At 64.3% G+C, this 44414-nt stretch carries 45 protein-coding genes, 1 tRNA gene and 2 pseudogenes; 21 read left to right on the forward strand and 27 right to left on the reverse strand.

Features of this window, described 5'->3' with window-relative positions; genetic code table 11:
* Positions 1-427: 427 nt before the first annotated feature.
* The 5 genes from ACH196_RS30585 (at position 428) to ACH196_RS30605 (ending at position 4107) form a co-directional block, all read left to right on the forward strand.
* The gene (locus tag ACH196_RS30585) at positions 428-1600 is read left to right on the forward strand and encodes an MFS transporter (protein WP_396650628.1); all 1173 of its coding nucleotides are present in this window, start codon (positions 428-430) and stop codon (positions 1598-1600) included.
* A 37-nt stretch (positions 1601-1637) separates the two neighbouring features.
* Positions 1638-1760 (forward strand): capsid protein, encoded by a 123-nt coding sequence (locus tag ACH196_RS30590; protein WP_396650629.1) that lies wholly within the window; start codon positions 1638-1640, stop codon positions 1758-1760.
* 48 nt (positions 1761-1808) lie between these two features.
* On the forward strand, positions 1809-3191 hold the full coding sequence (locus tag ACH196_RS30595; RefSeq protein ID WP_396650630.1) for an aspartate aminotransferase family protein: 1383 nt from the start codon (positions 1809-1811) through the stop codon (positions 3189-3191).
* Positions 3192-3268: 77 nt separating this feature from the next.
* Positions 3269-3679 carry a carboxymuconolactone decarboxylase family protein gene (locus ACH196_RS30600; protein ID WP_396650631.1) on the forward strand — a complete coding sequence of 137 codons (411 nt, stop codon included), beginning with the start codon at positions 3269-3271 and terminating at the stop codon, positions 3677-3679.
* 65 nt (positions 3680-3744) lie between these two features.
* Entirely contained in the window at positions 3745-4107 is a 363-nt protein-coding gene (locus tag ACH196_RS30605) for a hypothetical protein (protein WP_396650632.1), read from the forward strand.
* A 310-nt stretch (positions 4108-4417) separates the two neighbouring features.
* On the opposite strand, the gene mmsB is transcribed toward ACH196_RS30605, so the two are convergent.
* Complete coding sequence (gene mmsB, locus ACH196_RS30610) at positions 4418-5302, reverse strand: 3-hydroxyisobutyrate dehydrogenase (RefSeq protein ID WP_396650633.1); 885 nt, start codon at positions 5300-5302, stop codon at positions 4418-4420.
* A gap of 174 nt (positions 5303-5476) precedes the next feature.
* Entirely contained in the window at positions 5477-6643 is a 1167-nt protein-coding gene (locus ACH196_RS30615) for an isobutyryl-CoA dehydrogenase (RefSeq protein WP_396650634.1), read from the reverse strand.
* 115 nt (positions 6644-6758) lie between these two features.
* Between ACH196_RS30615 and ACH196_RS30620 the strand changes: the two genes are divergently transcribed.
* The 3 genes from ACH196_RS30620 (at position 6759) to ACH196_RS30630 (ending at position 9343) form a co-directional block, all read left to right on the forward strand.
* Positions 6759-7358, forward strand: a complete 600-nt coding sequence (locus ACH196_RS30620; RefSeq protein ID WP_396650635.1) for a dimethylsulfonioproprionate lyase family protein — start codon at positions 6759-6761, stop codon at positions 7356-7358.
* 2 nt (positions 7359-7360) lie between these two features.
* Entirely contained in the window at positions 7361-8830 is a 1470-nt protein-coding gene (locus ACH196_RS30625) for a cobyric acid synthase (protein WP_396650636.1), read from the forward strand.
* 123 nt (positions 8831-8953) lie between these two features.
* Positions 8954-9343: a nuclear transport factor 2 family protein gene (locus ACH196_RS30630; protein WP_396650637.1), complete on the forward strand. Its 390-nt coding sequence runs from the start codon at positions 8954-8956 to the stop codon at positions 9341-9343.
* A 12-nt stretch (positions 9344-9355) separates the two neighbouring features.
* Here the strand turns inward: ACH196_RS30630 and ACH196_RS30635 are convergent, their stop codons facing one another.
* The 5 genes from ACH196_RS30635 to ACH196_RS30655 form a co-directional block, all read right to left on the reverse strand.
* Positions 9356-9754 carry a cupin domain-containing protein gene (locus ACH196_RS30635; RefSeq protein ID WP_396650638.1) on the reverse strand — a complete coding sequence of 133 codons (399 nt, stop codon included), beginning with the start codon at positions 9752-9754 and terminating at the stop codon, positions 9356-9358.
* A 5-nt stretch (positions 9755-9759) separates the two neighbouring features.
* Positions 9760-10182, reverse strand: a complete 423-nt coding sequence (locus ACH196_RS30640) for a VOC family protein (RefSeq protein WP_396650639.1) — start codon at positions 10180-10182, stop codon at positions 9760-9762.
* A 78-nt stretch (positions 10183-10260) separates the two neighbouring features.
* The gene (locus ACH196_RS30645) at positions 10261-11079 is read right to left on the reverse strand and encodes a helix-turn-helix domain-containing protein (protein WP_396650640.1); all 819 of its coding nucleotides are present in this window, start codon (positions 11077-11079) and stop codon (positions 10261-10263) included.
* A gap of 92 nt (positions 11080-11171) precedes the next feature.
* Complete coding sequence (locus ACH196_RS30650; protein WP_396650641.1) at positions 11172-11714, reverse strand: DUF805 domain-containing protein; 543 nt, start codon at positions 11712-11714, stop codon at positions 11172-11174.
* A 159-nt stretch (positions 11715-11873) separates the two neighbouring features.
* The gene (locus tag ACH196_RS30655) at positions 11874-12692 is read right to left on the reverse strand and encodes a TSUP family transporter (RefSeq protein WP_396650642.1); all 819 of its coding nucleotides are present in this window, start codon (positions 12690-12692) and stop codon (positions 11874-11876) included.
* 120 nt (positions 12693-12812) lie between these two features.
* Here ACH196_RS30655 and ACH196_RS30660 point away from each other — a divergent pair, with 120 nt between their 5' ends.
* Entirely contained in the window at positions 12813-13244 is a 432-nt protein-coding gene (locus ACH196_RS30660; RefSeq protein ID WP_396650643.1) for a TerB family tellurite resistance protein, read from the forward strand.
* 26 nt (positions 13245-13270) lie between these two features.
* On the opposite strand, the gene ACH196_RS30665 is transcribed toward ACH196_RS30660, so the two are convergent.
* The 4 genes from ACH196_RS30665 to ACH196_RS30680 all read right to left on the reverse strand — a co-directional run bounded on the left by ACH196_RS30665 (position 13271) and on the right by ACH196_RS30680 (position 18473).
* Positions 13271-15007 carry an ABC transporter ATP-binding protein gene (locus tag ACH196_RS30665; protein WP_396650644.1) on the reverse strand — a complete coding sequence of 579 codons (1737 nt, stop codon included), beginning with the start codon at positions 15005-15007 and terminating at the stop codon, positions 13271-13273.
* Positions 15004-15876: an ABC transporter permease gene (locus ACH196_RS30670; RefSeq protein WP_396650645.1), complete on the reverse strand. Its 873-nt coding sequence runs from the start codon at positions 15874-15876 to the stop codon at positions 15004-15006. Before ACH196_RS30670 ends, ACH196_RS30665 begins: the two co-directional genes overlap by 4 nt.
* A complete protein-coding gene (locus tag ACH196_RS30675; RefSeq protein WP_396650646.1) occupies positions 15876-16820 on the reverse strand; it encodes an ABC transporter permease in 945 nt (314 codons plus the stop codon). The genes ACH196_RS30670 and ACH196_RS30675 overlap by 1 nt, the downstream gene beginning before the upstream one ends.
* 171 nt (positions 16821-16991) lie before the next feature.
* Entirely contained in the window at positions 16992-18473 is a 1482-nt protein-coding gene (locus tag ACH196_RS30680; protein ID WP_396650647.1) for an ABC transporter substrate-binding protein, read from the reverse strand.
* 211 nt (positions 18474-18684) lie between these two features.
* Between ACH196_RS30680 and ACH196_RS30685 the strand changes: the two are divergent.
* Positions 18685-19093, forward strand: a pseudogene (locus tag ACH196_RS30685) (OsmC family protein).
* Here ACH196_RS30685 and ACH196_RS30690 read toward each other — a convergent pair.
* Complete coding sequence (locus ACH196_RS30690; RefSeq protein ID WP_396650648.1) at positions 19090-20367, reverse strand: acetylornithine deacetylase/succinyl-diaminopimelate desuccinylase family protein; 1278 nt, start codon at positions 20365-20367, stop codon at positions 19090-19092. The pseudogene ACH196_RS30685 and the gene ACH196_RS30690 overlap by 4 nt on opposite strands.
* Before the next feature lie 198 nt (positions 20368-20565).
* Here ACH196_RS30690 and ACH196_RS30695 point away from each other — a divergent pair, with 198 nt between their 5' ends.
* The 4 genes from ACH196_RS30695 (at position 20566) to ACH196_RS30710 (ending at position 25806) form a co-directional block, all read left to right on the forward strand.
* Positions 20566-20997, forward strand: coding sequence for a L,D-transpeptidase (locus ACH196_RS30695; protein ID WP_396650649.1), 432 nt, complete (start codon positions 20566-20568; stop codon positions 20995-20997).
* A 190-nt stretch (positions 20998-21187) separates the two neighbouring features.
* Positions 21188-24037, forward strand: a complete 2850-nt coding sequence (locus ACH196_RS30700; RefSeq protein WP_396650650.1) for a molybdopterin oxidoreductase family protein — start codon at positions 21188-21190, stop codon at positions 24035-24037.
* Positions 24034-24801 (forward strand): 4Fe-4S dicluster domain-containing protein, encoded by a 768-nt coding sequence (locus ACH196_RS30705; protein ID WP_396650651.1) that lies wholly within the window; start codon positions 24034-24036, stop codon positions 24799-24801. The genes ACH196_RS30700 and ACH196_RS30705 overlap by 4 nt, the downstream gene beginning before the upstream one ends.
* A gap of 81 nt (positions 24802-24882) precedes the next feature.
* Positions 24883-25806 carry a dimethyl sulfoxide reductase anchor subunit family protein gene (locus ACH196_RS30710; RefSeq protein WP_396650652.1) on the forward strand — a complete coding sequence of 308 codons (924 nt, stop codon included), beginning with the start codon at positions 24883-24885 and terminating at the stop codon, positions 25804-25806.
* A 3-nt stretch (positions 25807-25809) separates the two neighbouring features.
* On the opposite strand, the gene ACH196_RS30715 is transcribed toward ACH196_RS30710, so the two are convergent.
* From ACH196_RS30715 to ACH196_RS30740, 6 genes are all read right to left on the reverse strand, one after another.
* A complete protein-coding gene (locus tag ACH196_RS30715) occupies positions 25810-25992 on the reverse strand; it encodes a hypothetical protein (RefSeq protein ID WP_396650653.1) in 183 nt (60 codons plus the stop codon).
* Positions 25993-26115: 123 nt separating this feature from the next.
* Positions 26116-27075 (reverse strand): lipid A biosynthesis lauroyl acyltransferase, encoded by a 960-nt coding sequence (locus ACH196_RS30720; protein WP_396650654.1) that lies wholly within the window; start codon positions 27073-27075, stop codon positions 26116-26118.
* Positions 27072-28100 (reverse strand): zinc-binding dehydrogenase, encoded by a 1029-nt coding sequence (locus tag ACH196_RS30725; RefSeq protein WP_396650655.1) that lies wholly within the window; start codon positions 28098-28100, stop codon positions 27072-27074. The genes ACH196_RS30720 and ACH196_RS30725 overlap by 4 nt, the downstream gene beginning before the upstream one ends.
* Positions 28101-28183: 83 nt before the next feature.
* Complete coding sequence (locus tag ACH196_RS30730) at positions 28184-29455, reverse strand: beta-ketoacyl-ACP synthase (protein ID WP_396650656.1); 1272 nt, start codon at positions 29453-29455, stop codon at positions 28184-28186.
* A gap of 17 nt (positions 29456-29472) precedes the next feature.
* Complete coding sequence (locus ACH196_RS30735; RefSeq protein WP_396650657.1) at positions 29473-30657, reverse strand: beta-ketoacyl-ACP synthase; 1185 nt, start codon at positions 30655-30657, stop codon at positions 29473-29475.
* A 33-nt stretch (positions 30658-30690) separates the two neighbouring features.
* The gene (locus tag ACH196_RS30740) at positions 30691-30975 is read right to left on the reverse strand and encodes an acyl carrier protein (RefSeq protein ID WP_396650658.1); all 285 of its coding nucleotides are present in this window, start codon (positions 30973-30975) and stop codon (positions 30691-30693) included.
* A gap of 172 nt (positions 30976-31147) precedes the next feature.
* On the opposite strand from ACH196_RS30740, the gene ACH196_RS30745 reads away from it, so the two are divergent.
* Positions 31148-31975, forward strand: coding sequence for a glycine-rich domain-containing protein (locus ACH196_RS30745; protein WP_396650659.1), 828 nt, complete (start codon positions 31148-31150; stop codon positions 31973-31975).
* A 189-nt stretch (positions 31976-32164) separates the two neighbouring features.
* Here ACH196_RS30745 and ACH196_RS30750 read toward each other — a convergent pair.
* Positions 32165-32240, reverse strand: a tRNA-Thr gene (locus tag ACH196_RS30750).
* Positions 32241-32423: 183 nt separating this feature from the next.
* On the opposite strand from ACH196_RS30750, the gene ACH196_RS30755 reads away from it, so the two are divergent.
* On the forward strand, positions 32424-32591 hold the full coding sequence (locus ACH196_RS30755; RefSeq protein ID WP_396650660.1) for a hypothetical protein: 168 nt from the start codon (positions 32424-32426) through the stop codon (positions 32589-32591).
* 88 nt (positions 32592-32679) lie between these two features.
* Here ACH196_RS30755 and ACH196_RS30760 read toward each other — a convergent pair.
* Positions 32680-33307: pseudogene (locus ACH196_RS30760) on the reverse strand (glutathione S-transferase family protein).
* Positions 33308-33557: 250 nt separating this feature from the next.
* Here ACH196_RS30760 and ACH196_RS30765 point away from each other — a divergent pair.
* Together ACH196_RS30765 and ACH196_RS30770 are read left to right on the forward strand one after the other, a co-directional pair.
* Positions 33558-35069, forward strand: coding sequence for a YdiU family protein (locus ACH196_RS30765; protein WP_396650661.1), 1512 nt, complete (start codon positions 33558-33560; stop codon positions 35067-35069).
* Between the two features lie 163 nt (positions 35070-35232).
* Positions 35233-36273 carry a GH25 family lysozyme gene (locus ACH196_RS30770; RefSeq protein WP_396650662.1) on the forward strand — a complete coding sequence of 347 codons (1041 nt, stop codon included), beginning with the start codon at positions 35233-35235 and terminating at the stop codon, positions 36271-36273.
* A 104-nt stretch (positions 36274-36377) separates the two neighbouring features.
* Here ACH196_RS30770 and ACH196_RS30775 read toward each other — a convergent pair whose 3' ends face one another.
* The 5 genes from ACH196_RS30775 to ACH196_RS30795 form a co-directional block, all read right to left on the reverse strand.
* Positions 36378-36821 carry a hypothetical protein gene (locus ACH196_RS30775; protein WP_396650663.1) on the reverse strand — a complete coding sequence of 148 codons (444 nt, stop codon included), beginning with the start codon at positions 36819-36821 and terminating at the stop codon, positions 36378-36380.
* A gap of 183 nt (positions 36822-37004) precedes the next feature.
* Positions 37005-37823 carry a transglutaminase family protein gene (locus ACH196_RS30780; protein ID WP_396650664.1) on the reverse strand — a complete coding sequence of 273 codons (819 nt, stop codon included), beginning with the start codon at positions 37821-37823 and terminating at the stop codon, positions 37005-37007.
* Between the two features lie 170 nt (positions 37824-37993).
* A complete protein-coding gene (locus ACH196_RS30785; protein WP_396650665.1) occupies positions 37994-38593 on the reverse strand; it encodes a YdeI family protein in 600 nt (199 codons plus the stop codon).
* A gap of 48 nt (positions 38594-38641) precedes the next feature.
* On the reverse strand, positions 38642-39148 hold the full coding sequence (locus tag ACH196_RS30790; protein ID WP_396650666.1) for a DUF992 domain-containing protein: 507 nt from the start codon (positions 39146-39148) through the stop codon (positions 38642-38644).
* A gap of 133 nt (positions 39149-39281) precedes the next feature.
* Positions 39282-39563, reverse strand: a complete 282-nt coding sequence (locus ACH196_RS30795; protein ID WP_396650667.1) for an acylphosphatase — start codon at positions 39561-39563, stop codon at positions 39282-39284.
* A 284-nt stretch (positions 39564-39847) separates the two neighbouring features.
* Between ACH196_RS30795 and yghU the strand changes: the two genes are divergently transcribed.
* Entirely contained in the window at positions 39848-40723 is an 876-nt protein-coding gene (yghU, locus tag ACH196_RS30800) for a glutathione-dependent disulfide-bond oxidoreductase (RefSeq protein WP_396650668.1), read from the forward strand.
* A gap of 25 nt (positions 40724-40748) precedes the next feature.
* Here the strand turns inward: yghU and ACH196_RS30805 are convergent, their stop codons facing one another.
* A complete protein-coding gene (locus ACH196_RS30805; protein WP_396650669.1) occupies positions 40749-41153 on the reverse strand; it encodes a dihydrofolate reductase in 405 nt (134 codons plus the stop codon).
* A gap of 212 nt (positions 41154-41365) precedes the next feature.
* Here ACH196_RS30805 and ACH196_RS30810 point away from each other — a divergent pair, with 212 nt between their 5' ends.
* Positions 41366-42577 (forward strand): MFS transporter, encoded by a 1212-nt coding sequence (locus ACH196_RS30810; RefSeq protein ID WP_396650670.1) that lies wholly within the window; start codon positions 41366-41368, stop codon positions 42575-42577.
* Between the two features lie 41 nt (positions 42578-42618).
* On the opposite strand, the gene ACH196_RS30815 is transcribed toward ACH196_RS30810, so the two are convergent.
* Positions 42619-43062 (reverse strand): cupin domain-containing protein, encoded by a 444-nt coding sequence (locus ACH196_RS30815; protein WP_396650671.1) that lies wholly within the window; start codon positions 43060-43062, stop codon positions 42619-42621.
* 310 nt (positions 43063-43372) lie between these two features.
* Between ACH196_RS30815 and ACH196_RS30820 the strand changes: the two genes are divergently transcribed.
* Complete coding sequence (locus ACH196_RS30820) at positions 43373-44044, forward strand: hypothetical protein (protein WP_396650672.1); 672 nt, start codon at positions 43373-43375, stop codon at positions 44042-44044.
* The last annotated feature ends 370 nt before the right edge of the window (positions 44045-44414 follow it).

Genomic DNA, 44414 nt, shown 5'->3' on the forward strand with positions numbered 1-44414 from the left:
TCCGCCCGGCGGAAGATTGCCGCGTTTCGATCCGGATGTTCCGAAACGCAAGAACATCCGCGAGGTCGACGAGATTCTGGCGCACGCCAATGCCATGGCGTTCTACGCGCTGGAGCCGCCGAGGCGCCGCGACACGTCCTGATGCGTCACCCCCAAACCTGAAAAGCCAAAGATCGATGGCCGGCGCGGATTTTTCCGCCCTTTGGCACCGATCCGTGCTGTCTGCGAGCAGCGTTGCGCGTCCGTCGCCGAAGCCGGCCAAAACAGCCTGGCCCTCTCGGTTCCGGGCAGTTTGATCCACCACCCCTCGTCGAACGGGTGAAGTCGGCGCCTGGCGGAGCGAAAATCGACCGCCTGCCGCAGTGCGTTTGTCTGGCAGGCATGGCAAGGAGACGCCTTCCAACTCACCGGAACGCCAGCCCGATTCATGACGGCAGAAAATCCGCCAACGACCGAAACATCCGACGTCGCTGCCATCGCCGGCATCATCGCGACGGTGGCGGTGTTCGCGATCAGCCAGGGGCTCTCCTATCCGCTGCTCAGCTTCATCCTGCAGCGGCAGGGCATATCGCCGGCGCTGATCGGCGTCTCGGCGGCGATGACGCCGCTCGGCTTCATCGTTTCCTCATTCGTCATCCCGGCCATGTCGCGGCAATTCGGCTCGGGCCGGCTGGCGCTTGCCTGCGCGGCGTCCGCCGCCCTGCTGCTTGTGGCCATCGCTGCGTGGCAGGACGTCTGGGCGTGGTTTCCCCTGCGCTTCCTGCTCGGCTTCGCCGCCAACCCGCTCTACGTCATCAGCGAGACGTGGATGATTGCCATGGCGCCTCCCGCGAAACGCGGCCGGCTGATGGGCATCTACGCCTCGATCGTGTCGGCGGGTTTTGCCATCGGTCCGCTGACGCTGGCGCTGGTCGGCACCGAGGGCTGGCCGCCGTTCCTCGTCGGCGTTGCCGCCTTCGCGCTATGCGGTGCGATCCTCATAGCCGTGCTGCCGCGCATGCCCGAGATGCAGGACGAGAAACAGCCCACCTCGGTCGCCGGCTTCGTCCTGGTCGCGCCGCTGCTGATCTTCGCGGTGTTCACCGCAGCGGCGTTCGAGCAGGGGCTACTGGCGCTGTTTTCGGTCTATGGCGAGGCTCACGGCAGTTCCGAACAGCGGATCGCCACGCTGCTGACCGTTTTCATCGCCGGCAATGTCGCCTTGCAGATCCCGCTCGGCGCGCTGGCCGAGCGGCTTGGCGCGACGCGCGTCATGCTGTTCTGCGCCGTCTTTGCCGGTGTCGGCTGCGCGCTGCTGCCGGTGCTGCTCCCCACATTGCTGATCTGGCCGGTGGCCTTCGTCTGGGGCGCCGTCGCTTTCGGCATCTACACAATGAGCCTGATCCAGCTCGGCGAGAAATTCTCCGGCTCCATGCTGATGACCGGCAACGCGGCTTTCGCGCTCGCCTGGGGCACCGGCGGCATCGCCGGACCGCCGCTCACCGGCACGGTCATGGACCTGATCGGCATGCAGGGCCTGCCGCTGGCGCTGGCCTTGCTGTGCGGCGCCCTGGCGGCGGGCATCCTCGCAGCGATTGCAAGACGGCGTGCGACGGCCTGACTTGAAGGCTATGCGCTATCTCGTCTAGTGTCGCCGCATGGTCAGGGCCAGATCCGCAGCGCCGAACATTGCCGTGACGCCGTCGTCGCGCACGGTGCATGCCGAGTTGCTGCGTCTCTGCGCCCGCATCGGCTATTCGCCGCCCGCCTCGCGTCGCTGAATTCGTCCCGGCTCCCGCCGGATTGAATGAAGACAAGAGGGCAAACCGATGACTTATCAGAACTATTCGCTGAAGCAGTTGCAGCAGATCGACGCCGCGCACCATCTGCATCCGTTCACCGACCACAAGGAACTGCGCGCCGCCGGCAGCCGCATGATCGTGCGGGCCGACGGGCCGTTCATCTACGATTCCGAAGGCAACGCGATATTGGACGGCATGGCCGGCCTGTGGTGCGTCAATGTCGGCTACGGCCGCGACGAACTGGCTGAGGCCGCCTACAAGCAGATGAAGGAGTTGCCCTACTACAACGCCTTCTTCCGCTGCTCGACGCCGACGCCGATCCTGCTCGCAAAAAAGATCGCCGAACTCGCGCCAAAAGGCGTCAACCAGGTGTTCTTCGGCTCGTCAGGATCGGAATCCAACGACACGGCGCTCCGGCTGGTGCGCCACTATTGGGCGCTGGAAGGCAAGCCCGAGAAGAACCGCATCATTTCGCGCAAGAACGCCTATCACGGCTCGACCATCGCCGGCACGTCGCTCGGCGGCATGGATCTGATGCACGGGCAACTCGGCGGCGCGGTGCCCAACATCGTGCATGTGATGATGCCCTATGCCTTCGAACTGGCGCTGCCCGGCGAGAGCGACCGTGATTTCGGCCTGCGGGCGGCCAAGGCTGTCGAGGACGCCATCCTGGAAGCCGGAGCGGACAAGGTCGCCGCCTTTATCGGCGAGCCGGTGATGGGGGCGGGTGGGGTAAAAATACCGCCGGCGAGCTACTGGCCGGAGGTGCAGCGCATCTGCCGCAAATACGATGTGCTCCTGATGCTCGACGAGGTGATCACCGGCTACGGGCGCACCGGCAACTGGTTCGCGGCGGAGACGTATGGGGTCGAGCCCGACACGATCACCACCGCCAAGGCGTTGACCTCCGGCTACCTGCCGCTGTCGGCTTTGCTGGTCGGCGACCGCATTGCCGGCGTGCTGGAGGAGAAGGGTGGCGAGTTCCATCACGGCTACACCTATTCCGGGCATCCCGTGGCCTGCGCGGTTGGGCTTGCCAATCTGGAGATCATCGAGCGGGAAGGGCTGGTCGAGCGGGTTCGCGACGACACCGGGCCGTATTTCGCAAAAATGCTGGCGGAGCGGGTGGCCGGTCATCCGCTGGTCGGCGAGGTCCGCAGCATCGGCCTGATGGGGGCGATCGAGATCGTCAAGGACAAGGCGACGCGCGAACGCTTCCTGCCCGCCGGAAGTGCCGCCGTCATCATCCGCGACCATGCGATCGCGTTAGGCATGATGATGCGGGCGACCGGCGACACGATGATCCTGTCGCCGCCGATCATGTGGACACGCGAGACGGTCGATATGGCAGGCGACCGGATCGCAAAAGCGCTGGATCTGGCGCTGGCGGATTTGAGCAAGGCGGCGTAACCGCGAAACAGGATTGAAATCTCAAGGGGGCGGACCGCCGGTTCCGCCCCAAAACATCTCTGGACGGAGAAAAGCGAATGTCGGGCAAGGCGCTGGTCGCACTGGTGGAATACGAGATGGCGGGCGCCGAGGTGCGGGCCGTCTATGATGACATCATGGAAACGCGGAAGTCCGATTGGGTCAATAATTTCTGGAAGGTGCTGGCGCATGACCCGGCGCTGCTGAAGCGCACCTGGGACTCGATCAAGCAGGTGATGGCGCCCGGCGCGCTCGACCCGCTGACCAAGGAATTGATCTACATCGCCGTTTCGGCCACCAATGGCTGCGAATACTGCACCTATTCTCACACGGCCGGCGCGCGCGCCAAGGGCATGACGGAAGAGCAGTTCATGGAAGTGCTTTCGGTGGTCGGCATGGCCAATGAAACCAATCGGCTGGCCAATGCGTTGCGTCCTCCGGTCGATGTGCAATTCCAGCCGCACGACTGAGCGGACGTTCGATTTTCCGCTGACTATTCATGTGTTTGACGAACTTTCTTGAGGGATAATCCATCATGGCCAGACGCCGCGCGGGAAATCTCCGCAGTGCCGCCGATCTTGCGTCCAGCCTGATGCTGGCGCCGATTGTGATGTGGATGCGCATGCCGCTGCTCGCTGGCGAGGCGCATGCCGGAGCCGACGGTGTGGAGACCATGCGGGCAGTGACCGAAAAAGGCATGGCGGTCGCGCAGGGCATGGCCGCGGCGCAAATGTCGGTGGCGGGCGCGGCGATGCGTTTCTGGCCGGAACTGTTGTCCGGTAGGACGCCGTCGATGCTGAACGGCGTTGCCGCCGAACAGGCGCTGCACGCTGCCTTGAAGCCGGCGGGTAGGACGATCAAGGCCAACTACCGCCGGCTGAGTGCGCGCAAGGCCTGATGCGAAGCATCGGACAGCCGATCTTCGAGTGCCGGCCAAGTCCGTAATCCGAACCTTTCGCGCCAAGCGCAAAAACCGCGCCTTTCGTTGAACGAAAGGGCGCGGTCTTGCCAAAATACGCATGGCCTTCGCGACGCATTACACTGCGAAGATGACGGCTCCGGTACGCAATACCTGATCCGGAGCGTGAGAGCGGCTGCGAGGACCGTTCTGAGTTGTTTGTAACCGGACAATCTTACTGCAGGGTTAGCGAGAGCTTAAGCAAACCTAAACATGCGGATTTTCGGCCTTAACAGGAGCGATTTCGAGATTACCCAACGTCACCGCGCAGCATGCGGATGATGCCGGAAAAATCATCGCCGGCATGGCCGAGCCCGGAGAACAGCGCATAGAGCTGCGCCGCCTGGGCGCCGAGCGGCGTGGCGACGCCGGAGGATTGCGCGGCCTCCTGCGCCAGCTTCAAATCCTTCAGCATGAGTGCCGCGGCGAAGCCGGGCTTGTAGTCGCGATTGGCCGGCGAGGCCGGCACTGGGCCGGGGACCGGGCAGTAGGTGGTCAGCGACCAGCACTGGCCGGACGAGGTGGAGGCGACGTCGAACAGCGCCTGGTGGGTCAGCCCGATCTTTTCGGCCAGCACGAAAGCCTCGGCGACGCCGATCATCGAGATGCCGAGGATCATGTTGTTGCAGATTTTTGCGGCCTGGCCGGTGCCTGCGTCACCGCAATGAACGATGCGGCCGGCCATTGGCTTCAGCACCGGCTCGGCTTTGGAAAAGGCTTCGTTGCTGCCGCCCGCCATGAAGGTCAGCGTGCCGGCAACAGCTCCGCCGGTGCCGCCGGAGACCGGCGCGTCGACCGAAAGCAGGCCGCGCCGCGCCGCGATGCTGTGCGCCTTGCGCGCCGATTCGATGTCGATGGTCGAACTGTCGATTAAGAGCGTGCCGTCCGCAACCTTGGGCACGATGTCCTCGTAGACCGAGACGACATGTTTTCCAGCCGGCAGCATGGTGATGACGATATCGGCATCCTTCACGGCCGCATGGGCGTTGGCCATGATGGTCACGCCGTGTTCTTTCGCTGTCGCGAGGTTGTCCGGCAGGAGATCGAATCCCTGCACCGCGTGCCCGGCCTTGACGAGGTTTGCTGCCATCGGGTTGCCCATATTTCCGAGGCCGATGAATGCGATGGTGGTCATTGGTGGGTGCTCCTGAATGGCGGCGGGGACTTGGTCAATCGGCAGTAGGCAGTGGGCAATAGGCAGTCGGGAAATAAGAAACAGGCGGGGAAGACCGAGGGAGCCGGCAGCCGGTGGCTGAAAGAGGATCGACTTTATTCTATTCCTGCTGCCGACTGCCTATTCCCGACTGCCCTATTTTCCTACCAACGACCGCGCCACGATCATCCGCATGATCTCGTTGGTGCCCTCAAGAATCTGGTGGACGCGCAGATCGCGCACCAGTTTCTCGACGCCGTAGTCGTGGAGATAGCCGTAGCCGCCATGCACCTGTAGCGCGTCGTTGGCGACCTGGAAGCCGATATCGGTGACGAAACGTTTCGCCATCGCCGACCATTTGCCGGCTTCCGGGCTTTTCGCGTCGAGTTTCGACGCGGCGGCGTAGAGGAAGACGCGGGCTGCCTGCAGTTCGGTTTCCATGTCGGCCAGCTTGAATTGCAGCGCCTGGAATTCGCGGATCGCCTTGCCGAAGGCCTTTCGCTCGCCGGCGTAGGCCACCGCCTTGTCGAGCGCCGACTGCGCGCCGCCGAGCGAGCAAGCGCCGATGTTCAGCCGGCCGCCGTCGAGGCCGGCCATAGCGATGGAGAAGCCAGCGCCTTCCTCCGAGAGCCGATTCGCCACCGGCACGCGGCAATCGGAAAAGATCACCTGACGGGTGGACTGCATATGCCAGCCCATCTTGCTCTCGACCGCGCCGAAGGAAAGGCCGGGCGTGCCCTTCTCGACGACGAGCGTCGAGATACCCTTCGGCCCGTCGGCGCCGGTGCGGACCATCACGACATAGATGTCGCTGTCGCCGGCGCCGGAGATGAACTGTTTTGTGCCGTTGAGTACATAGTGGTCGCCGTCGCGCGCGGCTCGGGTCTTCAGCGCAGCCGCGTCGGAGCCCGAACCGGGCTCGGTGAGGCAATAGCTGGCAAGCCACTCCATCGACGTCAGTTTTGGCAGAAAGCGCCGGCGCTGTTCCTCGCTGCCGAACCGGTCGATCATCCAGGCGCCCATATTGTGGATGGAGATGAAGGAGGCGAAACCCGGGCAGGCGTGAGACAGCGCCTCGAACACCAGCACGGCATCCAGCCGCTTCAGCCCCGACCCGCCGACATCGTCGCGCACATAGATGCCGCCGAAGCCGAGCGGACCGGTTTCGCGGATCACGTCGGCGGGGAAATGCTTGTTCCTGTCCCAGTCGAGCGCGTTGGGCGCGACGCGGTCGGCGGCGAAGGCTTGCGCCATCTCCTTGATCGCACGCTGGTCTTCGTTCAGGTCGAACTGGGTGGCGGCTGGATCGAAGCTGGCGTCCATGGGCGTCCTCCCGACGTTTTTGGCTATGCCTTGCCGGCAATCTAGACCAATGATGCCGCCGCGCAACCGATCAGGCCGCGCATCGGTTGTGCGAAATTTGTAGATCGAGGTTTGCGTGACGACGACTGCCGCAAGTCTGCTCCGGGCTTTCCGGGCCTATCTGGCCGAGATGTCAGAGGTGGTGCCGCCGAGGTTTTTGACCGGCATCGATAATCCGATGGCGGAGCGGACGCTGACGCCGAAACTGCTGCCATGCCTCGGTCATCTCGACAGGATTCTGGACACAGCGCCGGAGCCGGGCAGGGCACTGGTGGCCAGGCTCGCTCGCGACAGGGATCATCTCAACTGGGGCCAGACCTACACGGCGACCGATTTCGGCCAGACCTTCATCGACAATTACGGCTGGCTGGAAGTGCTCGGCACGCGCGGGCATTTCGCCCACGACGAAATCGCCGCCGGTTTTCTCATCCTCGGTCCGCACATCGTCTATCCCGACCATCATCACATCGCGGAAGAAATCTACATTCCGCTGATCGGCGGGACCGAATGGCGCAAAGGCGACAGCGGTTTCGTGGTGCGCGCGGCGGGCGAGGTCATTCACCATCCCTCCAACGTCAACCACGCCATGCGCACCGGCGACGAACCGCTGCTTGCCATCTATCTTTGGCGCGGCGGGCCGCTGGCGCAACGCTCCGTCATCGGCGGAGGCCGCTGAGCATGGCGCGGGCGATCATGCTGCAGGGAACCGGCTCGGATGTCGGCAAGACGGTTCTGGTCGCCGGCCTCTGCCGCGCGGCGCTAAGGCGAGGGCTGAAGGTAAAACCCTTCAAGCCGCAGAACATGTCGAACAACGCCGCGGTCGCCGACATTTCCGGCGATACCGGTGGTGGCGAGATCGGCCGCGCGCAATGGCTGCAGGCGATCGCCTGCGGCGTCGCGCCCTCCGTCCACATGAATCCGGTGCTTCTGAAACCGCAGAGCGACATCGGTTCGCAGATCATTGTGCAGGGAAAGATGTACGGGCAGGCGAAGGCCCGCGACTACCAGGCGCTGAAGCCGACACTGATGGACGCCGTCATGGATTCCTGGCGAAAGGTCGGGGAGGGCGCCGATCTTGTCATCGTCGAGGGGGCGGGCTCGCCGGCCGAGATCAACCTTCGGCCGCGCGACATCGCCAATATGGGTTTCGCCACCCGTGCGGACGTACCCGTCATCCTGGTCGGCGACATCGACCGCGGCGGGGTCATCGCGTCGGTCGCCGGCACGCATCTGATCCTGCCGGACGAGGACCGGAAAATGATCGCCGGCTACCTCATCAACAAGTTCCGCGGCGATGCCTCGCTGTTCGACGACGGGATCAAGGCAATCGAAAAATTCTCCGGCTGGCGGTGCTTTGGCGTCGTACCGTGGCTGAAGGCGGCCGCCATGCTGCCGTCCGAGGATTCGGTGGTGCTGGAACGGCTTGCAGCAGGCGAGCGGCGGGCGCTGAAGGTGGCGGTGCCGATCCTTTCGCGCATTGCCAATTTCGACGATCTCGACCCGTTGAAGGCCGAGCCGCAGGTGGAGGTGGTGTTCGTCCCGCCTGGTGAGCGGTTGCCGGCGGATGCCGGGCTGGTGGTCATCCCCGGCTCGAAATCGACGATCGCCGACCTGATCGAATTCCGCCGGAATGGCTGGGACGATGACCTCGCGGCTCACCGCCGGCGCGGCGGCCATGTCGTCGGCATCTGCGGCGGCTTTCAGATGCTCGGCCGCGTGGTCCGCGATCCCGACGGCATCGAAGGCAGCGTGCGCGAGACGCCGGGCCTCGGCCTGCTCGACATCGAGACGGTGATGGAGCCGGAAAAGACGGTGCGCAACGTGACCGCCCGGTCTCTTGCCTTCGACGCGCCGCTCTCAGGCTACGAAATCCATCTCGGACGCACCTTCGGACCCGACTGCCTCAGGCCTTCGACCGTAATCGATGGCGTCGAGGATGGCGCCACCTCGGCGGACGGAAAGGTGTTCGGCACCTACATGCACGGCTTGTTTTCCGCCGATCTTTTTCGCGACCGGTTCCTGGAAAGCCTGGGCGTGAAGGGCGGCGGCATCGACTACCGCGCAGAGGTTGAGCGCGCGCTGGACGAGATCGCGGCGCGGCTGGAAGAGCATCTGGATTGCGACGCAATCTTTGGGCTGGCGCGGTAACGCCGCCAGAAGTATCCGATATAAGCAATATAACATGACTTGCGAGGCTCAAGCATTGAGATCAAGATAAGCTTGTAACAACTTGGGAGGCTAGTGATGTCTGGCAGTAAGAACCTGGAGAATTTGAAGGCCGCCTACGCTGCATGGAACAAGAGCGAGACGACAGCCAATCTGGGTCCGCTGCAGGCCCTTATGGCTGATGATTTCCGCATTGCCAGTGTCGAGGAGACGACCCCGGGGCTATCCTTTGCCGTGGATTGCAACTCGAAGGCGGCTTCGGTTGCCTATCTCACAGGAATCTTCGACGAGTGGGAGATGGTTCACTATACGCCGGAGACGTTTGTCGAGCAGGGCGACAAAATCGCGATGTTCGGAAAATGCGCTTTCAAGCACAAGAAAACCGGCAAGACGGCAGAGTGCCGTATTTCCAACCTGTGGGAATTCAAGGACGGCAAGGCCGTCTCGATGATTGACCTCTTCGATTCCGCCAAGGCGGCTGCAGCCGCCACCTAGTCATCAAGCAATTCAGCCGTTCTCCTCGAACCACTGAACGATCGACCGCATGTTCTTCTCGAACCCTCCCGGCACGAACACGTTGAACAAACCCATCCGCGCATCCGAGCGGTTGGCGAAGTCGTGCGTCGTGCCGGCCGGGATGAAGAAGAACGAGCCGCGTGGCGCGTCGATCCAGCGGTCGCCGACCAGCAGCACGGCGGTGCCTTCGATGACGTAGAAGATCTCGTCATTGGCCTCGTGGCTGTGGGTGCCGGGACCGTCGCTGCGCGGCTCGACCCACCATTCGGAGATCGAATAGCGCTCGCCGGTCTCGGCGCCGTCGGCCTTGAAGACTGCGCGCATCGCCGGCATCGCATAGGCGCGGCCTTCATCCGGGCCGAGCGCGATCGGGGCGAGGGGGGCGGTCATCGCGCTCAAGCCCTGTCGGTCGGCTTCGGCCAATAGGTGCCGAAGGACCAGACATTACCCTCCGGGTCGGCGCATATGAAGTCGCGGCTGCCATAGTCGCGGTCGGTCGGTTCTTCCAGGATTTTCGCTCCAGCCGCCTTGGCCCTTTCGTAGGCGGCGTCGGTGTCCTCCACCGCAACATAGACGCTCTTGCCGGCATTCTCGCCGGGTCCGCCGACCATCGCGCCATATGGGTCGTCGCGCACGCTGCCCAGCATGATCATCGACGAGCCGAACGTCATCTGCGCATGGGCGACGGTGTCGCCATCCATGTATTTGGCGTGGACGGCGAAACCGAACGCTTTTTCCAGCCAGTCGATCATGTTTGCCGCGTCGCGATAGCGGAAGGTCGGGTAGATGCGGGGCGGTTCGATTGCCTTGTCGGCCATATCTTCCTCCTGTGGTTCACCTGTTTTGGTAAGCCACAATGGAGCGGATCAGTTGCCGGGTCTTGAAGGAATGTAACGTCAGGCGGCGGTCTCTGCGCGCCAGGCTGCCGGCGAGATGCCGGCCAGCGCCTGGAACTCGCGGGTAAGATGCGCCTGGTCGGCATAACCGCAGCCGGCGGCGATGTCCGCCCAGTCTTCGCCACCGGCACGCGCCGCTGCCAGTGCGCGGTTGAAACGGACGATGCGGGCGATCGATTTCGGCCCAAGGCCGATCTCGGCGTTGAAGCGGTCGGCGAGATGTTTGCGGGTCCAGCCGGCCCCGACGGCAAGCCGCGACACGGAAACCTGCCCGCCCGAAGCGTCGATCCGGGCGTAGGCTTCGCGGATCTCAGCTGACGGGGTTTTGCCGGCGCCGATGCGCGAGGCAACGAAATCGATGGCAAGCGCGAAGCGCGTGTCCCAATCCGGCGTGTTGCCGAGGCGCTCGCGCAGCGCGGCGCCTTCGTTGCCGAGCACATCGTCCAGTAGCACCATGCGGTCGGCGAGTTCATGCATCGGGAACTTGAAGAACCGCCGCGCGCCGAGCGGCGAAAAATCGATCTGCAGGCAATGCGACGCGCCGAAGGATTCGATGAGCACCGGACCGGCGTAAAGGCCGGCCGCGAAGCTGGCGATGCGGTCGGCTTCGGTGGGATCGCGGCCGAGGCCGATGGAAAACGGCTCGCCGAAGCTGATGATCAGCGGCACTGTCAGAGATGCGGTCTCGCGCATGCGGATATGTTTTCGCGCCGTCTCGCGGTAGCCGGTGATACGCGTGACGATGCCGCGCAGCAGGCCACCCGGACGGCTTTCGACCATCTCGAACGGACGCGCGTCGGGCAAGGCCGGCGAAGACATGTCCGCAGGCTAGCAAGCTGTGGCGGCAGCGTCAAAAATAGAGCGCCTGCTGCGAGGACGACGACCGCCCGCGTCTGTCCGCTGCACGGCTCCTACAGGCCGCGCCTGCCAAAGCCCGCCGGCTTCGGACGCGTCAGGCCCGACGACTGGCGGGCAACGGCCGGCGCCGCAGCTCGCGGAGGCTCGACGTTACGCTCCGCCTTCATGCTGCGGCTCGGGCGGTCGCCCCTCAATTCCGGATCGTCGAGGAACGATACGTCGAGTTCCCTTCGCTGGCCGTAGCTGTTCCCGCCGCCCGTCCCGCTCAGGAAACCGCATTCGACCAGTTGCCAGATGCCGCCGATGAACGGAATGAAGACGACCAGGAACCAGAAGCCGGACTTGTCGCGATCGTGATAGCGTTTCACCGTCGCGGCTATGTTGATCCAGCAGCAGAAAACGAAAAGCACGAAGAAGGACAGCAGGAACGTCAGGCCTTGCTCGCGGGCCAGTGCCGCGATCGCATCCTCGCCCAGCGAGGACAGGCTGCCGCCGAGAGCAGCGAAGAAGCTGATCAGCAGCACGCCGATGATCAACTGCACGGACCACCACTGAAGACGTCCGAAACGGCCTTTAAAACTGAAAAGATAACTCATCGCGCTCACCCCAAGCAGATCACGGGCGATCAAACGCGAAGATTGCAAAGAATTCACTGAACGGCCGCCGGCTCCATGCAAGACAAGCGGCCTTTCTGATCATACGGTAACCGCAGAGATAAAAGGATCGCTAAATCTGCGCCTTTCGGACTATCCGTCTCAAAACCCGAGCATCAGCCGCAGCGGATGGGCGGGATCAGCGAGCAGGCGGATGGCGAGCGCCACGCAGGTGACCACCAGCAGCGGTTTTATAAGCCGCGCGCCGATTTTCACCGCCAGCCCGGCGCCGAGACGCGCGCCAAGAATCTGCATGGCGGCCATCATCAGCCCGATCTTCCAGTCGATCGCGCCGGCGAGCGCGAAAACGGCGAAGCCGCCGACATTGGAGCCGAAATTCAGCAGCTTGGTGTGGGCGGTGGCCTTCAGCACGCCGTAGCCGGCGAGCGTCACGAAGGCGAGCATGTAGAAGGAGCCGGCGCCCGGACCGAAGACGCCGTCGTAGAAGCCGATCGCCGGCACCACCATCAGCCCAAACAGGAATGGGCGCAGGCGCTCGGCGCGGTCGACATCGTCCATGTTCGGCTTCAGCGCGAAGAACAGTGCGATGGCGATCAGTACGAAGGGGATCACGATGCGCAGCAGGTCGCCTGGCAGAACGCTGGCGAGCACGGCCCCCAACGCGCCGCCGCCGAACGCCATAAGCGCCATCGGCGCCTGCTTTCGCAGATCCACCTGACCCTTCGACGCATAGGTCAAGGTAGCGGCGCCCGTGCCGAACAGTCCCTGCAGCTTGTTGGTGCCGAGCGCTTCGACCGGCGAGAAGCCGGCGAGCAGCAGCGCGGGAACGGCGATCAGCCCGCCGCCGCCGGCAATCGAATCGATGAAGCCGGCCGAGAAGGCGGCGGCTGCCAGCAGCAGGACGATTTCGGTGGGAAGGTCGAACAAGGGCAAGGCTTTCGGCTCGGCGCGTTCGACCATAAGGCGGCAGTTTGCGCAAGGCGGATTTCGCGCTACGAAGGATGCGGAGAGGTAGCCGTCGGCGGTGCGATCCGTTTGTCGGATCGACGGCCGGCTGTGCAGACATGCAGGGGAATTCGAATGTCGCAGGGACTTCTGTCACGGTTCAGAAACATGTTCGAGGGCGACCCCGGCGTGCGCAAGGTGGCGGATGATCCGGCGCTGTCGGCCGAACTGCTGCTTCTGTTCCGCATGATCCTGGCCGACGGCGAGGTCAGCGAAAAAGAGCTGGAGACTTTTCGCCACATCTGCCGCGACGCCTTCGGCATCGGCGAGGACAGCATCGACGGCGTGGTCGAGTTCCTCAACGATTTCGGCTACGAGACCAGCGGCGCGCAGGCGCTGTCGTTGTTCCAGGACCTCGACGTCGACCGCCGCAAGCTCCTGGCGCGCCACATGGCCGAAATCGCCAAGGCGGATTCGCGGTTGGCCGAGAAGGAAGTGCGGCTGCTGCGCCGCACGCTGGAGGTTCTGGGCTTGAGCCCGGTGGATGTGGTGCGCTCACAGCAATAGTGAGCTTGGACGCCCGGCATCGCCATTCAGCCTTGCTCGCGCAGTTTTCGCGAAATCGCCCGGCGCAGGTCGGGCGCGGCTTCGACCAGGGCCTTCGCCGCATCGGACTGCGGATTATCCAGCACGTCGGTGGTGGCGCCGCGCTCGACGATCTTTCCCTCATGCATGACCAGCACCTCGTCGGTTATTGCGCGGGCGACCGTCAAATCGTGGGTGATGAACAGATAGGCGATGCCGAGTTTTCGGTTGAGCTCGGCGAAAAGGTCAAGGATCTGGGCGCGGATCGACACGTCGAGCGCCGAGACGGCCTCGTCGGCCACCACCAGTTTCGGCCGCGTGATGATGGCGCGGGCGATCGACAGGCGCTGGCGCTGGCCGCCGGAGAATTCGTGCGGATATTTCTGCATGTCGTGCGGCTTCAGCCCGACCTGGTGCAGAGCGTGCGCCACCAGTTCCCGCCGCTTCAGCGCGTCTGGCGCCGGTTCCAGCAGCGACAGCGGCTCGGCGACAAGGCGCTCGACCTTGTGGCGCGGGTCGAACGAGCCGTAGGGGTCCTGGAACACCACCTGCATGTTGCGCCGCGCTGGCCTGAGCTCGGCCTCGCTGCGGCTGGTGATCTCCTCGCCCATGAAGCGGATTGTTCCGGAGGTCGCCTTGTCCAGCGCCAGCACCAGCCGCGCCAGCGTCGATTTTCCGCAACCCGAGCGGCCGACCAGCGCGACCGAGCGGCCCGGCGCAAGGCTGAACGACACGTCGTCGACGGCGCGGAAGGTTTTTGCCCTGGCGAAGAGGGAAGGGCGGTCGGCGGAATAGTCGCGGGTGAGGGAGGAGACTTCGAGGAGGGGAGTCCCTTCTCCCCGTTCACGGGGAGAAGGTGGCCCGAAGGGCCGGATGAGGGGCGGCGCGAGCCTGTCAGTTTTGGGCGCTAGCCCCTCATCCCCCTGCCGGGACATTCTCCCCGTGAACGGGGAGAAGGGGCTATTCGTGCGTCCCTCCGGCACGTGCATCGAGGCCAGCGCCAACTGGCGCGTGTAGGGATGCTGCTGCGCCGACAGCGTACGCGCGGTCTCGCCGGTCTCCAGAATCTCGCCGCCGCGCATGATGGCGATGCGGTCGGACATCTCGGTCACCACGGCGAGGTCGTGCGAGATGAGCAGCAGGCCCATTTGGTTCTCGGCGACCAGCTCGCGCAGCAGTTCGAGAATTTGCGCCTGCAACACCACATCCAGCGCGGTGGTGGGCTCGTCGGCGATCAGCAGCTTCGGCTTCAGCGCGCAGGCGATGGCGATGACGACGCGCTGGCGCTGGCCGCCGGATAGCTGGTGCGGATAACGCGACAGCGGAAATTTTTCGCGTGGCAGGCCGACGCGGTCGAGCATTTTTGCTGCGCGCTGTTCCGCCTCGGCGCGGCCGACGCCCGCATGCCAGCGGATACCTTCCGCCACCTGCTCGCCGATGGTCTTGACCGGATTGAGCGCCGTCATCGGCTCCTGAAACACCATGCCGATATCGTTGCCGCGGAGCCGGCACATGGCTTCTTCGGCGGTGCCCAGTATGTCGGCGCCGTTGAGCTTTATGCTGCCCTGCGTCCGCGCGCCTTGCGGCAGCAACTGCATGATTGCGAGCGCCGTCATCGACTTGCCGGAGCCGGATTCGCCGACCAGCCCCAGAACCTCGCCGGGCTCGATCCCAAGGTCCACGTCCTTCAGGATTTCGGTGTCGCCGATCGACAGCGACAGGTTCTCGATGGCGAGCAGGCTCATTGCCGCCGCCTCAGTTTCGGGTCGAGCGCGTCGCTGACGCCGTCGCCGAGCAGGTTCAGCCCGAGCACGGTGATGATGATGGCGAGGCCCGGGAACAGCGCCAGCGACGGCATCACCATCATTCGGGTCTGCGCGTCGAACAGCATGCGGCCCCAGCTCGGCATCGGCGGCTGCGCGCCCAGCCCGACATAGGACAGGCCGGCCTCCGCCAGAATGCCGAGCGCGAACTGGATCGTGCCCTGCACCAGCAGCATGGTCGCGATGTTGGGCAATATGTGCTCGACCGTGATGCGCGTCTTGCCCTTGCCGGCGGCGCGCGCCGCGAGGATGAATTCGCGCGGCCAGATGGCGAGCGCGCCCGCGCGTGCCACGCGCGCGAACACCGGTATGTTGAAGATGCCGATGGCGATGATGGCGTTGACGGCGCCCGGCCCGAATACCGCCGTGATCATGACGGCCGACAGCAGCGCCGGGAAGGCGAAGACGAGGTCGTTGAAGCGCATCACGATCTCGTCCAGCCAGCCGCCGCGCGCCGCCGCCAGGCAGCCGAGCGGCACGCCGAAGCCCATGCCGATGCCGACCGCGACCAGCGCCACGGCGATCGAGTTGCGCGAACCGACCATGATCATCGACAGCACGTCGCGGCCGAACTGGTCGGTACCGAAGAGGTGTGTTGCCGACGGCGGCAGCATGCGGTCGGCGACCACCAGTCTGGTTACGTCGTAGGGCGTCCAGAAAAACGAGAGCAGCGCCATCAGTGCGATCAGCGCGGTGATGACGAAGCCGATGACAAAGGAGCGGCTGGCTAGCGCGCGGGCTATAAAGCCGGAAAAACCGTCCTGTGCTGGAATGCTGGATAGGCCGCCCATCACCGCGCCCTCAGTCGCGGATCGACCAGCGCATAGGACAGGTCGACCAGCAGATTGACAGCAATGACAGTGGCGACCAGCAGCATCACCACGCCCTCGACGACGATCAGGTCGCGCTGGGTGATCGCCTGGAACACCAGCCGGCCGAGGCCGGGGAGGTAAAAAACGTTCTCGATGATGATGGTGCCGGCGAGCAGGAAGGAGAATTGCAGGCCGACGATGGTGAGCACCGGGATCAGCGCATTGCGCAGCGCATGCCGCCACAACACCACGCCGAACGGCAAGCCTTTTGCCCGCGCGGTGCGGATATAATCTTCGCCGAGCACCTCGATCAGAGCGGAACGGGTGACGCGCGACAGGATCGCTGCCTGTGGCAGCGCCAGCGCGACGGCCGGCAGCAGCAGCGCCTTTAGCGCCGGCCAGATGCCGGCATTCCAGCCGGGAAAACCGCCCGCCGGCACCAGCCGCAGCCAGACGGCGAAGACGTAGATCAGAAGCAGCGCGAACCAGAAGTTCGGGATGGCCACGCCCACCTGGGCTACGCCCATCGATAGCGCATCGCCGGCGCGCCCGCGCCGCTCGGCCGCGAAGGCGCCGACCGGAATGGCGATTGCCACCGACAGGAACAGCGAGATCAGCGCCAGCGGCAGCGACACGGCGATACGCTCGGTGACGAGGTCGATGACGGGGACGGAATAGGTGTAGGAACGGCCGAGATCGAGCGTCGCCAGGCCGCCGATCCAGTTGAAATAGCGGACAGGTAGCGAATGGTTCAGCCCCATCTGCTCGCGCAGCGCCTCGACTGCATCGGGTGTCGCGTTGATGCCGAGCATCAGCCGCGCCGGATCGCCGGGCAGGATTTCAAGGACGGCGAATACGACCAGCGAGGCGACCAGAAGCGTGGCGAGGGCGATGAGGATGCGCTGGGTAAGGTAGGCGGTCATGCAGGCGCCTGCACTTCCCTCCCCCCTGAGGGGAGGGTGGCGAGCGCAGCGAGCCGGGAGGGGTCCATGCGGCCGTGCTCGAGGTTCATTCTGATGTCCCGCGCTGCCGGGCTGACCCCACCCCGGCGCTTCGCGCCGACCCTCCCCTCAAGGGGGAGGGGGACCTCGGCGCTAGTCGACCCATTTCACCTTCGTCAAATCATTCGCCTGGATCGGCGAATTCTCCCACAACCCCTCGACCTTGGCGTCCCAGATGCCGATCTTCGGCAGTTCGAACAGGAATCCGTTCACCGCGTCGTCGGCCAGAATCTTCTGCGCCTGCTGGTAGAGCGCGGTGCGCTTGGCGTCGTCGGAAGTGAGATTCAACTCCTCGATCACCTTGTCGAAGGCGGGATTGTCGTAATTGAAATAATAATCCTTGCGGGCGTAGATATCGATGTCGTTGGGCTCGGTGTGCGAGACGATCGACAGGTCGTAGTTCTTGTCGGTGAATACCTGGCTCAGCCAGTCGGCCCATTCGAGCGGGATGATCTCCAGATTGATGCCGATCTCGCGCAGTTCCGACGCGATGATCTGGCCGCCATCGCGGGCATAGGCCACCGGCGGCAGCTTTAGCGTGGCTGAAAAGCCGTTTTCCAGTCCAGCCTCCTTGAGCAGTTCCTTCGCCTTGGCAATGTCGTGCGGATAGGTGCCGGTCAGGTCGATATAGGCCTTGTTGGCCGGCGAGAAATGCGAGCCGATCGGCGTGCCGAGGCCGGACGAGGCGCCGTCGATGATCGCCTTGCGGTCGATGGCGTGGGCAATGGCCTGGCGCACCTTCAACTGGTCGAAGGGCGGCTTCTTGTTGTTGGTGGCGAGAATAGTCTCGCCTTCGGTCGACCCGATCACAACCTTGAAGCGCGGATCGGCCTGCACCTGCGGCAGGGCGTCGCCGACGTTCATGTTGGGGAAGGCCTGCACATCGCCGGAAAGCAGCGCCGGGATGGCTGCGGCGGCATCCGGCACGATGCGGAACTCGGCGCGGTCGAGCGCGACCGGCTCGCCCCAGTAGTCGGGGTTCTTGACGATGGTGATCGCCGAGCCCTTCGCCCAATTGTCGAACTTGAACGGCCCTGTGCCGACCGGCTTTTCCTTGTTGGTGGCCGCACTTTCCGGTGCGACGATCACCGCGTCGCCCCAGCCCATATTGTAGAGGAACGAGCCCTGCGGCGTTTTCAGCGTGACCTTGACCGTCGCCGGGTCGACGACCTCCACCGTGTCGATCGCCGCGAACAGGCCCTTTTGGGCGTTGGTCGAATCCGGCGCCCGGGCGCGGTCGAGCGTGAACTTCACGTCCTCGGCGTTGAATTCCGAGCCGTCATGGAATTTCACGTTCGCGTGCAGCTTGAACGTATAGACCTTGCCGTCCTCCGAGATCGTCCAGCTTTCGGCCAGTGCCGGCAGCACCTCGCCGGACGCGCCGATGCGGGTCAGGCCCTCGAAGACATTGGCGTAGAGCACCTCGTCGATCGCGGCCGCGGCGCCCGCCGTCGGGTCGAGATGCGGCGGCTCCAGCGGCATGCCGAGCACAAGGTCGGTGCGGGCGGCGAAAGCAGCACTTGCGCTCAACACGGTCAGCGTCGCCGCTGCGGCAAATGTCTTCCACGGTGTCATCGGCAAGCTCCCTCCGTCGGATGATGTGGCGGATAGAAGCCTGATTTCAGGCCGGAGTAAATCGGCATTCGATTTGCCGGAGCAGCGATGGGCGGAATGGGATTCCAATTTGCTGGCCCAAGCGGTTGTCCGCTTGCGGGCGACGACAAAATCGAGCGGCGGCAATTTCGATGCTCTATAAGCGATCCGCAAATTGGGGAAGGAGCCGCCCATGGATGCCGCAACGCTGAAGGCGCAGCAGGCGCCGCTGAAGAACGCCTATCGCGAGACGCCGGAAAAAGCAGTCATCACGCTGAAGGCAAAAGGCTCGATCGACGACCAGTCGATCGCCTGCAAGGTGGAGACCGGCCGGGCCATCGCGGTTGCCGGCCTGCATCCGGCCACCGGCGGCAGCGGGCTGGAGCTTTGTTCCGGCGACATGCTGCTGGAGGCGCTGGTCGCCTGCGCCGGTGTGACGCTGAAAGCAGTGGCGACGGCGCTGGAATTCAAGCTCTCCGGCGCGACCGTCTCGGTGGCAGGATCGCATCGATTCGCTGCTGAAACTCACCGAGCGCTATTGCGTGGTGTTCCAGACGATCAACCAGCGGCCGGAATTGTCGGTGACGGCCAGGCGCGGCTAGCCGGCCTTGCCCCGCAGCAGCAAATCCAGCCCGATCGCCATGACCTGCGCCGACTGCACCATGTCGTCGATGCCGACCCACTCGTCGGGCCGGTGGGCAAGGTCGAGGATGCCGGGGCCGTAGGCGACGCAGTCGTAGATATGGCCGATGCGGGCGATGTGCTTCTGGTCATAGGTACCGGGCGAGATCACATAATCCGGCTCGCGGTCGAAGACGGCGCGGATGCCTTGCGCCAGCGCTGAAGGCACCGGTTTGTCATGGTCCGTCATGATCGGGTGGACTTCCATGACGTCCTGGATCGCATAGTCAAATTTCGGCCGCTCGCGCTTCAAGCGGTCGAGGATCGAGACCACCTCATGCTTCACGTCATGAAGGTCCTCTTCCAGAAGGAAGCGGCGGTCGATGGTCAGCCGGCATGAATCCGGCACGTTGGGAGACGGCAGACCGGGCTTGAAGTCGTCGGTCTGGCCACCATGGATCGAGTTCAAATTCAGCGTCGAGCGCCGCGCGCCCTCCGGCACCACCGGCATTTTGGTGCGCTTGCCGTCGAGCAACGGGAACAGCTCTGCTTCGAAGGCGTCGAGCACAGCGCCCATGTGGCGCACGGCGCAATCGCCGAGAAACGGCATCGAGCCGTGGGCGATCTCGCCTTTGGTCTCGATCTCCGCCCACCAGACGCCGCGGTGGCCGAGGCAGATGCGGTCCTTGTTGAGCGGCTCGGGAATGATGACGTGGTCGACGCGCGGTTTTGAGAAGTAGCCTTTCGAGGCGAGGTAGGCGACGCCGCCGAAGCCGCCGGACTCCTCGTCCACCGTACCGGAAATCTCGATGGCGCCTGGGAAATCCGGATGCACCTCCAGATATGCTTCTGCTGCGATGATGGCCGCCGCCAGCCCGCCCTTCATGTCGCAGGCGCCGCGTCCATAGACGCGCCCGTCTTTCACCACCCCGGCAAAGGGGTCGAGGGTCCAGTCGTGTCCGGGCTCGACCACGTCGATATGGCCGTTGAAATGCACCGTCGGTCCGGGCGAACGGCCTTCGAGACGGGCGACGACGTTGGTGCGCGGATAACGATCCGAATCGCCCGGCGTGCCGACGCCGCGCAGATATTCGACGGCGAAACCCTGCCGGCGCAGGCGCTCGCCCAGATATTCGGCGCAGGGCGTATAGGCCTCGCCCGGCGGATTTACCGTCGGAAAACGGATCAGGTCTATGGTGAGGGACACGAGGTCGTCGCGGCGCGCGGCAACCGCCTTCAGCAGTCTGTCGGTCATGCGCCGATTTCAGCAGGCGAAAGGGCGGTTTGGCAAGCGGGTCGGGCTGCAACCATGGATGGTTTCACTTCGTAGCTGTTGCTCGCGAGGAATTGATCAAATGCATGAATTGACGTTGGCAAATTGCTCAAACTCTTCATGCTAATTGTGCTCGGGGAAGGAAAAGCGCGCTGCGCTGTGGGTATGAGGGTGGGTTGCATGAGAAAATCGGTATTGGTGGCCGCTGCGTTTTGCGGACTTCTTTTCGGCGGAATCAGCCAAAGTTTAGCGGCAAGTCTCGTCGCTCGCGTTGATGTCGCCAGCCAGACAATGACGGTCAGCAGATACGGCCAGGTCATCCATGTCTGGAAAGTCTCAACAGCACGCAAGGGATATGTTACGCCGCGCGGTAGTTGGCGTCCGACACGTCTTCACAAGATGTGGCGCTCGCGCAAATACGACAATGCGCCGATGCCGTTTTCGGTGTTCTATTATGGCGGCTACGCCGTGCATGGCACCGGCCATGTCAAATCGCTCGGTCGTCCGGCCTCGCACGGTTGTGTTCGACTGGCGACCGGCAATGCCGCTACTTTCTATTCGCTGGTGAAAGAGGTCGGCCCCGGAAATACGCGGATCGTCGTTACCAACTGATCCATCCGCGACAGGTGTGGCTCCTGTCGATCCGACGGATAGCGTGCCATCCGTTACGTGTCGCGTTATTTGTCTATACAAAATTTGCTATGAATTGACGCTTTAGAGCATTTTCTTCCCCACGCTGGCCCGATACAGATTGTCGGCAGGAGGTCCATTGTGACCAGCCAGCCAGGCCGCAGGGGGAAGAATGCCGGCTAAGCCACGGGTCGCGCTTTCGGAACCCGTCTCGGACGAGGTCCGCAAGACCACCTGCTACATGTGCGCCTGCCGCTGCGGCATCGACGTGCACATCAAGGACGGCAAGATCCGCTACATCGAAGGCAATCGCGACCATCCGGTTAATCGCGGCGTGCTGTGCGCCAAGGGATCGGCTGGCATCATGCAGCACTACGCTCCGGCGCGCTTGAAGGCGCCGCTTAAGCGTGTAGGCCCGCGCGGCTCGGGCGAATTCCAGGAAATCTCCTGGGACGAGGCGCTGGAAACGGCGACGCGCTGGCTGGGCGAAGTGCGGGAAAAGGATCCGAAAAAACTCGCCTTCTTCACCGGCCGCGACCAGTCGCAATCGCTCACCGGCTACTGGGCGCAGATGTACGGCACGCCGAACTATGCCGCGCATGGCGGCTTCTGCTCGGTCAACATGGCGGCGGCCGGCATCATGACCATCGGCGGCGCCTTCTGGGAATTCGGTGCGCCGGATTGGGACCGGACGAAGCTGTTCGTGTTGTTCGGCGTGGCGGAAGACCACGATTCCAACCCGATCAAGATCGGCCTGTCGAAGCTGAAGAAGAATGGCGCCCGTTTCGTCTCGGTCAATCCGGTGCGCACCGGCTATTCGGCGATCGCCGACAACTGGATCGGCATTCGCCCCGGCACGGATGGGCTGCTGATCCTCTCGGTCATCCACGAACTGCTGAAAGCGCGAAAAATCGATGTCGACTACATCGTGCGCTACACCAATGCGACATGGCTGGTGATCGACCAACCGGGCGCGGCCGACCACGGGCTGTTCGCGCGCGACGCCGATGGAAAACCGCTCATTTTCGAGAGTGTCACCGAACGGGTGATGCCGCTCGGTACACAAGGGGCTCGTGCCGCGCTGTCCGGACGTATCGAACTGCCTGACGGACGTTTCGCGAGCCCGGCCTTCCAGCTTCTCGCTGAAAAATACCTCGATCCGAAATATGCACCGGAAGCGGTCTCCGGCGAGACTGGTGTCGCCGCCGAAATTATCCGAGGGCTCGCCGCCGAGATCGCGCGTGTCGCCTTCGACGAGGCGATTTTTCTCGACCAGCCATGGACCGACATGCGTGGCAACCACCACGACGGTTTTGTGGGCCGGCCGGTCTCGTTCCACGCCATGCGCGGCATCTCCGCCCATTCCAACGGGTTCCAGACGGCGCGTGCGCTGCATCTCCTGCAAGTGCTGATTGGCGCGATCGATTGCCCCGGCGGCTTTCGTTTCGAGCCGCCTTATCCGAAGCCGGTCGAAGCACACCCGACGCCGCACGGCAGGGCTGAACATTTCGGCTCGAACAAGCCTCTGTCCGGTCCGCATCTGGGCTTTCCGCGCGGGCCGGAGGACATGCTGATCGACGCTGACGGCAGGCCGACCCGCATCGACAAGGCGTTTTCCTGGGACGCGCCCTTCTCGGCGCACGGGCTGATGCACATGGTCATCGCCAACGCCCATGCCGGCGATCCCTATCCCGTCGATCTCCTGTTCCTCTACATGGCCAACATGGCGTGGAACTCGTCGATGAACACGGCGGGCGTCATAAAGATGCTGGAGGACAAGGATTCTGCTACCGGCGAATACCGCATCCCGAAAATCATCTATTCCGACGCCTATGCGTCGGAGATGGTCGCCTATGCCGACCTCGTGCTGCCCGACACGACCTATCTGGAGCGCTACGACTGCATCTCGATGCTCGACCGGCCGATCTCCGAGCCCGACGCCGTGCAAGACGCCATCCGCTGGCCGGTGGTCGAGCCCGACCGCGATGTACGCGGCTTCCAGTCCGTGCTGCTCGATCTCGGCGCGCGGCTGAAGCTTCCCGCTTTCGCCGACAATCGCGGAAAACCGATCTACGCGGACTACGCGGACTACATCGTCCGCCACGAGCGGCGGCCTGGCATCGGCCCGCTCGCCGGTTTTCGCGGCCGGGAAGGGGACCGCGCCGGGCGCGGCGCCAGCAACCCGGACCAGTTGCAGCGCTACATCGAGAACGGGTCTTTTTTCTCCGCCCATATCCCGCTGGAAGCGCAATTCTTCAAGCACGCCAACAAGGCGTATCAGGACTTTGCCGTGCGCATGGGGTTCTTCGACCAGCCGCAACCGGTGACGTTCCAGCTCTATCAGGAATCGCTGCAAAAATTCCGGCTTTCGGCGGAAGGGGTGCGCGAGCCGCTGGCGCCGGAAACGCACCGGGCGCGTATCCTCGAAACTTTCGATCCGCTGCCGATCTGGTATCGCCCCTTCGAGGAGGCAGCAGTCGACCGCGAACAATTCCCGTACCATGCGATCACCCAGCGGCCGGCGGCCATGTACCATTCCTGGGGTTCGATGAACGCCTGGCTCCGGCAGATCCATACGCGCAACCCGCTCTATGTGCCGGGCGCCATCTGCGACGAGCATGGCCTGCGCGATGGCGACTGGGTCTGGCTCACCTCTAACCATGGGCGGATAAAGGTCGAGATCAAACGCATGGAGGCGGTGAATTCCTCGACGATCTGGACTTGGAACGCCATCGGCAAGCGTGGCGGCACCTGGGCGCTCGACCCGAAATCGCCGGAGGCCGAGCGCGGTTTTTTGATGAACCATTTGATCAACGAACTGCTGCCGCCGAAGGGCGACGGGCTGCGCTGGTCGAATTCCGATCCGATCACCGGCCAAGCGGCGTGGTACGATCTGCGCGTCCGCATCGAGAAGGCGGAGACCGGTGCCGAGAGCCAGCCGCACTTCGCCTCGGTCGCAAGGCTGCGGCGCGGCGAGGAAATTCCGGAGGAATTGCGCTACGGGCAGGAGTGGGCGAAGTGACCAGCCTGCCAACCGAACGCTCCGGCAAAAAAAAGCTCGGGCTGGTCATCGACCTCGACGTCTGCGTCGGCTGTCATGCCTGCGTGGTCTCCTGCAAGGAATGGAACACCGGCGGCTATGGCGCCGCACTTTCGGACCAGCAGCCTTACGGCCCGGGCGTGTCCGGCACGTTCCTCAACCGCATCCATTCCTTCGAGGTGGTGCCAGAAGGCGGCGAGATCGTCGGCGAGGCGGGCGAGGCGCGCATCGTGCATTTCCCGAAAAGCTGCCTGCATTGCGACGATGCGCCCTGCGTCACCGTCTGCCCGACCGGCGCCTCCTACAAACGCGGCGAGGACGGCATCGTGCTGGTCGACGAGGACAAGTGCATCGGCTGCGGCCTGTGTGCCTGGGCCTGTCCCTACGGCGCGCGCGAGATGGATCTTGCCGCCGGCGTCATGAAGAAATGCACGCTCTGCGTCGACCGCATCTACAACGAGACGCTCCAGGAGGTCGATCGCGTTCCGTCCTGCGTGCGCACATGCCCAGCCAACGCCCGCCATTTCGGCGATCTTGCCGATCCGTCCTCGGCGGTGTCGATCATGGTGGCCGAGCGCGGCGGCATCGACCTGATGCCGGAGCAGGCCACGCGGCCCGTCAACAAATATCTGCCGCCGCGGCCGCGAAAGCCGCTCGCGGCAAGCGCCGGCGCGCTGCTGGCCGAAAACACTTCGGGCGCCAGCGGTTTTTTCGCCTGGCTCGATGGCATGCTGGACCGGATTTGAATGGGCAGCCTTTTGTTTGCGGATCGGCGGCGCCGAGTTAACCGAAAGCTGCTTCAAGCCAAGCGGCGGGCGCACTGAAAAATGCATCCCGCCTTCTCCATCATCGTTTTCACCACCCTCTCGGGCCTCGGCTACGGCCTCGCCGCGATACTCGGCCTTGGTATCCTCGATTCTTCCGCCATCGCCACCAAACTCGCGCATGTCACGGCGCTCGTCATGATCGGCGCCGGCCTGATGTCGTCGACCCTGCATCTCGGCAATCCGCAGCGCGCCTGGCGGGCGCTGTCGCAATGGCGGTCGAGCTGGTTGTCGCGGGAAGGGGTCATGGCGTTATTGACCTTCTTGCCGCTGCTGTGGTCGGCGTGGGGCGCTGTGATCGAAGGCCGGCATGAGCCGGTGGGGGGCGTCCTCGGCGCGGCCGGCGCCGTTGTGACGGTCTATTGCACCGGCATGATCTACGCCTCGCTGAAATCCGTGCAGGCGTGGCACACGCCGCTGACGCCGCTGTGTTTCCTGCTGTTCGCACTGTCTGGAGGTCTCGTCCTCGCGAGCCTCGCAGCCGCCGCGGGAGGCGGTAGCGTGCTCGAACTCTCGCTGGCTGCCATCGCCGCGACGATCGTGGCTTGGACCGCCAAGACCGTCTGGCGGCGGCGCATGCTTTCATTGCGGCCGTTGTCTACCCCCGAGACCGCGACCGGGCTCGGTTCGATCGGAAAAGTCCGCCTGTTCGAGCGGCCGCATATCAACGAGAACTATCTGACCCGGGAAATGGGCTTCAAGATCGCTCGCAAGCATGCAGCCAAGCTGGCGCGGCTTTCGTTCCTGGCCGGTGCGGTCGTGCCGGTCGTACTGCTGCTCGTCGCGGCGGCGGCTTTCACCATCCCGGCCGTTTCCATTGTTGCGACGGCCGGCGCCTGCATTTCCTGTGTTATCGGGATTTTTGTCGAACGCTGGCTGTTCTTTGCCGAAGCGCGCCACGCCGTGATGAACTACTACGGCGGTTGAACGCTATCCGACCACGCTGAGCTTGCGGTGGCTCAGCTTTTCGACCTTTCGCACCAGCCGTCGTTTGGCCGCTATCTGGGCGTCGCGCTCCGAAAATTTCTGCGGCCCCCAAGGGGTCCAGATCACAGGGCTGGCCTTCTCGGCTTTCGGTCGCTTCATCGGTTCCACCTTGGGATCCATGTGCATCGGACTATCCTCCGATTATGGTTACCAAGCGCTTAACGAGCTCAAGCGCGTGCAAGGCTTAACGGATTATGTCGGAATGTGTTCCCTCGTGATCTTTCACGGTCTCGCGACCGGCTACAGATTTCAGACGGCCTTGCGCGCGCGGCGGCGGTTGGCATGCGTCAGCTTCCAGCGCTTGTGGAACCACATCCACTGGCCGGGGTCCTCGCGCACCCAGCGCTCGACCACGTCGTTGAGCAGTTGCGCCGTGGCGTCGGCGTCGATGCGCCCGTTCTGGAGTCGCGGCAGATCGAGTTTTGGTTCGATCACCAGGCGAAAACGGTTGCCGGGCAGGCGGATGCAGCGGGCCGGATAGACGTCGCATTCATATTGCCGCGCCAGCTTCGGCAGCAGAGGGCTGGTCTCGCAGGTCCGGCCGAAGAAGGTGGTCGGCAGGCCGTTGCGGAATTTCTGGTCGACCAGCACGCCGATGGTGCCGTTGTTGTCGAGGATTCGTGCCAGCGTGAAAGACACACCGGCGCGCGAGGCGATCAGGTCGCCCATGGTCGAACGGCGCGTCGAATTGATGTAGTCGGCGATGTAGGGGTTGTTCGGCGGCCGGAACAGCGAAGTCACCTTCATGCCGTAGGCGGCTCCGGCGATCGGCAGCAGTTCGAAATTGCCGAGATGACCGGTGAACAGGATGTGCGGGCGGTCCTCTTCCGCGATTTTCTTGAACAGCGGTATGCCGTCGACCTCGACGCGGCCCGACGTGCTGGAGTTCAGGTCAAAGTCGAACAACTGGTCGAGGAACACATATTCGGCGGCGAGCCGCGCCATGTTGCCCCACATGTCCAGCGCGATGGCCTTGATCTCGTCCTCGCTCTTCTCCGGATAGGCTTTTCGCAGATTGTCGAGCGCAACGCGATGGCGGCCGACAAGCGGCCCGAGCCGCCGCGCCGTCCGGTCGGCGAAGGCGATGGCCTTGTCGGCGGGCAGAAACCGCAGCACGCGCATGATCGCCAGCGCCACCTGCGCCGTCAGCCAGTAGCCGGCCTGCCTGAGCGCGCGCGACCAGTGATAGAGACGATCCCGCGACTTCATCCGACCCGCAGGATGATTTTTCCGAACACGTCGCGGGTTTCCATCCGCTTCAGCGCGTCGCCAATAGAAGCGAAAGCGACCTCGGTGTCGATGACCGGTTTGACGATGCCGGCGGCCATCTTGTGCATGGCGTCAGCCATGTTCTGCATGCGGCAGCCGAACGACCCGAAAATCTTGATCTGCTGCTGGAAGAGCTGCATCAGGTTCATCTGGGTGGAGACGCCCGAGGTCGAGCCGCAGGTGACAATGCGGCCGCCGCGCTTCAGGCAGAGCATGGAGCCGGCCCAGGTGTCGGCCCCGACATGCTCGAACACCACGTCGACGCCCTTCTTTTTCGTCAGCTTGCGCACGACCCCTTCGAACCGGTCCTCCCGGTAGTTGATGACGTAGTCGGCGCCGAGCGCCGCTGCCTTGTCCATCTTGTCGTTCGAACCCACCGTGGTGATCACCGTGCAGCCCATGCGTTTTGCAAGCTGGATCGCCGCCGTGCCAATTCCGGAGCCGCCGGCATGGACGAGGATCGTCTCACCCGGCTCAAGCTTCGCGTTATCGAACAGCATGTGCTCGACCGTGCCGAAGGTCACCGGCGCAACCGCCGCGCCGACCGCGTCGACGCCGGGCGGGGCAGGGACCAGCAGGCGCGCCGGCAGGTTTATTTTCTCTTGCGCAAAACCGTCGAGGTGAAATCCATGCACCCCGCCAACGTGCTCGCAAAGATTGTCGCGGCCGCTCTTGCAGGCCTTGCACAGGCCGCAGGTGCGCGCGCCATACATCGACACGAGCTGCCCGGGCACGAGGCCCGCTACCACGGGGCCGATCGCCTCGACCTCGCCGGAGGCCTCGGCGCCGATGGTGAGCGGCAGCTTGCGCTTGGCAAACGCCATGCCGCGCCAGCCCCACACGTCGATGTGGTTCAGCGCCACCGCCTTGATGCGCAGCGTCACCTCGCCGATCGCCGGCGGGGGCGGTTCCGAGATGTCGACCTCTTCAAGCCTGCGGTCTTCGATCAGTTGCAGCGCGCGCATTATTGGACTGTCCTATGGGCGGGCGTCGGTTCGCTCGAAAGCTTTGCAAACAGTAACCGCTCGGAAAAAGGTGAGCGCGCCGCTTAGACCGGTTCCCGCGTCATGACAAGGCACGTGTTCTGCCCGCCAAAGCCGAAGGAATTGGAGATCACCGTCGAAACATCTGCGGAACGCTTGACGTTGGGCACCACGTCGAGATCGATCGCTGGGTCGGGATTGTCGTAGTTGATGGTCGGCGGGATGACGCCTTCCAGCATGGTCATCAGCGAGAACGCCGCCTCGATGGCGCCGGCGGCCGACAGCGTGTGGCCGATCATCGACTTGTTGGATGAGATCGGGATCTTTTTCGTCCGCTCGCCGAACACCGTCGACAGCGACAGATGCTCCATCTTGTCGTTCTCGGGCGTCGAGGTGCCGTGGGCGTTGACGTAGTCGATGCCGTCTTCGCCAAGACCGGAATCGGCGAGCGCCGCGCGCACCGCCGCGATCGCTGGCGAGCCATCGGGCTTGGAGCGGGTGCGGTGGAAATCGTCGGCGCGCTCGCCGCAGCCGGCCAGGATGCCCAGAACCTTGGCGCCGCGGGCCAGCGCGCTTTCCAGCGATTCCAGCACGAGCGCGGCCGAACCCTCGGCCAGCACGAACCCGTCGCGGTCCTTGGAAAACGGCTTCGACGCCTTTTCCGGCACCTCGTTCTGGGTGGAAAGCGCCGACAGCAGTGAGAAGCGGATCAGCGCCTCGGCGGTGGCCGAGCCGTCGGCGCCGATCGACAGCGCGCGGTCGCTTTCGCCGCGCCGGATCGCCTCGACGCCAAGCTGGATCGATGTAGCGCCCGAGGCACAGGCGGTGGACAACGTGATCGGCAGGCCGCGCGCGCCGAATTTTTCCGACAGCCGGTCGGCGATCGAGCCGAACTGCGTGGTGTCGAAAATGTCCAGTGACCTCAGCGCCCGCGCCGCGTCGGCGATGCGCTCATTGGCCGTCGCGCCCTTGCCATCATGGTAGAGCGCCATGCGGTCTTTCCAGTCCAGTTCGACCGGCGGCGAGGCCAAAAACAGCGGGCCGCCGAAATCCTCCAGGCTCAGTCCGGATTGAGTAACCGCCTCTGTGGCGGCGGTATCCGCGAGCTCGAAGGTCAGCGGACTGGCGCCCTGGTCGCTCGACTTGAGGAAATCGACGGTGCCGGCGATCTGCGTCTTCAGATGGTCGGTAGGAAACCGGGTGATGGCGTGGATGCCGGAGCGGCCGGAGGTCAGCGCCTGCCAGTTGTCCTTTTTGCCGACGCCGAGCGAGGTGACGACGCCGATGCCAGTGACGGCCACCAGCGGCCTGCCGAGATGATCCGTGGTCTTGCTCATGGCGCTGCTCTTCCTGCTCAAGCGCGGGCGATCAGCGCCGCGCCTTCGAAGATATGGTAGCCGACCGTCGTCGCCAGCGCCCGTTCCGGCGCGCCGGCTGCCGGCTTCTCCGCCGCGGCGTCGAAGGCCGGATAGGTCGCGCCCTTGTGCATGGCGAGTGCAGCCAGCGCCACCGCAAACGGGAACTGCGCCTCCTTCATATGCCCGGTGCGCGTACCAAAACCGCGTAGCGCCACATTCGGCAGAGCGTCGAAGGCTGCCTTTTCGGCGGCAGTTGCGGCATGCGCCCCGGACGCGCCGGAGAGCGCCAGCAATTGCCCATCGGGCACAGTCAGGCGTCCCAGCAACTCCGAGATCCCGGCCTGCAGATCCTGCTTCGGTCGCCGGAGGCGCGCTGAGACCACGCTCTCGATCTTCGCGTAGGGTTTTTTGCCCCGGCCTTCCGCATGTTCGCGCGATTCCAGTACGAGGAACGCTCCGCCGGAACCGGAGACCACGCCGCCGCCTTCGGAACCGGCGCGCTGCCACACCGGCTGCCACGGCGCGCGGTGCAGATAGCCGCCGAGTTCGTAGCCCAGCAGCATGTCGGCGTTTTCGGCGTTGAAGTCGCCGCCGACCAGCATGTGGTTCGACTGGCCGGAGCGGATGCGCGCCACAGCCGTCTCGACCGCCGCGATGCCGGCGCCTTCCTCGCCCATGAAGGTGCGCGACGAACCCGTCACCTTGTGGACGATGGAGATGTTGCCGGCGAGCAGGTTGGAAAGCTGCGCCAGGAAAAGGGTAGGGCGCAGATCCGTGGTCAGTTTTTCGTTGAGCAGCACTTCGCGGTCGTTGCGCGTGGCGGAGGCTTCGAGGATCGAGGCATCCACTGCCTCGTCGCGCTCGCCGCCGGCGGCCGCTACCACCATGTCCATCGAGGCGCAAAGCGCTTCGTCGTTCTTCAGCCCGGCGTCGTCCAGCGCCAGCCCCGCCGCATAGACGCCCAGCCGCTGCCAGGTCTCCATCTGGCGCTGGTCGCCGCGCTTCGGGATCTGCAGGTTCCAGTCGATTGCCGGCAGCGGGTGCACCGAATAGGGCGTGAAACGCTCGCTATCCACGATGGGCCCGGCCGCCTCAGTCAGCGCAGCCCAATGCGCGTCGGGACCTTCGCCGAGGCAGGAAACCAGTCCGATGCCGGTGATGACGACGTCGCGCGCGCTCATGTCAGCCTGTCGGCCAGAGTCTGGCGGGGCCGCTCAGGCCGCTGCCTTGGCGGCGACAAGGCCGTCGATCTTGGCGCAAAGATTCTTCATGACGAAATAGTCGTCGGTCGACGCCTTGCCGTCGTTGACTTCCTGCGTCCACTTCTCGAGCGGCACTTTTATGCCGAATTCCTTGTCGATCGCGAAGACGATGTCCAAAAAATCCAGGCTGTCGATGCCGAGATCGTCGATCGTGTGGCTTTCCGGCGTGATCTTGTCGCGGTCGATCTCGCTGGTCTCGGCGATGATGTTCGCGACCTTGTCGAATGTCGTGGACACGGGGAATCCTTGGTAAAGAGTGCAGAGACGCGCGGCACGCGCAAGTTTGCCGCTGTCTAATCGGTTTTGGTGATTTGGGAAAGTGCGTTTTGCCACACAACCCATGCGGCCGGCTGGGAGCAGCGATCCAATGGCGCATGGCTGGAAACCGCAAACGGATTAGGATAAACATATGGTCCACGAGGGTGGGCCGCTGGTGGACGTTGAATTCAGCACCGAGATCGACCTCTCTCAAAGGGACAGACCGACCGCTGACCCGCCATCCCGGCTTTCCGATCCCGACCTTTTCGCCCGCATCGATGCCTACGCGATCGGACCCGCCGACACCGAATTGAGTTTTGCCAGCCGTCTCGCCCGCGAAAACGATTGGTCCGACGGCTATGCGGCCGAGGTCATCGGCGAGTACAAGCGTTTCATCTATCTCATCTGCATATCCGCAGGCTCCCTGACGCCGTCGCGCGACGTCGACGAGGTCTGGCACCTGCATCTGACCTATTCGCGCGACTATTGGGAGCGGTTCTGCCGCGACACGCTGAATCGCGACCTGCACCATACGCCGACCGAGGGCGGGCCGACCGAGGCTGGCAAGTTTTACGATCTCTACAACGATACTTTGCGTAGCTATGAGGCGGAGTTCGGCGTCAGGCCGCAGCTTCAGATCTGGCCTGACCCCAAATTCCGGTTTTCCGAAACCACTAGCCCGGTGAAAGTAGCCGCCGACCGCCATTTCTTCTTCAAGAAAGACTATGGCGCATCGCTGCTTATCGCCTGCGTGGCCATCTTCTTTGCAGGCGGCACAATCGGGAGCGCCTATCCCAACGAATTCTATCCAGCAATGTTCTTCATATTCCTCATTTTTCTCGTGGGCGCACTTTTGGTCGCAACCTTACCCATCAAGGGCAAGGCACACAGCGGCGTCTCGGCCGGCTGCGGTTCCAGTCCGTCAGGCTGTAATGGCGCGAGCGGATGCGGCGGCGGAGGTTGTGGCGGCGGCGACTGATTCCCTGGGAAAAACGGGCCGCCCCTTGCCAGGCGACCTGCCTTCGGCGCGCTCGCGGCATCTCGCCGCGCGGCCTGTTGGTGGTCATAGCCCCGACCCGACCACCGTCCTAGCTGTGTATGGCGGTGCGTATCGGGGCGTTTGAAAAAATGCCAAATTATTGATTTCATTCTCATTTTAAGAATGAGATGGTGCCCCCGGCAGGAATCGAACCCGCGACCTTCGGTTTACAAAACCGCTGCTCTACCAGCTGAGCTACAAGGGCATGCGTCTGCGGTAACCATATATGCGGCCGACAGTAAAGACAAAAGTCTGAAATCGGTTACCGGCGCGGACGGAATGGCGTCGGCGGTGCGGCGCGGGGTGCTGCTTTTCTGCGCGGATCGCCCTTAAACCAGCCGGATTTCCCTCCCATATTTCGATAGGTTGGAAACCGGGAGGCTGCCGGATGATCAGGTTCGTGTTGATTGCGATCGGACTGGCGGCGCTTTGCCTGGTCCTGCTCAAGCTCGCCAGGGAACTGAAGTCGGCCAATGTCGACTGGAAGGGCGTGGCTTTCGCCTGCGGGTTCGTTGCGCTTGCCTTCTATCTGCGTCACGCGACCGGCTTGGGCTGATCCCGTCTGGCCTGCTGGTTCCGCCCGTCCTTCGGACCCGCGCGCCAGCGGTTCTCGAACCTTCTCGTGAACGGCCGAGAAGGACGCTTTACGCCGGCGCGATGAACGGCTGCTGTATGTTCTGGAACACCGGCAGCGATTCCATGCGGTCCCAATGCGCCGTCAGGTTGGGATAGTCGGCGAGGGCGACCAGACCCGGATGCGCTTCGGAAAGGTGGCGGAGCATCGTTGCGACGATGATGTCGGCATGGCCGATCGTGTCGCCGAACCAGTATTCGCTCGATCGTGCGGCGCGGTCGGCGTCCAGCAGCGAAAGCGTGCCAAAAATCTGCGCGCTGCAGCGCTCCACCCAGAGGTCGGAGTTCCGCTCATGCAGCTTCAGCTCATAGAACAGGCTGACCGCCTTGTCTGAGATGCCGGCGGCCAACGCGGCGACCTTCAGCGCGCGCCGCCGCGCCGGCTCCTCGACCGGGAACATCCGGCGCTCCGGCTCTACGAGGCCGTCGAGATGGTCGATGATGATGTGGCTGTCGATCAGCGTCTCGCCGTCGTCGAGCACCAGCGTCGGCACCCGCAGAAGCGGGTTGTAGGGCCGGATTTTTTCGGCGTCGCCGAAGGGTCGACCATGGGCAGTGTTCGTAGGGCAGGCCGTAAAGCGTCATGGCGATGCCGACGCGGCGGACAAAAGGCGAATCGTACTGGCCGATGAGGATCATGGTGTTGCTCCGCTAAGCAATGCGACAGTGCGATGGCCGGCGGAGCGAAGACAAGGGTCGTGGAATGGGCCAGCGCAAGTCTCCTGCCAAAAGCTGTCCTCCGCCGCGCTGCCCCCGTCTCCTGGCATGGGCGCAGCGGAACATGGCGGCAAGGCAGCCGTTCGGCGATAGACAGGGATAAAGTTGCCAAACCAGAGGCGACTTCCGATATGGTGGGCAGGATAGGGACGCAGGAGCGTCGAGACGGATCATGGATCAACTGACCGCCGAAACATTGGCCGCAGGGAATGCCGGCGGCTTTAGCCAGGGCAGCTACGCGGAGCTTCCTGAGCGTTTCTTTCAGCGCGCCGATCTCGTGCCCGTCGCCGCGCCAAAACTCATCAAGCTGAACAGGCAACTGGCCGAGGAACTCGGGCTCGATGCCGATTTCCTGGCCAGCGACGAGGGCCTCGCCGTGCTCGCCGGCAATGCCTCGCCGAAGGGTGTGCAGCCGCTGGCGCTGGCTTATGCCGGGCATCAATTCGGCCAGTTCGTGCCGCAGCTTGGCGACGGGCGCGCGCTGCTCATCGCTGAGGTCGTCGACCGCAACGGCCGCCGACGCGACATTCAGTTGAAAGGCTCGGGGCGCACGCGTTTTTCGCGCGGCGGCGACGGGCGGGCCGCACTCGGTCCGGTGCTGCGCGAATATCTCGTGAGCGAGGCGATGGCGGCGCTCGGCATTCCGACCACACGTGCGCTGGCCGCAGTCACCACCGGCGAGATGGTTTTTCGCCAGCCGCCGCAGCCCGGCGCCATATTCGCCCGCGTCGCCGCCAGCCATATCCGCATCGGCACGTTCCAGTATTTCGCCGCGCGAAGCGACCGCGAGGCGCTGAAGACGTTGGCCGACTACGCGATTGCCCGCCACTATCCCGAGGCGGCGACGCAGAAAAAACCCTATCTGGCCTTCCTCGAAGCAATCGTCGCCGCGCAGGCGCGGCTGGTGGCGCGCTGGATGCTGGTCGGCTTCATCCACGGCGTGATGAACACCGACAACATGTCGATCTCCGGGGAAACGATCGACTACGGGCCGTGCGCCTTCATGGACGCCTATCATCCCGGCACGGTGTTTTCATCCATCGATGCCGGCGGCCGCTATGCCTACGCCAACCAGCCGCGCATCGCGGTCTGGAATCTTGCCCGGCTGGCCGAGACGCTGCTGCCGCTGCTGGCGGAGAACGACGACGAGGCGGTGGCGCTGGCCGAGGACGCCTTGCGAAAATTCCAGGCGGCCTATGACGGCGTCTTCCATGCCGGGCTGCGGCGCAAGCTCGGGCTCTTCACCGAACGGTCGGAGGATCTGGCGCTGGCTGGCGGCCTGCTGGAAACCATGGCGGGCAACCAGGCGGATTTCACGCTCGTCTTCAGGACGCTGGGCGAAGATCTGCGCGCGGCAGCCGGGGAGGGGGCGACACGGTCCCTGTTCGCAAATCCGGCCGAGTTCGATGACTGGGCGAAGCGCTGGCGGGACCGGCTCGCGCTAGAGCCTGAGCACGATGCCGGGCGGCAGGCGGCGATGAATGCCATCAATCCGAAATACATTCCGCGCAACCACCGCGTCGAACAAATGATCCGCGCGGCGGTCGATCAATCGGATCTTGGACCGTTCGAGGAATTGCTGTCCATGCTCGCGAAACCGTTCGACGAGCAGCCCGAAATGGCCGCCTATGCCGATCCCCCGAAGATGGAAGAGCGGGTGCTGGAGACTTTTTGCGGAACGTAGGTTGGCGCCTATTTTTTGGGGAGGCAAGGTCGCAGCAAGATGAATTTGGCGGCTTGGTAAAAAATCGATTCAAACTTTATTGGTAATTTCTCGTTAGGAATTGAACCCGGCTTTGTCGGGGGCGTCCGCCTTCGGTCTGTCTTGTTTCTGCGTACAGGTCCAAATGCGGTCGCCAAGCGTCGTCATCACTCTTCTTGCCGCCCTCTGCCTTGCCGGCTGCACCTCCAGCAGCGGCGTCGCCAGCCTCCAGATCCAGGAGCCGTCTTCCGAAACGACGGCCTCCGTCGCGCGGCCCGAAGCGGCCGTCGGCGAGGCCGAAACCGTTTCGGCGCTGCTGGAGGAGGCTGCGGTGGAGGAGACCGCGGTGGCCGTCGCCCGCCCGCCCGCGGCAGTCGACACCGACGTCGAGGCGATCGCGCTGGTTGGGCCGGAAAAGCCGGCCAAGATCCTGCTTGCGCCGAAACCCGCGGCGCGCCCGGCCGGTCTGGCGCGGGGCACCATCTACCGGCATCGGTTCCGCGACGCAAAACCGATCAATTTCGGAAAAACCTCGCCGGGGCAATATGCCGTGCACGGCGTCGACGTGTCGCGCTGGCAGGGCTCCATCGACTGGATGAAGTTGCGCAGCCAGGGCGCCAACTTCGCCTACATCAAGGCGACGGACGGTGGCGACCACCTCGACCCGATGTTCCGCACCAACTGGCGGGCCGCCGGCGAGGCTGGGCTGAAGCGCGGCGCCTACCATTTCTTCTACTGGTGCCGCACCGCCGGCGAGCAGGCCGACTGGTTCATCCGCAACGTGCCCAGGGTGGAGGGCGCGCTGCCGCCGGTCATCGATGTCGAATACAACGGCGAATCGCGCTGCAAACGGCGGCTGTCGAGGGCGCGCGTCCAGGAGAAGATGCAGGTGTTCATGGACAAGCTGGAAGCCTACTACGGCCAGCGCCCGATCATCTACACCGCCCCGGATTTCTATCGCGACAATCTGCGCGGCGCCTTCCCCGACTATCCGTTCTGGCTGCGCGCCGTGGCCCAGCACCCTTCAAAGGTCTATCCGGGCCGCAAATGGCTGTTCTGGCAGTATTCCGGGTCCGGCCTGTCGCATGGCGTCAAGGGCAAGATCGACCTCAACGTCTTCAACGGCAGCGAGCGCCAGTGGCGGAACTGGGCAGGCGGCCAGTCGGTAATGGCCGACGCCGACTAGCCGATTCGCTTCGCCGGGCGGAAGTACGGCTTCCGCCCGGCCGAAACGACAGCCGCGCCGGCCACAGTTGCGGCCGGCCTCGGATCGATCGCGATGCGGCGCCTTTAGGCTGCCCAGCCAACCAGCCTTCTGAAGGTCCGCGCCCATCTTGCCCGCCGTTCCGCGCCGCGCACGTGCTGGCGAAGCAGTTTGGCGAGGCCGGCTCCGGTCATCGTGCCGTTGTAATGGCAATCGCAAAGCATCCAATGGGTATCCCGATGGGTCAGATCGAAGAATTCCATCGCGTCGCCGAGACTGTCGCCCTTCAGGCCTTCGGCGCGCAGCATAGGGTCGTTGAACGCGACCGTCAGCGGTGTGTTGCTGCCGCGATAGGCGCGGAGTTCGTCGGGAGACAGATGTTCCAGCCGCCTCAGCGCGTTCAGCGGCCCGGCGTGGCGTTCCAGTGCTTTCGCCCACATTTCCAGGCGCTCGCCCGGAGTGAGAGGCTTGCGGATCAACGGGATCAGTTCGGCGGTCGACATGATCTCGTCAGGGATGAGGTGCTTCATGGCAGGCTCCTTCATTGAAGAGACCCTTGGAAAGCTAGCGCGGCCGATTGGCGCGGACAGGAGGGGGCCGAGGTATTTTCGATCACAAATCGACGCGTGGCGCGGGCATGCCTGAACATGCCGTGCCGGCGGATGGCTGCCTTGGCGGCTACACGGTGGGACCGCTGCTTCGAGGTGACGCGCCTATTGCGTCGACAGGTCCTGAATCTCGTAGGTCCAGACCCGAAAACCCTTCAGCACATGCGGGCCGAAGGAGTTGATCAGCGGGATGTCGGCGGCGTCGCGGCCGCGCGCGATGACGATGCGGCCGATGCGCGGCTTGTTGTTGCGTGGGTCGAAGGTGCGCCAGGCGCCGTCCAGGAACACTTCGATCCAGGCCGAAAAATCCATCGGGTCGACTACCGGCACGCCGATGTCGCCGAGGTGGCCGTTGACGTAGCGGGCTGGGATGTTGAGGCAGCGGCAGAAGGTCAGCGCCAGATGCGCGAAATCGCGGCAGACGCCGACCCGCTCGTTATAGGCGTCGAAGGCGGTGCGCGTGGAGCGGGCCTGCTGGTAGTCGAAGCTGATGTGGCGGTTGACGAAATCGCAGATCGCCTGGACGCGGCCCCAGCCTGGCGGAATGGCTCCGAACAGATCCCAGGCGGCCTGGCTGAGCTTGTCGGTTTCACAGTAGCGGCTGCCCATCAGGTAGAGTAGGCATTCGTCGGGCAGGTCGGCGACGGCTATCTCGCGGGCGTTGGGCAGGATGGGGTCGAGCTGACCGTCATCGTAGATGGTGGCGTCGCCCCATAGCGTCAGCATGCCCGCCGGCGCGACCAACCGGCGGCAGCGGTTGCCGAACAGGTCGCGATAGGTGGTTGTGCGGGTTTCCGGCGTGGTGAACAAGGTTTCCGGCGTGCGAAGGTCGGCGCCGCGCTCCTCGTGGATGGCCAGCAGGCATACCAGCGGCGTTTGCTGGGGGCAGTCGATGGTGATCTCGTAGCCGTAGCGGATGAGCATCCGGACCTTTCGGCAGGCAGACCGGTTTTCCAAGTGACATCACTCGGGAGCAGGCGCGCGTGCAATGCACAATTTTCATGACAGTGCGCCGTATCACGGGGCAGCGCAAGCCGGGTAAGGGAAGGGCGGCCGCAGTTGGGAAACTATCGCGCGGCAATGCCGGCCCGGCCTCATTTCCTGCCTTGCGGATAGATCGTCTCGCCGCGCTTCAGCATGGCGACGAAATTTTCAATCTTCTTCCTGCGCCCGGCTTCGGTCTTCATGTTGTGGGTGCGGAAGGCCAGCGCGAAGCGGTTCTGCGCGCTGAGCTTGCCGAGCATTGCCCTGGCCTCGGGTTCGGCGTCGATCGCCGCCTGCAGGTCGGCGGGGATTTTCATGTCCGTGCCGCTCGCGTAGGCGCGGTCCCAGCGCCCGTCGGCCTTGGCCGCCTCGACTTCCCGCAAGCCGTTCTCGGTCATCCGGCCTTCCTCGATTAGCCGGGCGACATTGTCGACGTTGAGCTTGCTCCATATGCTTTTCCTGCCGCGCGGCGTGTAGCGCTGTAGGAAACTTCTGTCGTCGAGGCCCTTGCGCACCGCGTCGATCCAGCCCCAGCAGAGGCAGACGTCGATGGCCTGCTTCGGGGTGATCGATTTCAACCCCGAAGCCACCTTGTGGATTTTTATCCAGACCTCGTCGGCAGTGGCGTGGTGCCTGCCGAGCCATATGTAAAAGGCGTCGGCATCCTCGAACTCGTGAACCTTGGCGGGGTCGACGTGAACAGGCGCCATTTTTCCGCGCGGCTCGACGAGGCGGAGCGTTCGGGTCGCGCGCCTGCCTTAGCTCGGCGTCAGCGTCACCGACGTGCCGGTGGCGGCGAGGTTGAGGCCCCACTGGCCGGTCACGCTTATCGTCTGCAACTGGATCGAGCCGGCCGTGCCGCCGACCAGCACGTTGGCGCCGACGCCGGCGATGACCGAGGCTTCCGCGGTGACGCCCTTGTAGAGGCCGGCGAGCGAGCCGCGATGATAGCCGGCCGTCGGCGCGAAGACTGCCCACACCAGCTTGCCCTGCGTGGTGAAGCCGAGATCCACGCCCATCTTGCGGATGGTGCCTGTATAGTTTTCGGTGGCGCGGCTGCCGATCGAGGAATGGAACACGCAGTCGAGTTCCTTCGCCGAGCCGAGCACATAGCCGGCGCCGCCGCCGATCCCGCAGGAGAGCGTGCCGATCTTCACGCCGTCGCGGTCGTCCGGTTCCTCGTAGACCCTGAGATCGGCGGCGTTGGCGATCGTCACCGCCAGAAGCGCCGCGGGCGCGAGAAGGGCGGCAAGAACGGTTTTCATAACACTCTCCATTTGCAAAACTGTTGGCCCATCCCCAAACAAGTCTACGCTGAAACGCCATCAAGGCGGAAGAGCGGCGAAGCGGCGCGTTCGCGGGGCCGAAAGCGCGGCACTCCACACGAAATGCGCGAAATCAGCGAAGGATGCGAAAACCGTCTTGCGTATCGCCGGCATCCACCGCGTCGAGAGCGACGCCGGCGACCGCCGCCCCGGGCGGCCCTGCGTGCAGTTTGCGGATCATCTCCGAGACTGCGCCTTCCGGCCCGATCAGCAGAGCGGTGACCGAACCGTCGGGCTCGTTGCGCACCCAGCCGGCGAGGCCAAGCGCCTCGGCTTCTTCAAGCGTCCAGAAGCGGAATCCGACGCCCTGGACCCGGCCGGTAATATGCGCAAGCGTTGCGGTTGGAGTGGTCATGGATAAGAGGAGACGCAGGGAGCATGGCGAAAACTTGACGCCGCGCCATCGGGCGCCGCATTCCGCACGGCTCCTGCTTAGCCGCCGGCGGTGAGCCAGCCGCGTTTTCATGTTGGCGCAAGCGCCGCCGCGGTGGCGGGCCGGCGCTTCGGCTCCTATCTGACCTTGACCGGAGCACTCCCTTTGCGGGACGGTCCGGAACGGACGGGGCGCAAGCCGTCGCGGTTCGCCGGTTTGCCGGCGATCCGCAGAACCATAAATCCATCCACGCGGGATCCGAAAAAATGTCCGATGCGCAAAAATACACGCCACCGAAGGTCTGGAGCTGGAACAAGCCCAGCGGCGGCGCCTTCGCCAGCATCAACCGTCCGGTCGCCGGCCCGACGCATGAAAAGGAACTGCCGGTCGGCAAACATCCGCTGCAGCTCTATTCGCTGGGTACGCCCAACGGCGTGAAGGTCACGGTGATGCTCGAGGAACTGCTGGCGCTCGGCCATGAAGGCGCCGAATACGATGCCTGGCTGATCGATATCGGCAAGGGCGATCAGTTCGGCAGCGGTTTCGTCGAGGTCAACCCGAACTCGAAGATCCCGGCGCTGCTCGACCGCAGCGGCAAGACGCCGGTCCGCGTGTTCGAATCCGGCGCGATCCTGATGTATCTCGCGGAAAAGTTCGAAAACGCCTTCCTGCCGACCAGCCAGCCGGCACGAGCGGAAACGCTGTCCTGGCTGTTCTGGCAGATGGGCAGCGCGCCCTTCGTCGGCGGCGGCTTCGGGCATTTTTTCGCCTACGCGCCGGAAAAGATCGAATACGCCATCGACCGCTACGCCATGGAGACAAAACGCCAGCTCGACGTGCTCGACCGGCGGCTGGCCGACAACGAATACGTGGCGGGCAGCGAATACACCATCGCCGACATTGCGATCTGGCCCTGGTATGGCGGCATGGCGAAGGGCTGGCAGTATGACGCCGGCGAGTTTTTGGCGGTGCACGAATACAAGAACGTCATCCGCTGGGCCGACCAGATCTATGCACGGCCGGCGGCCAGGCGCGGGCGCATGGTGAACCGCACCAGCGGCAATCCCGCCAGCCAGTTGCGCGAGCGCCACGACGCCAGCGATTTCGACACCAGCACGCAGGACAAGGTCGCGGCGGAGTAGGGCGCACCCTGGCGACTCCCGGGCGTCAGACCTTGCCGACCAGCCAGCGCGGGTTGAACCAGCGGTCCGCCGGCCCGTCATAGGGCAGGCGGGTGATGTCCCAATGGCTGACGAAAGGCGCGTAGGCATCCCAGACCGGCGGACCGCCGCCGATGAAAACGACGCGGCCGGCAAAGCCGGCAAGCGTCTGCGCGGGATCCATGCTGGACCGTACAACGATCAACTCGCGGTCGGCATGGGCGAATTGCGGAACGCTGGCGATCGTCTTCGGCCCGGCCAGCAGGACATGGCCGCGCGTCAGCGCGAAGAATCGGGCAACATCGGCCTTATATTCCGGGTCGCGATTGCCCTCCCATGGCAACCTGCCGTTCAGCCCGAGCTGGCCGGACTGGCCGATCGCGCACATCACCCTGACGACGGTCTGTTTCATGCACCGCAGCTTGCGGCTACAAGCGGCGCAAGACAAGCCGGCGAGACAACCATGCAGGCAGGGCAGAGCCGCTTGGCGGCTGACCACGACAATCCGATCCGCATGACGGAATCGGCCGGACAAAAAATTCTTCCGAAATGTCGGGACGACGCGCAACCGGGCGTTCCTTGGCCGAGCGGGCTTTTCGGGCCGCGCCATTTCGGGAGAAAATCATGAGCCATTCCTATCGCTGGGTCATCGTCGCGGCGGGCGGCCTCTTGGGCTGCGTCGCCATCGGCGCCATGTTTTCGCTGCCGGTCTTCCTGCTGACCATGTCGAAGGACACCGGCTGGTCGGTGACCGGCATCTCCAGCGCCATGACCATCGGCTTTTTGGCGCTGGCGGCGGCCAGCATGGTCTGGGGAAATCTTTCCGACCGGTTCGGGCCGCGGCCGGTTGTGCTGGCCGGATCGGTCATCTTGGCGGCAAGCCTGGCGCTGGCCAGCCGGGCCGGCTCGCTGCTCGAGTTCCAGTTGATCTTCGGCGTTCTGGTTGGCGGCGCTACGGCGGCCGTCTTTGCGCCGATGATGGCGGCCGTCACCGGCTGGTTCGACACGCAGCGCGGGCTGGCCGTCTCGCTGGTGTCGGCCGGCATGGGCATGGCGCCGATGACCATGTCGCCGCTCGCCGCCTGGCTGATCACAATCCATGACTGGCGCACCTCGCTGCTGATCATCGCCGGCATCGCCGCCTTGCTGATGATCCCGGCGGCGCTTTTCGTGCGCAGCCCGCCGGCGCTGGCCGAAGGCCACGCCGAGATGACTGACGAGGGTGGGCCTCGATCGGACATGACCGTCGGTGAGGCCGTACGCTCGCCGCAATTCATTGTGCTCCTGCTCGCCAATTTCTTCTGCTGCGCCACCCATTCCGGGCCGATCTTCCACACCGTCAGCTACGCGGTGACCTGCGGCATCCCGATGATCGCGGCCGTCACCATCTATAGCGTCGAGGGGCTGGCCGGCATGGGCGGGCGCATCGCCTTCGGCCTGATGGGCGACCATTTTGGCGCCCAGCGCGTGCTGGTGCTGGGGCTGTTCGCGCAGGCGTTCGGCGTGCTCGCCTACGTCTTCGTCAGCCAGCTCGGCGGTTTTTATGCCGTCGCGGTGCTGGTCGGCTTCATCTATGCCGGCATCATGCCGCTCTACGCGGTGATCGTGCGCGAGAATTTCCCGATGCGCATGATGGGCACCATCATCGGCGGCACCGCCATGGCCGGCAGCCTCGGCATGTCGACCGGGCCGCTGCTGGGCGGGCTGATCTACGACAATTTCGACAGCTACGCCTGGCTCTATATCGGCTCGTGGGGCATGGGCATCGCGGCCATGCTGATCGCCATGACGTTCCGACCCTTCGCCAGGGCGCAACCGGCGCTGGCGGCGGCGTGAGATTTTTCGCGGGCCGGCCTGGTCGGCTGGCCCCGCGAAAATTACTGCTTCAAAATGGTGTTCGGCTCGTCGCCCTCGACCTGGTCGATGACCAGCAGCCGCACCGTGTCGGTGCCGACATTGGCGCCCTGGTGCCAGAGGCCGATCATCTCGACGATGAAGTCGCCGGGCTTGTAGTCGGTGCTCTGGCCGGTCTCGACATTGGTGACGCGCAGGTTTCCGGCCTGCACATAGGCGTAGCGGGGATGGGGATGCTTGTGCACCGGCAGCGAGGCGCCGGGCGCGATCTCGAATTGCGAGACGATGACGCGCGCATCCTTTTCAGGCAGCACGATCGGCTGGCCGGCGGCGGTGACGTTGGTCGAGGCGAGTGGGGTGACGACCACCGGCTGCGGCGCCGGATCGAGCGCAAGCGCCGGCAAGGCGAACGCTGCCGTGCCGAAAAGAACCAGCCCGGCGACGGCGTGGCGAAACTGCTTGGTCATCATGAGCCCCCCGATTTAATGGCCGGACGTGTTGTGGCCCGGCACAGGATGGGAAGCAAGGGCGCGGTCGTCGATGCTGGCGTGGAGCGGGCTTTCCGCTCAACGAGATGGCGCGAGATGTTGTCACCCGGGCTGAAACCGGCTCCGATACATGTGAATGCGCTGGCTGTGGGAGAAGATGGTCGACCGACGGCGAGCGGGTGTCGGGGGAGGCCGGGCGAGGGGTGTTCCAGCTTGGGGAAGCATCCACTAATCTGTCTTGCGCCCCTCAATCTCAATCATCATGCCCGCTCCGCCAAAATCGCCGCTCATGCCCGAACGCATCGCCGAGCTCCGTTCGATGCTGCTTTCCGGCCGACGTCGCCGCAAACTCGACGCCATGGAGGAGGCGGCCCTGGCCCGTGCATCGGCCGCCCCTCTCGTGCCCGACATCGCGCCGTTCATGACCAGCAGCGACTATGTGCCGGTCGGGGAGCAGGAGTATGACTTCTCAGGCCATGCGCCGCTGGCCTTCCAGGCGATGTCGACCATCGAGGCGATCGGCGTGCCGCCGGACATCGAGACCTTGCGGCGCCTGCTCAACGACCACCAGCTCATCGTCGTGCCGGAAGCCTGCTGCGACCAGGGCGCCTATATTGGCGACTACAGTTCCGAGACGCTGTCGCCCGCCGGTTTCGCCGCGCGCCTCGTGCCGCTGATGGGAGTGGAGGGGTTCGGCCTGTTCACCGAGCTTGCCGCCAATGCGCGCCATGAGAACGACCTCATCGCCGATCCGGCCCGGCGCACCGTCGTCAAGCTCTCGCTCCTGGGGGCTGCGCTCACGGTGGCCTCGATTGCCGTGCTGCGCGGGGAAATGGCGGCCGTCCAGACGCTGCCCGAGGTGGCATCCCCGGCGACCCGGAGGGGCTTTGCGCTGCGCGACATGGCGGCTGATGTCTTGAAGAATCTCGACCGCGAACCGTCGCGCCACGACGGTTCCTGACTGGACCGCCCGGCTGGACCAGCATCGGGAAGTAGCATCCGCGCGCGCCGCGCGACCTCTTGATATGCCGCCTGCATTCGCCGGGCAAAGCTCCCCAGGGTTAGTTCCTTTTTCCGTTTTTGAGCAGGTGGAACGCCCCTATCGCCGCTTTGTCGGCCTTGTCAGTCTGCCTGGTCATGCTTGATTCGCAAAAATCCACGCGGGTCGCGATCAACCATCTGTTTCTGCTTGGCTTTACAAGCATGACCTTGCTTTTTGAACGGCCTTCGGCGTGCTCCGAACTAGGTTATACCAAGGGGAATGAGCCTTGACCGACCGCGTCGCCCCTCATCCGCCCTTCGGGCACCTTCTCCCCGTGAAGGACGAGGAG

Source organism: Mesorhizobium sp. IMUNJ 23232, assembly GCF_044326205.1.
Taxonomy (GTDB): Bacteria; Pseudomonadota; Alphaproteobacteria; order Rhizobiales; family Rhizobiaceae; genus Kumtagia.

What these genes read in the sequence shown, in the direction of transcription:
- ACH196_RS30775 (WP_396650663.1), bottom strand. Translation starts at nt 36,821, where the DNA reads ATGAAGCACCTCATCCCTGACGAGATCATGTCGACCGCCGAACTGATC.
- ACH196_RS30770 (WP_396650662.1), top strand. Translation starts at nt 35,233, where the DNA reads ATGCGGTCGCCAAGCGTCGTCATCACTCTTCTTGCCGCCCTCTGCCTT.
- ACH196_RS30790 (WP_396650666.1), bottom strand. Translation starts at nt 39,148, where the DNA reads ATGAAAACCGTTCTTGCCGCCCTTCTCGCGCCCGCGGCGCTTCTGGCG.
- ACH196_RS30780 (WP_396650664.1), bottom strand. Translation starts at nt 37,823, where the DNA reads ATGCTCATCCGCTACGGCTACGAGATCACCATCGACTGCCCCCAGCAA.
- ACH196_RS30735 (WP_396650657.1), bottom strand. Translation starts at nt 30,657, where the DNA reads ATGAGCGCGCGCGACGTCGTCATCACCGGCATCGGACTGGTTTCCTGC.
- ACH196_RS30615 (WP_396650634.1), bottom strand. Translation starts at nt 6,643, where the DNA reads ATGGACGCCAGCTTCGATCCAGCCGCCACCCAGTTCGACCTGAACGAA.
- ACH196_RS30595 (WP_396650630.1), top strand. Translation starts at nt 1,809, where the DNA reads ATGACTTATCAGAACTATTCGCTGAAGCAGTTGCAGCAGATCGACGCC.
- ACH196_RS30645 (WP_396650640.1), bottom strand. Translation starts at nt 11,079, where the DNA reads ATGTCTTCGCCGGCCTTGCCCGACGCGCGTCCGTTCGAGATGGTCGAA.
- ACH196_RS30650 (WP_396650641.1), bottom strand. Translation starts at nt 11,714, where the DNA reads ATGAGTTATCTTTTCAGTTTTAAAGGCCGTTTCGGACGTCTTCAGTGG.
- ACH196_RS30585 (WP_396650628.1), top strand. Translation starts at nt 428, where the DNA reads ATGACGGCAGAAAATCCGCCAACGACCGAAACATCCGACGTCGCTGCC.
- ACH196_RS30635 (WP_396650638.1), bottom strand. Translation starts at nt 9,754, where the DNA reads ATGACCGCCCCCCTCGCCCCGATCGCGCTCGGCCCGGATGAAGGCCGC.
- ACH196_RS30690 (WP_396650648.1), bottom strand. Translation starts at nt 20,367, where the DNA reads ATGACCGACAGACTGCTGAAGGCGGTTGCCGCGCGCCGCGACGACCTC.
- ACH196_RS30715 (WP_396650653.1), bottom strand. Translation starts at nt 25,992, where the DNA reads ATGCACATGGATCCCAAGGTGGAACCGATGAAGCGACCGAAAGCCGAG.
- ACH196_RS30765 (WP_396650661.1), top strand. Translation starts at nt 33,558, where the DNA reads ATGGATCAACTGACCGCCGAAACATTGGCCGCAGGGAATGCCGGCGGC.
- yghU (WP_396650668.1), top strand. Translation starts at nt 39,848, where the DNA reads ATGTCCGATGCGCAAAAATACACGCCACCGAAGGTCTGGAGCTGGAAC.
- ACH196_RS30655 (WP_396650642.1), bottom strand. Translation starts at nt 12,692, where the DNA reads ATGGTCGAACGCGCCGAGCCGAAAGCCTTGCCCTTGTTCGACCTTCCC.
- ACH196_RS30815 (WP_396650671.1), bottom strand. Translation starts at nt 43,062, where the DNA reads ATGACCAAGCAGTTTCGCCACGCCGTCGCCGGGCTGGTTCTTTTCGGC.
- ACH196_RS30675 (WP_396650646.1), bottom strand. Translation starts at nt 16,820, where the DNA reads ATGACCGCCTACCTTACCCAGCGCATCCTCATCGCCCTCGCCACGCTT.
- ACH196_RS30660 (WP_396650643.1), top strand. Translation starts at nt 12,813, where the DNA reads ATGTCGCAGGGACTTCTGTCACGGTTCAGAAACATGTTCGAGGGCGAC.
- ACH196_RS30795 (WP_396650667.1), bottom strand. Translation starts at nt 39,563, where the DNA reads ATGACCACTCCAACCGCAACGCTTGCGCATATTACCGGCCGGGTCCAG.
- ACH196_RS30600 (WP_396650631.1), top strand. Translation starts at nt 3,269, where the DNA reads ATGTCGGGCAAGGCGCTGGTCGCACTGGTGGAATACGAGATGGCGGGC.
- ACH196_RS30700 (WP_396650650.1), top strand. Translation starts at nt 21,188, where the DNA reads ATGCCGGCTAAGCCACGGGTCGCGCTTTCGGAACCCGTCTCGGACGAG.
- ACH196_RS30805 (WP_396650669.1), bottom strand. Translation starts at nt 41,153, where the DNA reads ATGAAACAGACCGTCGTCAGGGTGATGTGCGCGATCGGCCAGTCCGGC.
- ACH196_RS30640 (WP_396650639.1), bottom strand. Translation starts at nt 10,182, where the DNA reads ATGGCCGACAAGGCAATCGAACCGCCCCGCATCTACCCGACCTTCCGC.
- ACH196_RS30605 (WP_396650632.1), top strand. Translation starts at nt 3,745, where the DNA reads ATGGCCAGACGCCGCGCGGGAAATCTCCGCAGTGCCGCCGATCTTGCG.
- ACH196_RS30710 (WP_396650652.1), top strand. Translation starts at nt 24,883, where the DNA reads ATGCATCCCGCCTTCTCCATCATCGTTTTCACCACCCTCTCGGGCCTC.
- ACH196_RS30755 (WP_396650660.1), top strand. Translation starts at nt 32,424, where the DNA reads ATGATCAGGTTCGTGTTGATTGCGATCGGACTGGCGGCGCTTTGCCTG.
- ACH196_RS30680 (WP_396650647.1), bottom strand. Translation starts at nt 18,473, where the DNA reads ATGACACCGTGGAAGACATTTGCCGCAGCGGCGACGCTGACCGTGTTG.
- ACH196_RS30670 (WP_396650645.1), bottom strand. Translation starts at nt 15,876, where the DNA reads ATGGGCGGCCTATCCAGCATTCCAGCACAGGACGGTTTTTCCGGCTTT.
- ACH196_RS30730 (WP_396650656.1), bottom strand. Translation starts at nt 29,455, where the DNA reads ATGAGCAAGACCACGGATCATCTCGGCAGGCCGCTGGTGGCCGTCACT.
- ACH196_RS30625 (WP_396650636.1), top strand. Translation starts at nt 7,361, where the DNA reads ATGGCGCGGGCGATCATGCTGCAGGGAACCGGCTCGGATGTCGGCAAG.
- ACH196_RS30720 (WP_396650654.1), bottom strand. Translation starts at nt 27,075, where the DNA reads ATGAAGTCGCGGGATCGTCTCTATCACTGGTCGCGCGCGCTCAGGCAG.
- ACH196_RS30665 (WP_396650644.1), bottom strand. Translation starts at nt 15,007, where the DNA reads ATGAGCCTGCTCGCCATCGAGAACCTGTCGCTGTCGATCGGCGACACC.
- ACH196_RS30590 (WP_396650629.1), top strand. Translation starts at nt 1,638, where the DNA reads ATGGTCAGGGCCAGATCCGCAGCGCCGAACATTGCCGTGACGCCGTCG.
- ACH196_RS30745 (WP_396650659.1), top strand. Translation starts at nt 31,148, where the DNA reads ATGGTCCACGAGGGTGGGCCGCTGGTGGACGTTGAATTCAGCACCGAG.
- ACH196_RS30785 (WP_396650665.1), bottom strand. Translation starts at nt 38,593, where the DNA reads ATGGCGCCTGTTCACGTCGACCCCGCCAAGGTTCACGAGTTCGAGGAT.
- mmsB (WP_396650633.1), bottom strand. Translation starts at nt 5,302, where the DNA reads ATGACCACCATCGCATTCATCGGCCTCGGAAATATGGGCAACCCGATG.
- ACH196_RS30820 (WP_396650672.1), top strand. Translation starts at nt 43,373, where the DNA reads ATGCCCGAACGCATCGCCGAGCTCCGTTCGATGCTGCTTTCCGGCCGA.
- ACH196_RS30695 (WP_396650649.1), top strand. Translation starts at nt 20,566, where the DNA reads ATGAGAAAATCGGTATTGGTGGCCGCTGCGTTTTGCGGACTTCTTTTC.
- ACH196_RS30810 (WP_396650670.1), top strand. Translation starts at nt 41,366, where the DNA reads ATGAGCCATTCCTATCGCTGGGTCATCGTCGCGGCGGGCGGCCTCTTG.
- ACH196_RS30725 (WP_396650655.1), bottom strand. Translation starts at nt 28,100, where the DNA reads ATGCGCGCGCTGCAACTGATCGAAGACCGCAGGCTTGAAGAGGTCGAC.